Raw genomic sequence first — 56,769 nt, 5'->3', positions numbered from 1 at the left:
CCGCCGGCAAGGATCCGGCGCATGAAGCTGCGCTCGATGATCTCCGAGAGGGAATCGGTCTCTTCCGTCGGGAAGTAGTCGGCCGGCACGGGCTTGCGCAGCACGATCTTGCGCCGCTTCTCCCAGGCGAGCAGGCCGACGTCCTCCAGCCGGGTCAGGATCGCCCGCACGGTCGTGCGGCTGACGCCGAGCGCGGCGCCGAGCTCCGGCTCGGACGGCAGGCTCGCCGTCTGCTCCAGAAGCTTCACGCAGCGATTGAAGGCATCCTTGAAGACGTTGTTCTGCTTGGCCATGGGTGCCGCCGGTTGTTGGGGTTCGCGTCCCTTAATGGCTGACCGGGCAAATGACCAGACGCGCCGTTCCCGTCATTCTCCCGTTTCCTCCTTCCTTCATATTACCCATTGACGGCATTCTGTCTATTGTCGATAAAAGACAAAAAGCCGGTGAGAGGACGCCGGCCGGGAGGAAGCATGAAGACGCGGACCATCGGGACGACGGGCCTTGCCGTGACCAAATTCAGTTTCGGCACCGCGGCGCTGGGCGGGCTTTACCGGGCCTGCCCGCGCGAGATTGCGATGGCGACGCTGGAGACCGCCTGGGACGAGGGCATCCGCTATTTCGATACGGCGCCCTGGTACGGCTTCGGCCTTGCCGAGCGGCGCACCGGCGATTTCCTGCGCGGGAAGCCGAAGGGAAGCTACGTGCTTTCCACCAAGGTCGGCCGCATCATGGTTCCGGTCGCCGACGACAAGGTGCCGGACTACGGCTATGTCGATCCGCTGCCCTTCGACGTGCGCTACGACTACAGCTATGACGGCATCATGCGCTCGGTCGAGCTCAGCCATACCCGCCTCGGCCTCAACCGCATCGATATCCTCTATGTGCACGATATCGGCGTCTATACGCACGGCGCCGAGCGCAACGCGTTCCATCTGCGCCAATTGCTCGATTCGGGCCTCAAGGCGCTGGATGCGCTGAAATCCTCGGGTGCGATCCGCGCCTACGGCCTCGGCGTCAACGAGGTGCCGGTCTGCCTCGACGTGCTGCGGCAGGCCGATCTCGACTGCATCCTGCTTGCCGGCCGCTATACGTTGCTCGACCGTTCGGCCGTCGCGGAACTCCTGCCGCTCTGCGAACGCAGGAAGACCTCGCTCGTCGTGGGCGGCGTCTTCAATTCCGGCATCCTGGCGACCGGCCCGGTGGCGGGTGCCCACTTCGACTACATGCCGGCAACGCCGGAGATCGCCGGCAAGGTCGGTGCGATGGTGGAGATCGCCCGGGAGAGGGGCGTGCCGCTCGCCGCGCCCGCCCTGCAGTTTCCGCTGCAGAACCCGGCCGTCGCCTCGGTGCTGATCGGCACGGCAAGGCCGGACAGCCTCGGCCGCAACATGGCGCTCGCGCGAGAGCCGCTGCCGGCGGACATCTACCCGGCCTTCGAGCCCCACACACTGGTCGCGCCGGAACTGGGGCTCGACGCCGTCCGGCAATAGTTTCGAGGAGGATCGCATCCGCATGTTGAAAGGCATTCACCCCCTGCTCGGCCCGGATCTCCTGCATGCGCTGAGAACCATGGGCCACGGCGACGAGATCGTCATCGCCGACGCCAATTTCCCGTCGAGCTTTCTCGGCCCGGACGTCATCCGCGCGGATGGTGTCGATGCCGTCGCCATGACAGAGGCGGTGCTGGCGCACATGCCGCTCGACACGTTCGTGCCCGAGGCGGCCTGGCGCATGGAAGTGGTGGGAGATCCGGCGGCGGTGCCGGAGGTCTGCGCCACCTTCCAGGATATCGTCCATCGGCTGGCGGGCGACTTCACCGTCCATTCGCTGGAGCGCTTTGCCTTCTACGAGCGGGCGAAGGCAGCGGCCGTCATCGTCGCCACGACGGAATTCCGGCTTTACGGCAACCTCATTTTGAAGAAAGGTGTCGTGCTTCCGCAGGAGGTCCACCGGGTCTGAACCCCGGCGGCCACCGTTTGGGAGGACGGTGCGAATGGACGGGAATGCCTGTAAAGACAGCGTTTTTTCGAGAATCCACCCGCTTGCCAAGCGAAAGGAGCGGGTGTAGCCTGCGATGGAAATGTTTTTTATCGATAAAAGATCGAGTTGTCCGCTTCCTGCAACCCGATCCCCAAAGGAGGACAGGAAGCACCTGAGAGGAGAACATAAATGAGCATTGTAAGATCGCTTCTGACCCGCCGCGCCTTCACCGCGCTTGCAGGTGCCGCAGTCCTCGCAACCATGACCCCTGCCGCCTCCATGGCTCAGGATGTCACCATCCCGATCATCGTCAAGGACACGACGTCCTTCTACTGGCAGATCGTGCTCGCCGGTGCGCGTCAGGCCGGCAAGGACCTCGGCGTCAACGTGCCGGAACTCGGCGCGCAGTCGGAATCCGATATCAACGGCCAGATCAGCATCCTTGAAAACGCCGTGGCCGGCGGCCCTGCCGCCGTCGTCATCTCGCCGACGGAATTCAAGGCGCTCGGCAAGCCGGTCGACGAGGCGGCCAAGTCCGTTCCGATCATCGGCATCGACTCGGCGGCCGATTCCAAGGCCTTCACCTCGTTCCTGACGACCGACAACGTCCAGGGCGGCCGCATCGCCGCTGACGGCCTTGCCGCCGCCATCAAGGCCGCGACCGGCAAGGAAGAGGGCAAGATCGCCATCATCACCAGCCTTCCGGGCGTCGGCTCGCTCGACCAGCGCCGCGAAGGCTTCCTCGACCAGGTCAAGACCAAGTATCCGGGCCTCGAAGTGGTTGCCGACAAGTATGCGGACGGTCAGGCCACCACCGGCCTCAACATGATGACCGACCTCATCACCGCCAATCCCGATCTCGTCGGCGTCTTCGCCTCCAACCTCATCATGGCGCAGGGCGTCGGCCAGGCGATCGCGGAGAACAAGCTCGGCGACAAGATCAAGGTCATCGGCTTCGATTCGGATGAAAAGACGGTCGGCTTCCTCAAGGAAGGCGTGCTGGCCGGCCTCGTCGTGCAGGACCCCTACCGCATGGGCTACGACGGCGTGAAGACGGCGCTCGCCGCCTCCAAGAAGGAGAAGGTCGAAGCCTTCGTCGATACCGGCGCGAACCTCGTGACCAAGGACAACATGTCCGACCCGAAGATCGACGCGCTTCTCAACCCGAAGATCTGATCGCATCGGGTCACGTTTGACGATCACCCGCCCGGGCCGCATGATCCGGGCGGACGTTTTCCGTCTAAGTCAGGGAGGAGAGGGCGATGAGCAGCCTTCAGGAGCTAAGTCACCGGCATGAGGACGAGGCCAAGCTCGCCGAATCCGAAACGGTGCCGCGGGGCGCCCCGATCCTCGAAATGCGCGGCCTGCAGAAGAAATACGGTTTCGTCGAGGCGCTGAAGCCGGCGACGATCACCTTCCTTGCCGGCGAGATCCACGCCATCGTCGGGGAGAACGGCGCCGGCAAGTCCACCCTCATCAAGCTGCTCACCGGCGTCATCCGCCGCACGGCCGGCGAGGTCCTTTGGTGCGGCAAGCCCGTGCAGCTTGCAACGCCGACCGAGGCGATTTCCCGCGGCATCAATGCCGTGCACCAGGAGGTCGTGCTCTGCCCGCACCTTTCGGTCGCGGCCAACATGTTCCTCGGCGACGAATTGAACCGCAACGGGCTGATGCGCAAGCGCGCCATGGAGCGCGCCGCCCAGGCCGTTCTCGACGATCTCGGCTTCCAGCTTCCCGCCGCCGCCGTGCTCAGCAGCCTCACCATCGGCCAGCAGCAGCTTGTCGCGACGGCACGGGCCGCCATGCGCGGCATCCGCTTCCTCATCTTCGACGAGCCGACCGCCTATCTCACGCGCCAGGAATCGGCCCAGCTTTTCCGGCTCATCCGCCGGCTGCGCGAGGAAGGCGTCACCATCGTCTATATCAGCCACCGCATGGAGGAGGTCTTCGAGCTTGCCGACCGCGTCTCGGTGCTGCGCGACGGCACCCATGTCGGCACGCGCCTCATCGGCGAGACGAACGAGAACGAGCTGATCGCCCTGATGATCAACCGCTCGATCGAGCAGATCTACCACAAGGAGAAGGTGCCGGCCGCCGACGTGATCGTCGAGACCCGCGGCCTTTCGGGGCCGGGCTTCGAGGATATCTCCCTTTCGGTGCGGTCGGGCGAGATCGTCGGCCTCTACGGCCTCATCGGCGCGGGGCGCAGCGAATTCGCGCTGGGCCTCTACGGCCGCCAGCCCGTCACCGCGGGCGAGATCTTCTGGGACGGCAAGAAGGTCGCCATCCCCAACGAGCGCACGGCCATGGACCTCGGCATCGCGCTCGCGCCGGAAAGCCGCCGCGACCAGGGGCTCTGCCTCAACCTGCCGATCGGCCTCAACATCAACCTGCCGGTCTTCCGCAGGCTGAGTTCGGGGCCGGTGATCCGTCGCCGCGACGAGGCGGAGAACGCCGACCGGCAGATCCGCAACCTCGCCATCAAGACCCCGTCGCGGGCCGTGCTCGCCTCGGCCATGTCCGGCGGCAACCAGCAGAAGATCGTCATCGGCAAGTGGCTGAGCCACGGCGCGCGCCTTTTCATCTTCGACGAGCCGACCGTGGGCGTCGACGTCGGCACCAAGGCGGAGATCTACCGCCTGTTCGGCGAACTCCTGAAGCAGGGCGCCGGCATCATCCTCATTTCGTCCTACCTGCCGGAAGTCTACGAACTGTCGGACCGGCTGCACGTCTTCCGCGGCGGCCGGCTCGTCGCCAGCCACGATCACCGGGCCGCTTCCCATGAGGACGTCCTGACCCAGGCCATCGGCGCCTGAGCCGCCGCGCAAAGAAAAAGAAGAGGGAGAAACACATGAGCGTGGAAACCACCACGGAAAGCGCACCGGCGCCGAAAAAGGGAACGAACATCCTGCTCGGGCTCACGCTGCTCGGGCTTCTTCTGGCGCTATGGCTGGCGCTCGGCCTTGCGACCCACGCCTTCTGGTCGCCGAACAACATCTCGAACCTGCTGCGCCAGGGGGCGATGACGGCGATCCTGGCGGTCGGCCAGACCTTCGTCATCATCACGGCGGGCATCGACCTTTCGGTCGGCGCGATCGTCGGCTTCACCAGCGTCATCGTCGCCTGGCTGCTGCAGGCCGGCGTGCCGCTGTGGCTCTCGATCCTCCTGACGCTGCTGATCGGCGTCGCCATCGGCGCCTTTCACGGCTTCGGCATCGTGCGCATGGGCCTGCCGCCCTTCATCATCACGCTGGCGACGCTGACCTCGCTGCGCGGCATCGGCCTGCTCATCACCAACGGCTCGACCATCTCGATCAGCCACGAGGGCTTCACCAATTTCTCGCGGGCCGATTTCCTCGGCGTGCCGAGCCTCTTCTGGATGGTGATCCTGGTGGCGATCCCCGCCTTCGTCTACCTGCACCTTTCCCGCTTCGGCCGCTATCTCTTCGCGGTCGGCTCGAACAGCGAGGCGGCGCGCCTTTCCGGCGTCAACGTCAACCGCACGATCTATCTCGCCTATATCCTCTCGGCCACTTGCGCGGCCCTCGTCGGCGTGCTGCTCGCCTCGCGCATCGGCATCGGCAACGCCACGCAGGCGGAAGGCTGGGAGCTCCAGGCGATCGCCTCCTCGGTCATCGGCGGCACCAGCCTGTTCGGCGCGGTCGGCTCGGTGCACGGGCCGCTCCTCGGCGCCTTCATCCTGGCGACGATCAACAACGGCGCGAACCTGCTCAACGTCAATTCGTTCTGGCAGCGCATCATCACGGGCCTGCTGATCATCGTCATCGTCTATTTCGACCAATTGCGTCGCCGCGGAACCCGTTAGACCGAAACCATCGCCTGCGGGGATACCCGCGGGCCGAAATCCGGCCCTCCAAGGCCATCATGCGCAGCAGACTGGAGTGACATCATGAGCAATCTCGAAGGCAAGACCGTTCTGGTGACGGCGGCGGGGCAGGGCATCGGGCGGGCGTCCGCGCTCGCCTTCCAGCGCGCCGGCGCGACGGTGCTTGCCACGGATATCAACGCGGGGGCCCTCGCGAGCCTTGCCGACGAGAGCGGCATTGCCACCCGCATCCTCAACGTGCTGGACGACGCGGCCGTCTCCGCCGTCATCGGCGAGGCCGGCCCGATCGACGTGCTCTTCAACTGCGCCGGCGTCGTGCACGGCGGCACGATCCTCGACATGAAGCAGGACGACCTCGCCTTCGCCTGGAACCTCAACGTGCTCGCCATGGTGCGCACCATCCAGGCCGTGCTGCCCGGCATGCTGGAGCGCGGCGACGGCGCCATCATCAACATGGCTTCGGTCGCGTCCAGCGTGAAGGGCGTGCCGAACCGCTTCGCCTACAGCACCACCAAGGCGGCCGTCATCGGCCTCACCAAGTCCGTCGCTGCCGACTATGTGGCGAGGGGCGTCCGCTGCAACGCCATCTGCCCCGGCACCGTGGAAAGCCCCTCGCTGCAGGACCGCATGCGGGCCGGCGGCGACTACGATGCCGCTCGCGCCGCCTTCATATCCCGCCAGCCGATGGGCCGCATCGGCACGCCCGAGGAGGTCGCCGATCTCGCGGTACACCTTGCCGGCGCCAGCTACACGACCGGCCAGGCCTATGTCATCGATGGCGGCTGGACGGGCTGACGGCGCGTTCATGTTCGCGAAAGGTCCGCAGGACTAGGATGGCGGTGTGGCATGTTGCCACGCAGCGAAAAGATGCTTACTCTTTTCGCATCTGCGGAAACCGGGTGAAGGCGGTGCAGGGGGCGCAAGGCCCCGCACCGGAAAATGGGATACGCGTCCGATGTATTATCAGCTCTATGAATTCAATCATGCCGCCATGGCCCCCTGGCATGCCATGGCCGACCAGATGCGCATCGCCTTCCGAAATCCGCTCAATCCGCTATCGCACACCTATTTCGGGCGCACCGTCGCCGCCGGCTTCGAGGTGCTGGAGCGCACGACCCGGCGCTATGGCAAGCCGGAATTCGGCCTTTCCGAGACGGTAATCGGCGACAAGACGGTCTCGGTGCACGAGAAGATCGTCTGGCAGCAGCCCTTCTGCAACCTCATTCATTTCGAGCGCTGTCTGCCGGCCGGCCACCGCAACGATCCGAAGATCCTCATCGTCGCGCCGATGTCCGGCCACTATGCAACGCTCCTGCGCGGCACCGTCGAGGCGCTGCTGCCCCATGCGGAAGTGCATATCACCGACTGGGTCGACGCGCGCATGGTGCCGCTCGCCGAAGGCGGCTTCGACCTCGACGACTATATCGACTACGTCATCGAGATGCTGCATGCGCTGGGGCCGGATACCCATGTGATCGCCGTCTGCCAGCCGGCGGTGCCGGTTCTGGCCGCCGTCTCCGTCATGGAGGCCGACAACGATCCGCTCTCGCCCTCCACCATGACGCTGATGGGCGGGCCGATCGACACGCGCATCAACCCGACCGCCGTCAACCAGCTCGCCAAGGAAAAGCCGATCGAGTGGTTCCGCGACAATGTCGTCATGCCCGTGCCGTGGCCGCAGCCCGGCTTCATGCGCATGGTCTATCCGGGCTTCCTGCAGCTTTCCGGCTTCATGTCGATGAACCTCGACCGCCACGTCATCGCCCACAAGGAGTTCTTCGCCCATCTCGTGAAGAACGACGGCGACGCGGCGGAGAAGCACCGCGACTTCTACGACGAATATCTCGCCGTCATGGACCTGACGGCCGAATTCTACCTCCAGACGGTCGAGACCGTCTTCATGCGCCACGCCCTGCCGAAGGGCGAGATGATGCACCGCGACCGCCCCGTCGACACGACGGCGATCCGCAAGGTGGCGCTGCTCACCGTCGAGGGCGAGAACGACGACATTTCCGGCGTCGGCCAGACCGAGGCGGCGCAGACCATCTGCACCAACATCCCCGATCACATGCGCCTGCACTACATGCAGCCCGATGTCGGCCACTACGGCGTCTTCAACGGCTCGCGCTTCCGCAAGGAGATCGCCCCGCGCATCCTCTCCTTCATCGAGGAGCATGCCCGCACCGGCAAGGCAAAGCCGGCGCCGCGCGTCATCAGGGGCGGCAAGGCCGGCAGCGCCGCCTGATTTTCCGGGCCCGTTTCAGGCACTTGCCCGAATTCCGGGCGTCTTGCCTTGAACGTGCCCGGCGCTCTGCCCACATCGGATTCACCGGAAACCGGGGTGGTTTCCGCCGATCGTGAGGAAGATTGCACATGAACCAGTCAGCACTGATCCGTCCGGACTGGACGCCTGCGACCATCGCCCTGATGGTGCTGGGCTTCGTGGTGTTCTGGCCGCTCGGCCTTGCCATGCTCGCCTACATCGTCTTCGGCGACCGCCTGAAAACCTTCAAGAAAGACGCCAACGACACCGTGGACGGCATGTTCGCCTCCTGCCGCGGCAGGTTCCGCGGCGGCCGCGGCCGTCATCCCTTCCGCAACGCCACCGGCAATGGCGCCTTCGACGACTGGCGTGACGCCGAGCTCGCCCGCCTCGACGAGGAACGCCGCAAGCTGGACGAGATGCGCGAGGAATTCGACGCCTATGTCCGCGAACTGCGCCGCGCCAAGGACCAGGAGGAATTCGACCGCTTCATGCGCGAACGCCGGGCCGAAGGCAAAGGCGACGTCCCGGGTTTCCCGGCGAACTAATCCCGCCCTCTCCGTCATCCTCGGGCTTGACCCGAGGATCCACCGCCTCACCCGCGGCATGGATGGTCGGGTCAAGCCCGACCATGACGAGGAGAGGGAAGCGGGCAACCACGGAAGATCAACCGGCGCCTTCCCGCGCCGGTTTTTCGTTGAAGCGTTTCAGCCTGCACCGAATCGGCTATGAAAGGCAGCATGTTCCCGTCCCTTCGCAAGCCCCGAAAGGCCCTGAAGACGCCGCCTCCGCCGGAGAGGCGCGAGATCGACGTCAATGGCCGGCGCCTGCCGCTCACCATCCGGCGGGATTTTCGCGCGACGCGCCTGACGCTGCGCATCGAGCCGGGCGGCCGGGCGTTGCGCATGACGGTGCCGAACGGCCTTGCCGAGCGCGATATCCGCGATTTCCTCGACCGTCATCAGGGCTGGCTGATGACGAAGCTTGCGAAATTCCGCACGACGAACGAACTGGCCGATGGCGGCTATGTGATGATCCGCGGCACCGCCCACCGCATCGAGGCGACGGGCCGGCTGCGCGGGCTGACGGAGGCCGTCGTCGTCGACGACGAGGCGGTGCTGCGCGTCGGCGGCATGGAGGAGAGCATCCCCCGCCGCATCTGCGATTTCCTCAAGAAGGAGGCGCGGCTGGAGCTGGAGCGCCTCGTTGCCGTCCATACCGGCCGCAGCGGCAGGAAGGTGAAATCCCTGACGCTGCGCGATACGCGCAGCCGCTGGGGCTCCTGCTCGGCCGATGGCGCGCTCAGCTTCTCCTGGCGCATTGCCATGGCTCCGCCCCATGTCATCGACTATCTCGCCGCCCATGAGGTGGCGCATCTCACCGAAATGAACCACAGCCCTGCCTTCTGGGCGCTCTGCGAAAGGCTCTGCCCGGCGACGGAGGAGGCTAAGCGCTGGTTGAAGCGCAACGGCAGCCTGCTGCATGCCGTGGACTTCGGCTGAGGCGGCGACGGACCCATTGCCGCCGTCTTTCGGCTCGACTCTTCCGGTGATTCGTGCAACTTCCTCCGCCATGAGACTGGACATCAAGATCTGCGGGCTGAAGACCGAGGAGGCCGTCGACAGGGCGGTCGCGCTCGGCGCGAGCCATATCGGCTTCATCTTCTTTCCGAAAAGCCCGCGCAATATCGAGCCGTCCGACGCGGGCCGCCTTGCTGCGCGCATTCGCGGCCGTGCGAAGGTCGTTGCCGTCACCGTGGATGCCGACAGCGACCTGCTCGACGAGATCGCCCACGAGGTTTCGCCCGATATCCTGCAACTGCACGGCAAGGAGAGCCCGGAGCGGCTTTTGACCGTCAAGGCGGTCTACGGCCTGCCCGTCATGAAGGCCTTTTCGGTGCGCGAGGCGGACGATCTGAAGAGGATCGATCCCTATATCGGCATCGCCGACCGTTTTCTCTTCGATGCCAAGCCGCCGGCAGGCTCCGAGCTTCCGGGCGGCAACGGCGTCTCCTTCGACTGGAAACTCATGCATCTGCTTGACGGAAGCGTCGATTACATGCTTTCCGGTGGGCTGAACAAGGATAACATCGCCGAAGCCATCCGGCTCACCGGCGCACCGGGCATCGACGTCAGTTCCGGGGTCGAGAGCGCACCGGGCGTCAAGGATCTCGGCCTGATGGAAGCGTTTTTTGAAGCGGCACGAAAGGCGGAATTCGAGGCCGCCGCAGGGAGCGATACGTGAACCAGCCAATCAACCTCAATTCGTTCCGCGAAGGCCCGGACGAGGACGGCCGTTTCGGCATCTTCGGCGGCCGTTTCGTTGCCGAAACCCTGATGCCGCTGATCCTCGACCTGCAGGCCGAGTGGAACAAGGCGAAGACCGATCCCGCCTTCCAGGCGGAGCTGAAGGACCTCGGCGCCCACTATATCGGCCGCCCGAGCCCGCTTTATTATGCCGAACGCCTGACGCAGCATCTCGGCGGCGCGAAGATCTATTTCAAGCGCGAGGAGCTGAATCACACCGGCTCGCACAAGATCAACAACTGCATCGGCCAGATTCTGCTTGCCCGGCGCATGGGCAAGACGCGCATCATCGCGGAAACCGGCGCCGGCCAGCATGGCGTCGCCTCGGCCACCGTCGCTGCCCGCTTCGGCCTGCCCTGCGTTGTCTACATGGGTGCGACGGACGTCGAGCGCCAGGCGCCGAACGTCTTCCGCATGAAGCTGCTCGGTGCCGAGGTGAAGCCCGTCACGGCCGGCAGCGGCACGCTGAAGGACGCCATGAACGAGGCGCTGCGCGACTGGGTCACAAATGTCGACGACACTTATTACCTGATCGGCACGGCCGCTGGCCCGCATCCCTATCCGGAGCTGGTGCGCGATTTCCAGGCGGTGATCGGCCAGGAGGCCCGCGAGCAGATCCTCGCCGCCGAAGGCCGCCTGCCGGACATGGTGATCGCTGCCGTCGGCGGCGGCTCCAACGCCATCGGCATCTTCCACCCGTTCCTCGACGACAAGGACGTGCAGATCGTCGGCGTCGAAGCCGGCGGCAAGGGCCTTGACGGCGAGGAGCATTGCGCCTCGCTGACCGCCGGCTCCCCGGGCGTCCTCCACGGCAACCGCACCTACCTGCTGCAGGATGCGGACGGCCAGATCAAGGAAGGCCATTCCATCTCCGCCGGCCTCGATTATCCCGGCATCGGCCCCGAGCACGCCTGGCTGCACGATACCGGCCGCGCCGAATACGTGCCGATCATGGACGACGAGGCGCTGGAAGCCTTCCAGCTCCTGACGAAGCTCGAAGGCATCATCCCGGCGCTGGAGCCGAGCCATGCCGTCGCCGAAGTAATCAAGCGCGCGCCGAAGATGCGCAAGGACCAGATCATCGTGATGAACCTCTCCGGCCGCGGCGACAAGGATATCTTCACCGTCGGCAAGATCCTCGGCATGGAGCTTTGAGACTATGACCGCACGCATGGACAAACGCTTTGCGGATCTTGCCGCCGAGGGCCGCCCGGCGCTCGTCACCTATTTCATGGGCGGCGATCCGGATTATGCCAGCTCGCTGGAGATCATGAAGGCGCTGCCGAAGGCCGGCGCCGACGTCATCGAGCTCGGCATGCCCTTCTCCGACCCGATGGCCGACGGCCCGGCGATCCAGCTTGCCGGCCAGCGCGCGCTTGCCGGCGGCCAGACGCTCGCCAAGACCCTGCAGATGGCCCGCGACTTCCGCAAGGACGACGACGCGACGCCGATCGTGCTGATGGGCTACTACAATCCGATCTATATCTACGGCGTCGACCGTTTCCTCGACGATGCGCTGGAAGCCGGCATCGACGGCCTTATCGTCGTCGACCTGCCGCCGGAAATGGACGACGAGCTGTGCATCCCGGCCGTCGCAAAGGGCATCAACTTCATCCGTCTCGCCACGCCGACGACCGATGAGAAGCGCCTGCCGGCCGTGCTGAAGAACACCTCCGGCTTCGTCTACTATGTCTCGATGAACGGCATCACCGGCTCGGCCCTGCCGGATCCGTCGGTGATCGGCAGCGCGGTCGGGCGCATCAAGGCGCATACCGGGTTGCCGGTCTGCGTCGGCTTCGGCGTCAAGACGGCCGAGCATGCCCGCGCCATCGGCGCCTCGGCGGACGGCGTCGTCGTCGGCACCGCCATCGTCAACCAGATCGCCTCCAGCCTGACGGCGGACGGCAAGGCGAGCGCCGCCACCGTCGCCGGTGTCGAAACGCTGGTCATGAGCCTCGCATCGGGCGTGCGTGCGTCGCGCCTTGCGGCGGCGGAGTAAAGTTCCCACATGGGAACGATTGGAACGGGAGTCTAGACCGTGAACTGGATCACGAACTACGTTCGGCCGAAGATCAACTCGATGCTCGGCCGTCCCAACCGGGATGTACCGGAAAACCTCTGGATCAAATGCCCGGAAACCGGCGAGATGGTGTTCCACCGCGATCTCGAGGAGAACAAGTGGGTCATCCCGGCCTCGGGCTACCACATGAAAATGCCGGCGAAGGCCCGCCTCCGGGACCTCTTCGACGACGGCGTCTACGAGGCCCTGCAGCAGCCGAAGGTGGCGCAGGACCCGCTGAAGTTCCGCGATTCGAAGAAATATACCGATCGCCTGCGCGACAGCCGCGCCAAGACGGAGCTGGAAGACACGATCGTCGGCGGCGTCGGCAAGGTGCGCGGCGTCAAGCTCGTCGCCGTCGTGCATGAATTCGCCTTCATGGGCGGCTCGCTCGGCATCGCCGCCGGCGAGGCGATCATCAAGGCCTTCGAGCGCGCCATCGCGGAAAAGTGCCCGCTCGTCATGTTCCCCGCCTCGGGCGGCGCGCGCATGCAGGAAGGCATCCTCTCGCTGATGCAGCTTCCGCGCACCACGGTTGCCGTGGAAATGCTGAAGGAAGCGGGCCTGCCCTATATCGTCGTCCTCACCAACCCGACGACGGGCGGTGTGACGGCCTCCTACGCCATGCTGGGCGATATCCACCTCGCCGAGCCGGGCGCGGAAATCTGCTTTGCCGGCAAGCGCGTCATCGAGCAGACCATCCGCGAAAAGCTTCCCGAAGGCTTCCAGACGTCGGAATACCTTCAGGAGCACGGCATGGTCGACATGGTCGTCAAGCGCCATGACATTCCCGATACGCTCGCCCGCCTTCTGAAGATCCTGATGAAGAAGCCGGCGGCTGCGGCCCCGGCGACGAACGACGTCATCGCCATCGCGGCCCAGTGACATGGTGAGCGTGGCGGCCAGCGAAGCGGCAACGGAGATCGAGAAGCTTCTCGCGCTCCATCCCAAGGGGTTCGATCTTTCGCTGGACCGCATCACGCGGCTGCTCGCCGCGCTCGGCGATCCGCACCTCAAGCTGCCGCCGGTCATCCATGTGGCCGGCACCAACGGCAAGGGTTCGGTCTCGGCCTTCTGCCGCTCGATCCTCGAAGCGGCGGGCCTTGCCGTCCACGTCCACACCTCGCCCCATCTCGTCAACTGGCACGAGCGCTACCGCCTCGGCGTTGCGGGCGGGCGCGGGCAGTTCGTGGAGGACGCGGTCCTTGCCGATGCCGTGCGCCGCGTGGCGGCGGCCAATGGCGGGCAGAAGATCACCGTCTTCGAGATCCTGACGGCCGTCACCTTCCTGCTCTTTTCCGAGCATCCAGCGGATGTCGCGATCATCGAGGTCGGCCTTGGCGGGCGCTTCGACGCGACGAACGTCATTCCGCATCCCGCCGTCTCCATCATCATGCCGATCTCGCTCGACCATCAGGCCTATCTCGGCGACCGGGTGGAGCTGATCGCCGCCGAAAAGGCCGGCATCATGAAGCGCGGCGTGCCCGTCGTCATCGGCTTCCAGACGGAGGATGCCGCCCGCGACGTGCTGATCGAGACCGCCGAACGGCTCGGCTGCCCCTATACCGTCTATGGCCAGGATTTCATGGCGCATGAGGAATATGGCCGCCTCGTCTACCAGGACGAGTTCGGCCTTGCCGACCTCCCCTTGCCGCGCCTGCCGGGCCGCCACCAATATGCCAACGCCGCCGCGGCGATCCGCGCGGTCAAGGCGGCCGGCCTTGCGGTTACAGAGCATGCTATGGAAATCGGCCTTGCCCATGTCGAATGGCCGGGCCGCCTGCAGCGGCTGACGGACGGCGCCCTGGCGCGGCTTGCCCCGCGCGGCAGCGAGATCTGGGTCGACGGCGGCCACAATCCCGGCGCCGGCCAGGTGATCGCCGAGACCATGGCGAGTTTCGAGGAGCGCGATGCGCGTCCGCTCTTCCTCGTCACCGGCATGATCAACACGAAGGATCCGGTCGGCTATTTCGAGCCTTTCGGCGGCCTTGCCGAGCGGGTCTTCACGGTGCCGATCCGCGGCTCCGATGCCGGGCTCGACCCGGTGGCGTTGGCGGGCGATGCCGCCCGCGCCGGGCTCGACGTCGAGCCCCTGTCGTCGGTCGCCGACGCCCTTGCCGAGATCAGCCGCATCACCGCCGAAGACGCGGTGCCGCCGCGCATCCTGATCGGCGGCTCGCTCTACCTCGTCGGCGACGTCCTTGCCGACAACGGCACGCCGCCGACCTGACAAACAAAAAGCCCGGCACGAGGCCGGGCTTGATCTGGTCCGGTTCCGGCCGATCAGGCGGCGCTGGAAATCCAGGAGGAGAGGGCGGTCTTCGGGGCCGCGCCGACCTTGATGTCGGCGACTTCGCCGCCCTTGAACATGGCGAGCGTCGGGATCGAGCGCACGCCGAACTTGGCGGCCAGTTCCGGGTTCTCGTCGATGTTCAGCTTGGCGACCTTCACCTTGCCGGCAAGCTCCGAGGAGATTTCTTCGAGGGCGGGCGCGATCATCTTGCACGGGCCGCACCATTCGGCCCAGAAATCCACGACGACCGGCTCTGCGGAATTCAGCACTTCGGCCTCGAAATTGGACTGGTCGACTTTTACGGTAGCCATGAGGCTCTCCTTGAACGGTGATTGTTACCTGAAATGTGATGCCGCCGGCCCCCGGTTTCAACCCCGGCCGATAGCGGATCGTCCCGTCCGGTATCTCACTTTGCCGTGAGTTCGGCAAGGCTCGCGTCCATCCGGGCGGGCTCCAGCCAGTAGGTTTTCGCCGCCTCCGTGTAGATCAGCCCGCAGCGGATTTCCTTGTCCGGATAGAGCGGGCCGAGGATCGCCCGGTAGATCGCAAGCTGTGCCCGGTGCTCGAAGGGGATGTCGCCGGGCGAGGCGGGCGGCACGCGGTTCGTCTTGAAATCGACGATCTCCACGGCGCTGTCCGTCACCACCATCCGGTCGATGCGGCCCGACACCGCGAATTCGCGGCTGCCGAGCCGCAGCGTGCCCATGATCGACACTTCCGCCCGCGCGGCCGGCGAGAAGATCGCGGCAAGGCTTCCGTCGTCGATCACCGCAAGCGCCGCCGCAACCAGCGAGGCCCGCGCGCTCTCCGGCCAGGCCGCGGCCGCGCGCTCGAGATAGCGCCGCGCCGCCGCCGGCCGTTCCGCGGGATCGAAGGCCGGCAACACCTGCAGGAAGCGGTGGAGGATGCGCCCGCGCTCCAGCGCAAGGCCGGTGCCCGGGGCGCCGCCCTTCCTGCCGAAGAGCGCCGAGGGCACGAGAAGGTCCGCCGCATCCGTCTCGATCACCGCCGCCGCACCCGAGGGGCTGAGCGGCCGCGGTAGCGCGCGCTGCGGGGGAAGCGGCCGCCCGAGCGCTTCGGGAAGCTGCACCTCCGGCTTCTCCGCAACGGCCGCCGCCGTGACCTCGTCCGCCGTTGCCGCACCCGCCTCGCGCCAGGCGAAACCCTGCCAGCTCTCGCTGCGCGTCGAGAAGGTCGTCGCGGTGCAGCGTTCCGCGTCGGCCGAAAGCGCCGCGGCGATCATCTGGTGCCAGGTGTCCTTGTTTTCCTGCTTGCCGCGATAGCCGCAGACGACCAGCCGATCGGCCGCGCGGGTCATCGCCACGTAGAGCAGCCGGCGATATTCCTCCTCCGCGCCGGCCTTGATGCGCTCGGCGTCCGCCTCGGTCAGCGCATTGGCGAAATCCTTGAGCGGCAGCCAGGCCGGCAGGCCGCCGGCAAGGCCGGGCGTTGCGAGGAAGCGCAACTGCGGCATGTGGCTGTGGCTGAACGGCTTCGCCCCGCCGTCCACGAGGAAGACGACCGGCGCCTCCAGCCCCTTGGCGGCATGCACCGTCATGATGCGGATCTCGCCGCGCGCCTTGTCCTGCTCGCGCTTGACGGTCGGGGCTTCCAGCTCCAGCGTCGAGACGAAGGCCTGCAGGCCCGGAAGGCCGTTCTCCTCCTGGTCCAGCGCGAAGGTCAGGAACTCGTCGATGATCTCGCCGGCCTCCGTGCCGAGCCTGGCGAGGAAGGCCCGCCGCCCGCCGCCGGCTCCGAGGATGCGGGCGTAGAAATCGTGCACGGACTGGCCTTCCGCATCCCGCAGGATTTCCTCCAGCCGGCGGACGACGGAGGCGAGCTCGGCCGTCTCGCGCAGCCGCGTCCACAGGCTCTGGCGCGCGCCGCGCCGGGCGGCAAGGTCGAAGAGGGTATCCTCGTCAAGGGAAAAGAGCGGGCTTTTCAGGAGCGCGGCCAGTGACAGGTCGTCCTCCGGCAGCACGGCGAAGCGGCCGAGCGCCACGAGGTCCTGCACGGCGATGTGCTTGGTCAGCACCAGCCGGTCGGCACCGGCGACGGGCAGGTCGTGCCGCTGCTTCAAGGTGCGCGTCAGTGCATTGACGAAGGCGTCGCGCTTGCGCACCAGCACGATGATGTCGCCCGGCGCCATCGGCCGCGCCTCGCCCTTTTCCGTCACCGTCTCCCTGCCGATCCAGGCGGCGAGCGTATCGGCGATGCGCCGGGCGAGAACGTTGATCGGCGCCTCTTCCGCCACCGCGTCGAAGGGCGCTGTCCAGTCCTCTTCGTCGAGGCCCGGCGGGGCGGCGATCACCTCCCAGATGTCGACCGCGCCCGGCTCGCGCCCGCGGTTGGAGGCATGGACGATCTCGCCGCCGTCCGGCGACAGGCCGCGCGCATTGGCGGGATCGAGGAAGACCCGGTCGACGGCCGAAAGCACGTCCCGCGTCGAGCGGAAGGATAGGAGAAGCCGGATCGGGCTGAAGGCGGCCTCGGCCGCCCGCGTGCGTCGCGCGACCTCGCGTCCTTCTTCCGCAAAGCGCTCCGGCCGCGCGCCCTGGAAGGAGTAGATCGACTGCTTCTCGTCGCCTACGGCGAAGATCGTTCGCCCGGCGACCCTCGCCGTTTCGCCGGCGAAGAAATCGTCGGTCAGCGCCCTGACGATCTGCCATTGCCGGGGGCTCGTGTCCTGCGCCTCGTCGACGAGGATATGGTCGATGCCCTGGTCGAGCTTGTAGTGCACCCAGGCGCTCACCTTCTCGCGCGTCAGGAGCTGCGCCGTGCGGTCGATCAGGTCGTCGAAGTCGAGCAGGCTGCGCGTGCGCTTCAGGTCCTCGTAATCGCCGATCAGCCGCTCGGCGATGGTGAGCGCCGCGCGCGTCGCCTCATACATGCGAAACCGCCGTAGCCGGTCGGTGCAGGCGATCACATGGGCCTGTGCGGTGAGAAGCGGCGTTTCGAAATGCGGGAATTGCTTTTTTAACACGGCGGAGAAGAAGGCGGTGCCGATCTTCTTGGGTGCCCCGTCTTTCGTGAAGAACAGGGAATGAAGCAGGGCGCGGCGCGCTTCGGCATCGGTGAGCCCGCTTGCGGAGCGGAAACCGGCCGCCGATGTCTTCACCGTGTCGCTGCCGAATGTCTCGGCAGCGGAGAGATAGGCTTCGAGCACGTCGCCCTGCAGCCCGTCGAGCGGCCAGAAGGCGGCGAGGATATCGTCTGCCGTCTCCTGCGGGTCGAGCCCGGTCTCCCGGCGCAGAACGGCGTCCACGCCGCCCGCCTTCGCGGCACCGTCGAGGAAATCGCGGATCGGCCCGCGGCTTGCGACGATCTCGGAGATCAGCCGTTCCAGCCCGGTGTCGTCGGCGATGTCGAGCACGGTGGCGAAGGCGTCGGCCAGCGCCGCGTCGTCCTCGCTGGCCGTGGCGGTCAGGAGCGTGCGGCGGGCATCGGCGAGGAGCACGGCCGCCGCCCGGTCGTCGAGCACCGAAAAGTGCCCGGCGACGTTCGCCTCCAGCGGGAACTGGTGCAGCAGCGCCTCGCAGAAGGCGTGGATGGTCTGGATCTTCAGGCCGCCCGGCGTTTCGAGCGCCCGGGCGAAGAGCCGGCGCGCCTCGGCGAGCTTGAAGAGGTCCGGCGCCTTGCCCTCGATGGCGGCCACGCGTCCGGACAATTCCGCGTCGGAGAGCGTTGCCCATTCGGCCAGCCGCTCGAAGACGCGGTTCGACATTTCCGAGGCCGCCGCCTTGGTATAGGTGAGGCAGAGGATCGCCGAAGGCCGGCAGCCGGCGAGCAGCAGGCGGATGACGCGCTGCGTCAGCACATGGGTCTTGCCCGAGCCGGCATTGGCCGAAACCCAGGCCGAGCGGCCGGGATCGGAGGCCGTCGCCTGTTTCTCGGACGTCCAGCTCAGCCAGGCGGCCGGGTCGGCGGAGGCGGGGCGCTCCTCGTCAAGCATCGTCGCTCTCCTCGCCCTCTTCGGCCGACGACCATTCGGCGACGCGCGCCAGATGGTCGTATTCGCCGCCATAGTCGCGCTCTTTCTCGGGGATGAGCCGGGAGGCGAAGCCGAAGCGGCCCTCGATCAGCCCCGTCAGCAGCTTTTCCAGCTCGGTCAGGGCTTCCTCCGCCAGCTCCAGCGCGGATTTCGGCGTCGCATTGGCGGATTTCGCCTCTTCGTTGTTGACCTGCTCGGGCTTGAAGCGATGGCCGGGCTTCAGACGCACATAGAGAAGGTTCGCCGGCTCACGAATCCCCGGGCCGCGGAAGGCGCCGCGGCGAAGTGCCGCCGCCTCCAGCGCGAGCTGCGGGTCGAGCAGCGCGCGCGCCACCCTCGGCGAGGGCGTGCTGCCGGTCTTGTAGTCGAGGATGTCCGCCCTGCCGTCGGGCAGGATGTCGATGCGGTCGGCAATGCCGGTGAGGCGGATGCCGGCGACGGAAAGGTCGAGCGAGGCCGGCGCCTCCGTCAGGCTCTCGCGGATCTCGCCGGCGCGGGCAAGATGCCACTCGACGAAGGCACGGGCGACGGCGGCAAAGCGCGGCCGCCAGACGGCATCGATATGCGGCGGCAGGCGCGCCGCGTCGAATTCCTCGCCGAGGATGCGGCCGATGACGGCAAAAGGCTGGCCGGTCCTCTCCTCGCGCACGAAGCGGTCGACGATCCGGTGATAGAGCGAGCCGCGCTCGGCCGGTCCCGGATCGAGGTTGAACGGCGCGATCGGGTCGAGCCGCAGGATATGGCGGGCATAGATCGCATAGGGGTCGCGGCGCAGGCGCCCGATCTCGCTGAAGGAATATTTCCTCGGCTGTAGCTCGGCCGGCGGGTGCGGCGCGGGGCGGCGGGCGGTGGGCACGCTCGCGCTCTCGTCCAAGGCGTCCGCCCAGCCGAGAAGTTCCTTGCCGCGTGCCCGCAGGTCTTCGGCCAGCGCCGGCCCGCCGACGGCGAGGAGGCGTTGCAGCCAGCGCGAGGTGACGGTCGGCGCGGTGCCGCTGCGCAATGCGCGGGTGAGGATCAGCTTCGGCGCGCCGGCGGCCATCTGCAGGTCGTGGCCGAGCTGGCCGATGCGCCGTTCCGGCGGTTCGAGGCCGATGTCGATCTTCATGACGCGCGAGAGGAAGGCGTCGTTTGCCGCCTGTCCCGGCCATGTGCCCTCGTTGAGCCCGCCGATCACCACCGTATCGACGCTCTGCAGGCGCGATTCCAGCGCGCCGAAGATGAAGACGCGCGGATGGCGCATGGCGCGCGGCTTGACGCTCTCGCTCGCCGCCAGCGCCTCGACGATGTCGCACCATTGCGGCCCGTCGGCTTCGATCTCGCCGTCCGTGGCGATCACGCTGGCAAGGAGGTTCGCAAGGCTGTCGCCCGCCTCGCCGGACCAGAGCGCCGCTAGGTCGCCGCGCTCGTCCACCGCGACGGCCTCCAGCGCCCGCCCCGTCCGCTCCGCCCAGTCGGACACCGCGAGCCGGCCGGAAAGGCGCCGCCCCGTCCGGCTCTGCCCGACCAGCACGCCGGCCAGCGGCTCGGCGGCGGCGGCGACCCGGCGCGCGAGATCGCGGGCAAGGCCAAGCGACGGTTCCGGCAGCGCCGTGCGCCAGACGGGCGGATGACGGTCCTCCGCCTGTTTGGCGAGCGCCGCCTCCAGCAGGGGTTCGAGCGTGGAAATGTCGATCTCGGCGGTGCCGCCGCGCAGCGCCGTCAGTTCCAGCGCGGCAACGGCCGCGCGCCTGTCATCGGCGGAAAGGCCGAAGCGGGCCAGCGGATGCTTCAGCAGCGCGGCGAGCGGCACCGGGTCGCCGGGGCGCAACGCCGCCTCGACAAGGAGGCGCAGGAGCGTGCCCTGCGGGCTTGAGAGCAGCGGCGTACCGGCCGAATCGTCCGCCTCGATCCCGAAGCGGGCAAGCTCCGCCGCCACGCGCCGGCCGAGCTTGCGGTCGGGCGTGATCAGCGCGGCCTGTGCGTCCTCGCTCTCCTCCAGCGCGAGGCGGAGCGCGATCGCGATTGACAGCGCCTCCTCCCGTTCGTTCGCCGCCTCCACCAGCGAGACGTCGCGGAAGGCGGTCGCCATGCGCTGCGGATCGAGCGTGCCGCGCACCTCGCCCCAGCCGGCCGTCGCCTGCGTCGGCAGGAAGGCGCTGGAGAGGATCTTCGCGCGGTATTCCAGCGCCTCGGGCGGATCGCCGAGCGTTTCCACGTCGTCGCGCGTGCAGCCCATGCGCGTCAGCAGGCGGTGGAGGCCGTATTGCGGATGGCTGCGCGCGGCCGCATCCGCCTTGCCGGCGCCGTCCTGACGGCCGACGAGCATCCAGTCGGCGTCCGACATGAAGCGGTCGAGCCCGGGCAGGATGACGATGCCGTTCGGCAGGTTCGCCACCGCCGCGATGAGCCCGGCGGTCGCGGGAATGGAGCCGGTCGAGCCGGCGATGATGACGGGGCCGGCGGGCGGCGCGTGGCGATAGCGCTCCGTCTCGGCATGCAGCGTCGCGTTGCGGCGCAGCGACGGGGAGGAGCGGTTGAGCTCGGCAAGCCGCGCCGGCCAGTAGTCGCTGGCGATCTTCAGGAATTCGGCGGTGAGCTGCCACCAGAGCGCATGGTTGACGGTGTCGAGCGCCTCCAGCGCCGACCAGTCGAGCTCCTCCGTCTCCATCGCGTCGATGATCTCGGCGAGGTTGCGGGCAAGCCATACGGCGTCGGCGGGGCTTGCGGGCGCGACGAGCGGGCTTTCGGCATGGACGGCGGTGACGGCGGCGGGCAGCCGATTGCGCCAGGCGAGCACGAGGCGGGCAAGCTCCAGGAGGCGCGTCGGGCCGGAAAGCGGCTCGGCCATGTCGAGGAGCGCGGGCGCCACCTCGTCGAAGAAGCCGGCGTCGTCGTCCGTCTCGCCGAGCGCGCGGATGACGGGCAGGATGGCCGAGCGCCCGCCGAGAAGGTCGACGAAGTCGGAGCGCAGCACGCGCGCCGCGCGCCGCGTCGGCACGTAGATCGTCACGTCGGAGAGCGCCAGCGGGTCGGCGGGATCGTAGGTGAAGCCGGGCACCAGCCGGCCCCCGATGAGGCTTGCCGCGACCGTCTTCAGGAAGGGCAGGCTCGCGGGGATCGACAGGATGCGCCCGCCCCGGGAGCCCGTCACGCCGCCGCCTCGCGGAAAGCGCCGATCACCGCCTCCGCCGCGCCGATCGCCTCAGGCGTGCCGACGGTGATCCAGTGGCCCTCCAGCATCAGGCCGGAGAGCCGGCCTGCCGCGATGGCGCGGTCGAAATAGAGGTTGAGGTTGAAGGCGTCGTCCGGCGCGTCGTCGAGGAGCGACGGCATCAGGGCGAGCGCGCCGGCATAGACGACCGGCGTGCCGAGCCCTTCGGCATAGCGGGTGAGGCGGCCGTCCTCGCCGAGCGAGAAATCCTTCTTGCCGTTGTGGCCCGTCGTGTCCTCCAGCTTCACGCAGAGCATGAGCATGTCCATCCGCGCCGGGTCGAAGGCCTTGGCAAGCCGTTGCAGATTGGTTCTTTCGCCGGGTTTCTCGCCGATCCAGAAGAGATCCGCGTTCATCACCAGCACCGGGCCGCGGCCGAGAAGCTTCAGGCCCCTGGCGAGGCCGCCGCCGGAATTCATCAGCCGGTCCGTCTCGTCGGACAGAAGGATTTCGGGCGCGATGCGGTGCGAAAGATGCGCTTTCATCTGGTCGGCGAAATGGTGGATGTTGACGACGGCGCGCTTCACGCCGGCTTCGGCCAGCGCGTCGAGCCCGTAGTCGATCATCGCCTTTCCGGCGATCGGCACCAGCGGCTTGGGCATCGTGTCGGTGATGGGGCGCAGGCGCGTTCCAAGGCCCGCGGCCAGCACCATGGCGTCTTCGATCTTCATCGGGCGCTCGCGATCATGATTCGGTCGCGAGGATTCCAGCCTTTTCGCACCACGCGCGCAAGGGGGCGAGGTCGGGATGGGAGAGCGCCCGGGTGAGATTGCGGAAGGTGCGCGGCATGTGGCGCATGTAGCCGGGCTTGCCGTCGCGCTGCATCAGCCGCACCCAGATGCCGACGAGCTTGCAGTTGCGCTGCGCCGCCATGACGTGCCAGTCGCGCAGGAAACGCTCCCGGTCGAAGCCGCCCTGCTTTTCGCGAAGGGCGAGATAGTGCGCCAAAACGCCCGCGGCGAGGCCGTCCGGCATGTCGACGCGGGCGTCCTGCACCAGCGAGGCGACGTCGTAGGCGGAGGGCCCGATCATCGCATCCTGGAAATCGATGATGCCGACCCGGTCGGTGCCGGTTGCTTCCGGCCGCCAGATGATGTTCGGCGAATGGAAGTCGCGCAGCAGGAGATTGTGTTCGGCGCCGCCGAGGCTCTCGATCAGCCCGTCCCAGATGGCGATGTAGGCGCGGCGCTCCTCCTCGCTTGCCGGCGTGCCGCGCTTGAAGGGCAGGTACCAGTCGGTAAGAAGGCTGACCTCGATCTGCATCGCATCCCGGTCGAAGTCCGGAACATGGTGGACGATGCCGTCCGCCACGGGAAGGTCGCGCTCGAAGGCCTGCCCGTGCAGATGCGCAAGGCAGGCGGCGCTTTCGCGGTAGCGCTTGGCGACCGGCGCGCCGTTTGCGTCGAGCACGCCGTCGCTGCCGAGGTCTTCGATCAGCAGGATGCCCGCGTCGATATCCGCCTTGTAGATGGCCGGCGCACGCAAGCCGCGTGAGACGAGATGCCGGCCGACCGCGATAAACGGTTTCACGTCCTCCGCGATATGGGCGATCTGCTGGTAGTATTTGCCGTAGGCGAGGATCGGACCCGGCGCATGGCGCGGCGCGTCCATCAGCACGAAGCGGTCCCCGCCGGCATGGATGTGTTCATAGGCCCGCACGGAGGCGTCACCCGTGAGGTGCCGGCGCGCCGCGTTGCCGTAGCCGGCTTTTTCAAGGAAGGCGCGGATCGACAATGAGCGGCGAATGCGCGCGAGCGCCGGCTCCGGCCCGTCGACGGTGACGCGCCGCCCCTCGCCCTCATGCGTGAAGGTGAGGGCGATCCCGTCCGCCGGCAGCGCGCCGGAACCCTTTTCCGGCCATTCGACGAGGCAGATGCCGTCGGAAAGGGCTTCGTCGAAGCCGAGTTCGTCGATCTCGGCGGCGTCGGCGATGCGGTAGAGATCGAAATGGGCGACGGGGAGCCGGAGGTCGTAGCTCTGCACCAGCGTGAAGGTCGGGCTCGGCACTTCGAGGAAGGCGTCGTCGGCGATGGCGCGGATCAGCGCCCGCGCGAAGGTGGATTTGCCGGCGCCGAGATCGCCGTTGAGCGCGAGATAGTCGCCGCGCCGCACGGCGAGCGCCATGTCCTCGCCGAAACGGAGGGTAGCGGCCTCGTCGGCAAGGAAGACGTCGAGCGCCATGGGCCTTATTCCGCCGCCGCGAAGGCCGTCATCGTCGCGGAAGGGATGCGCACGGTGACCTCGGTGCCGCGCCCCTCGTGGCTGTCGATGGTGACGGTGCCGTGGTGCAGGCTCACGAAGCTCTCGACGATGGAAAGGCCGAGGCCCGCGCCGCCATGGCGGCCGTGGCTTTCGAAGCGGTTGAACACCGTCTTCAGCACGTCCTGCGGAATGCCCGGCCCGCGGTCGGAGACGGTGAAGACGAGATCGGCGCCCTCGCGCCAGCAGCGAAGGCCGATGGCGCTGCCCGCCGGGGCGAAATTCGCGGCATTGGCGAGGAGCTTGATGAGGATCTGCTTGAGACGCTGCTGGTCGGCGACGATGGTGCCGAGATTGTCCGGCGCGGTGATCTCCAGCGTCACCTGCGCGTCGTGCAGCCGGTCGGCGAACTGCATGGAGACGTCGTCGAGCAGGTCCGTCAGGTTGATGTCGGCATAGTCGAGTTCCATGATGCCGGCATCGACGGTCGCAAGGTCGAGGATGTCGTTGACGATGGTGAGCAGCACCGCCGAGGACGTCGCGATATGGTCGACATATTCGGCCTGCCGGTCGTTGAGCTCGCCCATGGTCGGCGTCTTCAGGAGATCGGCGAAGCCAATGATATTGGTGAGCGGCGAGCGCAGTTCGTAGGAGACGTGCTGGACGAAATCGTTCTTCAGCGCATCCGCCTTGCGCAGCGCCTCGTTCTTCTCGGTGAGCGCCCTGCTGACACGCACGCTGTCGGTGATGTTGACGAAGGTCAGCATCGTCTGCGCGTTGGAGAGCGGAATGACCGCATAGTCGAGAACGAGGCCGGTTCGCAGCTCCAGAACACCCTGGCAGGAGGGCCGCTCGTCGTCGAAGCTGGTGATCATATGGCCGAAACGCTTCCAGCCGTCCGGCTTGTCGTAGGAAGGCGCGCAGGCCTGCTCGATGGCGCGGATATGCGTGCCGGATTTCGCCTCGGCCTCGCTGATGCCCCAGAGCGCCCGGAAGGCCGGGTTGGAGAGGCGGATGCGCCCGTCCGGGCTGAATACGGCAACGCCCTCGGCCAGGTGGTCGATCGTCTCGTCCTGCACCTGCACCAGCGTGTTGTAGCGCGTCTCGAGGTCGACCTTCTCCGTCAGGTTCTCGAAGACCCAGGTGGCGCCGCCCTGCGGGCGGGCGGTTGCGAAGACGCGCAGCGTCTGGCCGTTCGGCAGGTGCCAGAGGTCGGTCTGCGTGTCGATGGCGCGGTAGACGGAAAGGGCGTTTTCCTTCCACTGTTTCCAGTTGAGCTGTTCCGGCAGCTTGCCGGCGGCGCGCAGGCGGTCGAGCAGCTCGCCGTTGCCGGGCTTGCCTTCGAGGAAGGCGGTATCGACCTCCCACATGCGCTGGAAGGCCTGATTGTAGAATTGCAGGCGCTGGTCGCCGTCGAAGATGGCGACGGGCGTTGCCAGGTGATCGAGCGTTTCGGCATGGCTCTTCAGCGTGCGGGCCAGCTCCTCGCGCACGGCCTCGACATCGGAGACGTTGACGGCGATGCCGGCCGAGCCCGTCGGGCTCCGCGTATCGACCACGTCGAAGAAGCCGCGGTTGCCGCGCACGACGGTGGAGACCTTGTCGCGGAACGGCGTGTCGTAGGTCGCGGTGGCGCGGATCTTTTCGCGCGCGATGGTCGGCAGCAGCTCGCGGCTCTCGCGCACGGCTTCAGTGGCATCCTTCGCCTCGACGGCTTCGGCATAGGCCTCGTTCACCCAGGCGAGCGCACCGTCGGCGCCGCGCTGCCAGACGGGAAGGTCGATCTGGTCGAGAAGGCCCTGCAGCGTGGTGAGCGCGGCGACCAGCCGGTCGCGTTCGAGCTTCAGCCCGGCGGCTTCCGCCCGCAGGTTGTTGAGCGCCACGAAGCGCACGAAGGCCTGTCCGCCCGAAACGCGGCCCTGCGCCTCCAGCACCTCGTCACGGTTCGTTTCCACGACGAGGTCGAAGCTCTGGGCCTGCGAGCGCAGCCGTTCGACGGCGCGTTCGATCTCGGCGGCCGATGTCGGCTTCATCCAGCGCCCGAAGGCGAGGAAATCGCGGTCGGCCTGCGGGGCGCCGGTCTCCGGCGGAAGCTGGCCGAGGAATTCCGGCTTGCCGGAAAGCCCGTCCCACACGACGATGCGGCGGTTCTTGTCGCCGATGAGCGCCTGCAGGCGGGAAATGTCGTGACGGGCCTCGGAAAGGTGCGCCTTCAGCCCGCGGTTCTCCGCTTCCATGCGGCCGCGCTGGCGGATCATCCAGATGGCGGAGACCATCGCCGCCGACATGACGCCGAGCAGCATGGAGCCGGTGACGATTTCCGGGGTGGCGAGATGGCCGCTCGCATGGGCCGGGCCGGCAAGCAGGGCCAGCGCCGAGCCGGCCGAAAGTGCCGATACGAGACGGCGCCTGCCGCCTGTAAGCCATCTGTTAACCATAAAGCCATCTTGCAGCGCGAGCGAATGCGCGCATTCCCGTTCCGGCATGCCAAAAGCCTGCCCGGAACGGCCTCGTTTTTCTTCCGCCATCATCCCCGGTATGTCTCCGTCCGTTTGCCGCCTGATCGACAAGACATCCCAATTCGGCGCGAAGGGTCCGCATCTTTCCGCCGAATCAATGTCTTAAACGATACCTGCTTCCCGAATCGTCGGGAAGGGACAGGGCCAAAAAAGAGGCGGCGCGCTCGTGTCAAGCGCGCCGCCTCTAGATGTTGTGGATAATCCGGGTAAGGATCAGTACCTGTAGTGTTCAGCCTTGTAGGGGCCCTGCGGCGTCACGCCGATATAGCCGGCCTGCTCCTCGGAGAGTTCCGTGAGCCTTGCACCGAGCTTGGCGAGGTGCAGGCGGGCGACCTTCTCGTCGAGCTGCTTGGGCAGGACGTAGACCTCGTTCTTGTAGGCATCGCCCTTGGTGAAGAGCTCGATCTGCGCCAGGACCTGGTTCGAGAAGGAGGCGGACATCACGAAGGACGGATGGCCGGTGGCGTTGCCGAGGTTCAGCAGGCGGCCTTCCGAGAGCAGGATCATGCGGTTGCCCTTGGGGAACTCGATCATGTCGACCTGCGGCTTGATGTTCGTCCACTTGAGATTGCGGAGCGCGGCGACCTGAATCTCGTTGTCGAAGTGGCCGATATTGCCGACGATCGCCATGTCCTTCATCTCGCGCATGTGCTCGATGCGGATGACGTCCTTGTTGCCGGTCGTGGTGATGAAGATGTCGGCCGAGGAGACGACGTCTTCGAGCTGAACCACCTCGAAGCCGTCCATGGCGGCCTGCAGGGCGCAGATCGGGTCGATCTCCGTCACCTTCACGCGGGCGCCGGCGCCGCGCAGCGAAGCCGCCGAACCCTTGCCGACGTCGCCATAGCCGCAGACGACGGCGACCTTGCCGGCCATCATCACGTCTGTGCCGCGGCGGATGCCGTCGACCAGCGATTCCTTGCAGCCGTACTTGTTGTCGAACTTCGACTTGGTGACCGAGTCGTTGACGTTGATCGCCGGGAAGGGCAGGAGGCCCTTCTGCTGGAGCTGGTAGAGACGGTTGACGCCGGTGGTCGTTTCTTCCGTCACGCCCTTGATGGCGTCGCGCTGCTTCGTGAACCAGCCCGGGGAAGCGGCAAGGCGCTTCCTGATCTGTGCGAAGAGGATTTCCTCTTCCTCGGAGCCGGGGTTCGACAGCACGTTCTCGCCCGCTTCGGCGCGCGCGCCGAGCAGGATGTACATGGTGGCATCACCCCCGTCGTCGAGGATCATGTTGGACAGGCCCCCGTCGGTCCACTGGAAGATCTTGTCGGTGTACTGCCAGTATTCCGTCAGCGTCTCGCCCTTGACGGCATAGACCGGGATGCCGGCGGCGGCGATCGCGGCGGCGGCATGGTCCTGCGTGGAGAAGATGTTGCACGAGGCCCAGCGGACCTCGGCACCGAGCGCGACCAGCGTCTCGATGAGGACGGCGGTCTGGATGGTCATGTGCAGCGAGCCGGTGATGCGCGCGCCCTTGAGGGGCTTTGCGGCGCCGAACTCTTCGCGGCAGGCCATCAGGCCCGGCATTTCGGTCTCGGCGATCTGAATTTCCTTGCGGCCGAAATCGGCAAGCCCGATATCGGCGACGTGGTAGTCCTGCGTGGTGGTCATCAAAAATCTCCAGTCGTGATGGCGCTTCCTATCAGGAAATGCCCGCTGGAGCAACCAGACATAAAGAAGTCTTTATATCCTTATATTAACGGGAAGCTACATCTCCTCGCCGAAGCGGTCTGCTACCAGCGCGTCGAGCGCGGCAAGCACCTCCTGCGCCTCAGCCCCCGTCGCGGTGACGAACACGCTGCAGCCGGGGCTGGCGGCCAGCATCATCAGGCCCATGATTGAGGTGCCGCCCACCGTCATGCCGTCCTTGGAGACGGTGACTTCCGCGTCGAAGCCGTCGACCGTCTGGACGAATTTCGCCGATGCGCGGGCGTGCAGGCCGCGCTTGTTGATGATGAGAAGCTCTTTCGAGGCGGTCATGGAGGGCAGAAGACCTTACTTGCCGCTCAAAACGCGGCTTGCCACGTTGATATATTTCCGTCCGGCCTCGGAGGCGTCGACCAGCGCCTTCTCCATGTCGTTCTCGCCGCGAATGCCGGCGAGCTTGATCAGCATGGGCAGGTTGACGCCCGCGATCACCTCGATGCCCTCGCCGGTCATGACCGAGATGGCAAGGTTCGACGGCGTGCCGCCGAACATGTCGGTGAGGATGATGACGCCATGGCCCTGGTCGGCCTTCATGACCGCTTCCAGGATATCCTGGCGACGCTGGTCCATGTCGTCCTCGGGGCCGATGCAGACGGTCTCGATCGCCTTTTGCGGACCGACGACATGTTCAAGGGCGTGACGGAATTCCTCCGCCAGCTTGCCATGGGTGACAAGCACCAGTCCGATCATCAGCAGACGCTCCAGTTTCCCAACTCAAACGGCCGGTGGAATACCGCAATGCAACAATTCCGTCCACCGTTGGGGAGGCCATCTTGTCAATGAAAAGGCCAAGTGCAAGCCCAAAATGGCCGATTTCGTGTTTTGCCGGGGCTTTTGCGGTCAGCTTTTCAGGATTTCCGGGTGAAGGGCCGCAAGCGTCGCGAAGGCCGTGCAACCGGCAAAGAGCGGCAGGCGGGTGAGCGGCAGGCTGCGCGAGGGCAGGATTTCGGCGGTTTCGCCCTCCGGCGGCAGGCGCTCGGCAAAGGGCGGCTCGATCGGCCGGATGGCCCGGTGCAGCACCGCCGTCTCCACCGTCGCCATCCTGACGATGCCCGCCCCGCGCACTTCCAGAAGGCCGGCAATGCTGGCCGGCGCCCGGGCGACGAGCTCCCCGTCCGCTTCCGTCACCAGCACCTGGTCGTCGCTGACGAGGGCGGAAAACAGCCCCCGCCAGCGCGCCTCCATGATGCAGTGGAGCGCCACGGCGCTCTTGCCGGCGCCCGAAGGGCCGACGAACAGAAGCCCCGTCTCGCCGATGACGATCGCCGTTCCGTGCACGTTGGCGGGGCCGGTCATTTCTGCGGGCCGGCGGGAAGGGAAAGGGTGAAGCGGGCGCCGAGCATCTCGCCGGTCTTCTTGTCGACGACGTTGTCGGCCTTGAGCGTGCCGCCGTGGGCCTCGGCGATCTGCCGCGAGATGGAAAGGCCGAGGCCCGAATTCTGGCCGAAACCCTCGCTCGCCGGGCGGTCCGTGTAGAAGCGCTCGAAGATGCGGTCGATATCCTCGGCCTGGATGCCCGGCCCGTTGTCCTCGACCTGGATGAGGCAGCGGTCGCCGCGCCCGCGCGACAGGCGCACGACGATACGCCCGCCGGGATCGGGCACGAAGGAGCGGGCGTTCTCGATGAGGTTCGTGACGATCTGGCCGATGCGCAGCTCGTAGCCGCTGACCTCGAACCGCGTCTTCGGATTGTCCTTGCGGTCGACGACGAAGTCGAGGACGACGGGCTTCTTGCGGGTGTTCACCTGGCGGGAAATGTCGATGAGGTCGCCGAGCAGCTTTTCGAGGTCGACGGTGCGCGCGTCCGAGCGGGCAAGCTCGGCGTCGAGGCGCGAAGCGTCGGAAATGTCGCTGATCAGGCGGTCGAGGCGGCGCACGTCATGCTGGATGATGTCCATGAGGCGCTTCTTCGAATCGTCCGTGCGGGCGAGCGGCAGCGTCTCCACGGCGCTGCGCAGCGAGGTCAGCGGGTTCTTCAGTTCGTGGCTGACGTCGGCGGCAAAACTCTCGATGGCGTCGATGCGGTCGTAGAGCGCGTTGGTCATCTGGCGCAGCGCGATGGAAAGATTGCCGATCTCGTCCTGGCGCACGGAGAAGTCGGGGATCTCCTCGCGCTCCTTGGCCCCGCGGCGCACGCGGATCGCCGCCGCCGAAAGCCGGCGCAGCGGATTGGCGATGGTGCTGGAGAGGAGCAGCGACAGCGCGATGTTGACGAGGCCGGCAACGCCCGCGACGCGCATGATGGCAAGCCGCTCGGCATGGACGATCTTGTCGATGTCGCCCGCCTGCGTCGATAACAGCAGCACGCCGAGCACCGCGCGGAACCGCTGCACGGGCACGGCGACCGAGACGATCAGCTCGCCCTTGTCGTTGACGCGCACGACGGCGCCGCGCACGCCCGTCAGCGCGTTCATCACTTCCGGATAGATCGATCCGTCGCCGCCGGGCGCTTCCTTGTAGAGCGGCAGGTTGCTGGGCTGGAGGATGCGGTTGAACCAGGAATTCAGCCGGTCGACGAGGCTCGGGCTTTCGGGATCCACCGGCGGCAGGTCGAAGCGCAGCACCTGGCCCTGCGTATAGAGGTGGCGCGAATCGAGCAGCAGGTTGGCGTCGGTGTCGTAGATGCGCGCGCGTGTGCGGGTCGGCGAGATCAGCCGGCGAAGGACCGGGGCGATCCGCTCGGGATTGATCGGGAATTCGAGGTCCTCGTCGTTCGGCAGCGGCGTGATGCTCTGGCCGGCCTGCAGCTCCAGCAGCTTTTCCGGATCGATGGTGATCGAGTTGGTGTCGACCGTCGCCGAGGCCGAGATGGCGCCGGCGATGATTTCGCCCTGGGTCAGAAGGCTTTCCACGCGCGCGTCGATCAGGCCTTCGCGGAACTGGTTGAGATAGAGGATGCCCGAGACGAGCACGACGAGCGCGACGAGGTTGAAGAAGAGGATGCGGCGCGTCAGGCTGGAGAAGACGGCGTTGCCGAAGATGCGGCGGGCCAGCGTGAAGGGGTGGGTCCAGCGGCGGCGCAGCGAGCGCGGCCCTAGCCGGCCCTCGCCATCGTCTCCATCCCTTTCCGGCACGTTCTGCAGCAAGTGGGTTATCCTTCAAGCGGGCGGCAGCCGCCGCCGACCGCGGCATTGCACCCCCGCCGCGGTCCTTGCAAGAAAAATCGCGCCTCAGGCGGTCTCGCGGAAGCGGTAGCCGACGCCGTAGAGCGTTTCGATCATGTCGAAGTCGGTATCGACCATCTTGAACTTCTTGCGAAGCCGCTTGATGTGGCTGTCGATGGTGCGGTCGTCGACATAGACCTGCTCGTCATAGGCCGCGTCCATCAGCGAATCGCGGCTCTTGACGACGCCGGGGCGCTGGGCGAGCGAATGGAGGATGAGGAATTCGGTGACGGTCAGCGTCACCGGCTCGCCCTTCCAGGTGCAGGTATGGCGCTCCTGGTCCATGACGAGCTGGCCGCGCTCCAGCGAGCGCGCCGCCACTTCCCCCGCCTTCGCGCCGCCGGTGGCGGCCCCCGAGGCGGCCGCCTCGCGGTTCGAGGCCCGGCGCAGGATCGCCTTGACGCGCTCGACCAAGAGGCGCTGGGAGAACGGCTTGGTGATGAAGTCGTCGGCGCCCATCTTCAGGCCGAACAGCTCATCGATCTCCTCGTCCTTCGAGGTGAGGAAGATGACCGGGATGTCCGACTTCTGGCGCAGCCGGCGCAGAAGCTCCATGCCGTCCATGCGCGGCATCTTGATGTCGAAGATCGCAAGATGCGGCGGGCGGGCGAGAAGGCCGTCGAGCGCGGACGCGCCGTCCGTGTAGGTCTCGACCTTGTAGCCCTCCGCCTCAAGGGCGATCGACACGGATGTAAGGATATTCCGGTCGTCGTCTACGAGCGCGATCGTCTGCATCCTGCTTGTCTCCATATTCATAGGCGCCTTTCCCGACCTCGGATCCGAGTTCCTGTCCTGGAGGAATGATGCGCCTTCCCTGGGGGTAAAGGTGGAACAAATTGTGGCGAAGATAAAGGGAGACGTTTCAGGGCGGCTTTTCGAGTCACTTTTAAATCGATTATTCAACCGATTAAAAAAGTAAGACAAGTATTTAAATCGATTAATTAATTGATATCATTGCCTAATTTTGATTCCTCTCTTGTTTTTGCGACAATTGCGCATTAGCTTCCGCAAAACTTCACCGGGTCTTCGTCCACGGAGGAAAACTGGACCATGCAGGAACTTGGCGTTCGCAATCCCGCTCTCGGGCTCACCGAAATGGGCATCCACACCGACGGCACGGTCCGGTACAATTTTGCAGCGGAGGCCCTTTACGAAGAGGCGCTCGGCCGCGGCGAGGCCGTCAAGACCGCCCACGGCGCCCTTCGCGCGCTGACCGGCCAGCACACCGGCCGCTCGCCCAAGGACAAGTTCGTCATTCGCGACGAGAACACCGACGGCGCCATCTGGTGGGACAACAACAAGGCCCTGTCGCGCGCGCATTTCGACGCGCTCCACGCCGACATGCTGGCCCATGCGGCCGGCCGCGCCCTCTTCGTGCAGGACCTCGTCGGCGGCGCTGATGCGGACTATGCCCTGCCGACCCGCGTCGTCACGGAACTTGCCTGGCATTCGCTGTTCATCCGCAACCTGCTCATCCGCCCGGAAGAGAAGGACCTTGCCGGTTTCGCGCCGAAGCTCACCATCATCGACCTGCCGACCTTCAAGGCCGATCCTGCCCGCCACGGCGCGCGCACCGAGACGATGATCGCCTGTGACCTCACCCGCGGCATCGTGCTGATCGCCGGCACCTACTATGCCGGCGAGATGAAGAAATCGGTCTTCACGGTCCTCAACTGGCTGCTGCCGGCGGAAAAGGTCATGCCGATGCATTGCTCGGCCAATGTCGGCCCGGACGGCGACGCGGCCGTGTTCTTCGGCCTGTCGGGCACCGGCAAGACGACGCTCTCGGCCGACCCGAAGCGCACGCTGATCGGCGACGACGAGCACGGCTGGGGCGAAAACGGCATCTTCAACTTCGAGGGCGGCTGCTACGCCAAGACGATCCGCCTGTCGGCCGAGGCCGAGCCGGAAATCTACGCGACGACCCAGCGTTTCGGCACCGTGCTCGAAAACGTCGTGCTCGACGCCGAGGGCGTTCCGGACTTCAACGACGGTTCGCTGACGGAGAACACCCGCTGCGCCTATCCGCTGCACTTCATCCCGAATGCCAGCGAGACCGGCCGCGCGCCGCATCCGAAGACCATCATCATGCTGACGGCCGACGCCTTCGGCGTGATGCCGCCGATCGCCAAGCTCACGCCCGACCAGGCCATGTACCACTTCCTCTCCGGCTACACCGCCAAGGTCGCCGGCACGGAACGCGGCGTGACCGAGCCGGAAGCCACCTTCTCGACCTGCTTCGGCGCGCCCTTCATGCCGCGCCACCCGACGGTCTACGGCAACCTCCTGAAGGAGCTCATCGCCGGGCACGGCGTCGATTGCTGGCTGGTCAACACCGGCTGGACCGGCGGCGCCTACGGCGAGGGCCGCCGCATGCCGATCAAGGCGACACGTACCCTGCTTGCCGCCGCCCTCGACGGCTCGCTCAAGGACGCGCTCTTCCGCCGCGACGACAATTTCGGCTTCCAGGTGCCGGTCTCGGTGCCGGGCGTCGACACGAAGATCCTCGATCCCCGCTCGACCTGGGCAAACGGTGCGGCCTATGACCGGCAGGCCCGCAAGCTCGTCGACATGTTCATCGCAAACTTCGAGAAGTTCGAGGACCATGTGGACGGCGGCGTGCGCGATGCCGCCCCTGGCCTGAAGGTCGCCGCCGAGTAAGGTTTCGGTAATGATTCACGTGAAACCCGGTCTCCCTGAGGCCGGGTTTTTCGTTCCGGCGGACGGCTTCCCGTTTGCAGTCCGCCCCGCTAGAACGGCCGGGAAAGGAAATTCCATGGCCAGCGATCCTATTTACGTCAGCGGCGCGATCACGATCGCCGGCTGGGAACTGACCGAGCAGTTCGTGCTGGCGGGCGGTCCCGGCGGGCAGAACGTCAACAAGGTCTCGACGGCGGTCCAGCTCTTCTTCGACCTGCGCAATTCGCCCTCGCTCAGCGAGCGCGTCAAGGCGAATGCGGAAAAGCTTGCCGGCCGCAAGGTCTCCAAGGACGGCGTGCTGATGATCGAGGCGAACCGCTTCCGGAGCCAGGAGCGCAATCGCGAGGATGCGCGCGAGCGGCTGAAGGAACTGATCCTCAAGGCCGCGGAGCCGCCTCCGCCGCCGCGCCGCAAGACCAAGCCGACGAAAGGCTCGATCGAACGCCGGCTCAAGGCAAAATCCGGCCGGTCCGACGTCAAGCGCATGCGCGCCAAGCCGAACGGCGAATGACTGCCGCAACTTGGCCGTTTATGGATGGGAATGAAACGATGCCTTCCCTTTGCAGGAAGGCTCTGCTTTAGTCCGGAAAACGGATCAGGAAACCAGGGAGGTAAGCCATGGGTCTCTTCAGCTTCATCAAGAACGCCGGCAAGAAACTCGGCATCGGCGACGACGAGCCGCCGGAAGCCGACGCGGTGAAGAAGGAACTCGATTCCTTCGATCTCGGCACCCAGAACGTCGAGGTCTCCGTCGACGGCGACAAATGCGTGCTGAAGGGAGTGGTGGCCGACCAGACGGCCTTCGAGAAGGCCGTCATCGCTGTCGGCAACACGCTCGGCATCTCCAAGGTGGAAGCCGCCGACCTCAAGGTCGTCGCGCCCGATTCCGGCCTCAAGCTCGGCCAGGCGGACATGACCGAGCTCGTCAAGGCCGCGACGCCCGCCAGGCAGCCGGTGCTCTACACCGTCAAGAAGGGCGACAACCTCTGGAAGATCGCCGAGGCCCACTACGGCAAGGGCAAGGGCGCCAAGCATACGGTGATTTTCGACGCCAACCGGCCGATGCTTTCCCATCCGGACAAGATCTATCCCGGCCAGGTGCTGCGCATCCCGGATCTGGCGGAAGCGTAAGTGACGCCGGCCGAGCGCGGCCTCGCCCCGGGGCTGCGCTACTTCCCGGACCGTTTCGACCGGGCGGCACAGGAGGTCCTCGTCGCCGCGATCCGCGCGGTCGTGGCCGAGGCGCCGCTCTTCATGCCGCGCATGCCGAAGACGGGAAAGCCCATGTCGGTCCGCATGACCAATTGCGGATCGCTCGGCTGGGTGACGGACAAGGACGGCGGATACCGCTACCAGCCGACGCATCCCGAAACCGGCCGCCCCTGGCCGGCCATTCCCGATCCGCTGCTCGCGCTGTGGGACGCGGTCTCCGGCTACGACAAGCCGCCGGAAGCCTGCCTCGTCAATTTCTACGATCCCGACGCGAAGATGGGCCTGCATCAGGACCGCGACGAGAATGAGTTCGCGGCACCTGTCGTCTCCGTCTCGCTCGGCGACCAGTGCCTGTTCCGCGTGGGTGGTGTTTCACGCAGCGACCCGACGCGGTCCTTCCGCCTTTCGAGCGGCGACGTCTTCGTCTTCGGCGGGGAAAGCCGGCTGATCTTCCATGGCGTCGACCGGATCTATCCGGGCACCTCGACGCTTTTGAAGAACGGCGGGCGCATCAACCTCACGCTGCGCCGCGTCAATCCATAGCCGGCTCAGAGCTTGCGCAGGCCCACCGTCTCGATGAGGTGGTTGCGGCCCTTCTGCAGGATCAGGTCGGCGCGCGGGCGCGTCGGCAGGATGTTCTGGTGCAGGTTCTTCAGGTTGATGTTGTGCCAGAGCCCTTCGGCAATGGCGAGCGCCGCCGTCTCGCTGATCGTCGCGTAGCGGTGGAAGTAGGAATCGGGGTTCTGGAAGGCCGTTTCGCGCAGGCGCATGAAACGCTCGACATACCAGTTGTGGATCTGCGTCTCTTCCGCGTCGATATAGATCGAGAAATCGAAGAAGTCCGAGACCATCGGCACGATCTTGCCGTCCGCCGGCAGGTCGCGCGATTGCAGGACGTTGATGCCCTCGAAGATCAGGATGTCCGGCCGGTCGACGGTGCGGAAGGTGTTCGGCAGCACGTCATAGGTCAGGTGCGAATAGACCGGCGCCTTGACGTCCTTCTTGCCGGCCTTGATGGCCGAGAGGAAGCGCAGCAGCGAGCCGATGTCGTAGCTCTCCGGAAAGCCCTTGCGGTCCATCATCTTCTCGCGCTGGAGCACGGCGTTCGGATAGAGGAAGCCGTCGGTCGTCACGAGATCGACCTTGGGGCTGGAGGGCCAGCGCGAGAGGAGTTCCATCAGGATGCGCGCCGTGGTCGACTTGCCGACGGCGACGGAGCCGGCGATGCCGATCACGAAGGGGGTCTTGGCCTCGTCGGAAAGGCTGAGGAACTGCTTGCGCTGCTCGAAGAGCATCTGCGAGGATTCGACATGGGCCGAAAGCAGGCGCGAGAGCGAAAGATAGATGCGCCGCACCTCGTCGAGGTCGATCGGGTCGTTGAGGGAGCGCAGGCGCTGCACCTCGTTCTCCGTCAGCGTCAGTGGCGTGTCGGCCCGGAAATGCGCCCATTCCTCGGCCGAAAAGAAGCGGTAGGGGGAATAGTCGCGGTTGCCGTAATCGTCCGGAATATCCGCCTGGTCCTTGTCACGCACTGCCTGGATCATCAGCTCTTCCGGCTGGCCTTTTCCGCGATGCCCGATTGGCCCGTGCGTCTTTCCAGCTCTCCCAGCACATCTTGTAGCCGGATGCCGCCGATTTTCAATACGACCATCAGGTGATAGAGGAGGTCCGCGGCCTCGCCGGTCAGCGCCGCCCTGTCGTTCTCGATGGCCGCGATGACGGTCTCGACCGCCTCTTCGCCGAGTTTTTTCGCCGCCCGCGGCTGGCCGGCGGCGACAAGCTTGGCCGTCCAGCTTTCCGACGGGTCGGCCGCGGCGCGGGCCTCGACGATGCGCTCGAGATCGGCAAGGGTGAAGTCGGTCATCGTGATCTCCTCAGTCGAGTCGCATGGCAATGCCGTGGTCGGCCATGTAGCGCTTGGCTTCGCCCACCGTATAGGTGCCGAAATGGAAGATCGAGGCGGCGAGAACCGCCGTCGCATGGCCGTCGCGCACGCCCTCGACGAGATGGTCGAGATTGCCCACGCCGCCGGACGCGATGACCGGCACGGACACGCGGTCGGCGATCGTGCGCGTCAGCGCGATGTCGTAGCCGCCCTTCTGGCCGTCGCGGTCCATGGAGGTGAGCAGCAATTCGCCCGCCCCGCGCTCCACCATCGTCTCCGCGAAGGCGACGGCATCGATGCCGGTCGGCTTGCGCCCGCCATGGGTGAAGATCTCCCAGCGGTCCTCTTCGCCTTCCTGTGAGACCTTCTTGGAATCGATCGAGACGACGATGCACTGGTTGCCGAACTTGTCGGCCGCTTCCGCCACGAAATCCGGGTTGGCGACGGCGGCCGAGTTGATCGACACCTTGTCGGCCCCGGCAAGCAGGAGCTTGCGGATGTCGGCGACCGTGCGCACGCCGCCGCCGACGGTGAGCGGCATGAAGCAATGCTCGGCCGTGCGCGCCACGACGTCGAAGATCGTGTCGCGGTTGTCGGAAGAGGCGGTGATGTCGAGGAAGCAGAGTTCGTCGGCGCCGGCCGCATCGTAGGCCTTGGCCGATTCCACCGGATCGCCGGCATCGACAAGGTTGACGAAGCTGACGCCCTTGACGACACGGCCGTCCTTCACGTCGAGGCAGGGGATGACGCGGGCCTTGAGGGTCATGCGGCCTCTCCCCGGATCATGGCGAGCGCCTCGGCGGGGTCGATGCGCCCGTCATAGAGCGCGCGGCCGGAGATGGCGCCTTCCAGCTTGCGGGCGTCGGGGGCGACGAGGCGGCGGATGTCGTCCATCGAGGCGAGGCCGCCGGAGGCGATGACGGGGATGGAGACGGCGTCGGCTAATTCCAACGTCGAGGCCCAGTTGATGCCCGTCAGGATGCCGTCGCGGTCGATATCCGTGTAGATGATCGCGGCGACGCCCGCGCCTTCGAATTTCCTGGCAAGCTCGATCACCCCGAGCTCGGAGGCCTCCGCCCAGCCTTCGACGGCAACCTTGCCGCCCTTGGCGTCGATGCCGACGGCGATCTTGCCGGGGAATTCCTTGCAGGCCTCGATGACGAGGGCGGGGTCGCGCACGGCGACGGTGCCGAGGATGACGCGGGAAAGGCCGCGGGCAAGCCAGCTTTCGATATGTGCCAGCGTGCGGATGCCGCCGCCGAGCTGCACCGGGTTCCGCGTCGCCTTGAGGATGGCGTCGACGGCTGCGCCGTTGACGCTTTCCCCCGCGAAGGCGCCGTTGAGATCGACGACGTGCAGCCATTCGAAGCCCTGGTCCTCAAAGGCTTTCGCCTGTGCGGCCGGATCGGGATTGTAGACGGTGGCCTGGTCCATGTCGCCGAGTTTCAGGCGAACGCACTGGCCGTCCTTCAGGTCGATGGCGGGAAAGAGGATCATGTCAGGGGTTCCAGCGCAGGAAATTGGTGATGAGGGAAAGGCCGAGCGTCTGGCTCTTTTCCGGATGGAACTGCGCGCCGGCCTTGTTCTCCCGGGCGACGAAGGCCGTCATCGGCCCGCCATAGTCGACGGTCGCGACCACGTCTTCCGGTTTTTTGGCGGCGAGGTGATAGGAATGCACGAAATAGGCGTGCAGCGTTTCCGGGATGCCGTCGAAGAGCGGGTGGGCGCGCTTGCGGTCGAGCGTGTTCCAGCCGATCTGCGGGATCTTCAGGGTGGGATCGTTCGGCGACATCAGGACGACGTCGCCTTCGATCCAGCCAAGGCCCTCGGTCACGGTCTTTTCCAGCCCGCGCGAGGACATGAGCTGCATGCCGACGCAGATGCCGAGGAAGGGGCGGGCCTTCTTCTCGACCGTCTCGCGCAGCGCCTCCACCATCCCGGGCACGGCATCGAGGCCGCGGCGGCAGTCGGCATAGGCGCCGACGCCGGGCAGCACGATCCGGTCGGCGGTTGCGACGCGCTCGGCCCTGTCGGTGAGGTCGATTTCGGCCGGAATGCCGGCCTCGCGGGCGGCGCGCTCGAAGGCCTTGGTGGCCGAGCGCAGGTTGCCCGAGCCGTAGTCGATGATTGCAACGCGCATCTAGCGTCCTTCCTTGAAACCGACGAGGCCGAGCATGGGAGCGTGCCGGCGCGGGGAGGTTTCGGATGCCGGCAGAAGGGCGCGCTCGCGCGTCTCCGCCTCGCCGGCCGGGGTTTCCATGTCATAGATATCTTCGGCGGTCCCGCGGTCCCCGGCGGCAATCACCGCATCCACCGTCCAGCCGCGGCGGGTGAGGGTGGCCACGACCATCGAGGGGCCTTCGAGGGCGACGAGACTATGGGTGGCAAGGCATAGGCCGGCGCCCGCAAGGCCCAAGGTCGGATGGCCGGCAGCGGCAAGGCCGAGCGCCTGGACGGCGAAGGCGAGCGCAGCGGCAAGCCATGCCCGGTGCCAGAGCAGCCAGAGGACCGGCAGGAGAAAGGCGATCCAGGAGAAACGGTCGCGGACGAAGCGGGCTCTTTCGTCTCCGGGCCTGCCGCCCGGCGGTATCAGAACGAGGAACGTGGCCATGACGGCCTCCAGCTGTGCCTCAGGCCAGCGAACCCTTCGTCGAGGGAACGCGGCCCGCCTGGCGGGGATCGATCTCGGTCGCGGTGCGCAGCACGCGTGCGACGGCCTTGAAGCAGGTCTCCGAGATATGATGGTTGTTCGCGCCGTAGATGTTCTGGATATGCAGCGTGATGCCGGCGTGCTGGGCGAGCGCGTTGAAGAATTCGCGCACCAGCTCGGTGTCGAAGGTGCCGATCTTCGGTGCCGAGAAGGCGACGTTCCACACGAGGAACGGCCGGCCGGAGACATCCACCGCTGCACGCGTCATCGTCTCGTCCATGGCAAGGTCGAGCGAGGCGTAGCGGGTGATGCCGCGCCGGTCGCCGAGCGCCTTCGCGATGGCCTGGCCGATGGCGATGCCGGTGTCCTCGACGGTGTGGTGATCGTCGACGTGAAGGTCGCCCTCGGTCCTGATCTCCATGTCGATGAGCGAATGGCGCGAGAGCTGGTCGAGCATATGGTCGAAGAAGCCGACGCCCGTCGAAATCGTCGACGTGCCGGTGCCGTCGATGTCGACGGTGACCGAAACGGAGGTCTCGTTGGTCTTGCGCGAAACGCTGGCTGTGCGGCTCATCGGTTTCCCTTGGGGTTTCTCCGGCAATTTAACCGCCGCTCCTTAACAGGGCCGTCGCGAAAAGGCCAGTGTCTCCACCCGTTTGCAATTGCGCAAGCGCTGCTTACATAGGAACCGACGACGCCGCCGCGCCGGCGGCAACCGGCCCGATCGGGCCCCAGAGGTCTATCGAATGAGTGAACACAATCCTTACGCTTCCATGCACGCCACGACGATCATCACCGTCCGCAAGGACGGCAAGGTGGTGATGGCGGGCGACGGCCAGGTGAGCCTTGGCCAGACGGTGATGAAGGGCAATGCGCGCAAGGTCCGCCGCCTTGCCAAGGGCGACGTGATCGCCGGCTTTGCCGGCGCCACCGCCGATGCCTTCACGCTGCTCGAACGGCTCGAAGCCAAGCTCGAACAATATCCCGACCAGTTGATGCGCGCCGCCGTGGAGCTTGCCAAGGACTGGCGGACCGACCGGTACCTGCGCCGCCTCGAAGCCATGATGCTGGTCGCCGACAAGTCGGTCACGCTGGCGCTCACCGGCAACGGCGACGTGCTGGAGCCGGAACACGGCACCATGGCGATCGGCTCGGGCGGCAACTATGCCTATGCCGCCGCCCGCGCGCTGATGGACACCGACAAGTCGGCCGAGGAGATCGCGCGCAGGGCCATGCAGATCGCCGGCGACATCTGCGTCTACACCAACCAGAATGTCGTGGTGGAGACGCTGGACGCCGACCGCTGAGCCCGTCCGGTCCGTGCCTTCGGGCGGACCGGCGGACAGGACGAACAATCAGAACGGGACGGCCCGGCGCTGACCATGGCCCGGGACCGTTGCCAGAAACGGAAAATCCATGTCGAACTTTTCCCCCCGCGAGATCGTCTCCGAACTCGACCGCTTCATCATCGGCCAGCATGACGCCAAGCGCGCCGTCGCCATCGCGCTGCGCAACCGCTGGCGCCGTCACCAGCTCGAGCCGGACTTGCGCGACGAGGTGATGCCGAAGAACATCCTGATGATCGGCCCCACCGGGGTCGGCAAGACGGAGATTTCCCGCCGCCTTGCGAAACTTGCCGGTGCGCCCTTCGTCAAGGTCGAGGCCACCAAGTTCACCGAGGTCGGCTATGTCGGCCGCGACGTCGAGCAGATCGTGCGCGACCTCGTCGAGGTCGGCATCGGCCTCGTGCGCGAGAAGAAGCGCACCGAGGTGACGGCCAAGGCCCATATGAATGCCGAGGAACGGGTGCTCGACGCCCTCGTCGGCGCCACCGCCTCGCCGGCGACGCGCGACAGTTTCCGCAAGAAGCTACGGGGCAACGAACTCGACGACAAGGAGATCGAGATCGACGTCGCCGATACCGGCGGCATGCCCGGCGGCTTCGAGATTCCCGGCATGCCGGGCGCCAATATCGGCGTGCTCAACCTGTCCGAGATGTTCGGCAAGGCGATGGGCGGGCGCACGAAGAAGGTCAAGACCACCGTCAAGGACAGCTACAAGCTCCTGATCGACGACGAATCCGACAAATTGCTCGACAACGAGCAGATCCAGCGCGAGGCGATCCGCTCGGCCGAGAACGACGGCATCGTCTTCATCGACGAGATCGACAAGATCGCCGCGCGCGACGGCGGCATGGGCGCGGGCGTCTCGCGCGAGGGCGTGCAGCGCGACCTCCTGCCGCTCGTCGAGGGCACGACGGTCGCCACGAAGTACGGGCCGGTGAAGACGGACCATATCCTCTTCATCGCCTCGGGCGCCTTCCATGTGTCGAAGCCCTCGGACCTTCTGCCCGAGCTTCAGGGCCGCCTGCCGATCCGCGTCGAGCTGCGCGCGCTGACGAAGGAGGACTTCCGCCGCATCCTGACGGAGACGGAAGCAAGCCTCATCCGCCAGTACAAGGCGCTGATGGCGACGGAGAATGTCGATCTGGACTTCACCGAGGACGGCATCGATGCGCTCGCCGACGTTGCCGTGCAGCTCAATGCCAGCGTCGAGAATATCGGCGCGCGGCGTCTCCAGACGGTGATGGAGCGCGTGCTCGACGAGATCTCCTTCGAGGCGCCGGACAAGGGCGGCAACCGGCTCGTCGTCGATGCCGAATATGTGCGCCAGCATGTCGGCGCGCTTGCGGCCAACACCGACCTTTCGCGCTATATCCTGTGACCTTTCCGCACCGGCGGCCCGCTTTGCGGTCGCCGGTGCCGGATTTTTGATGGCGTGGCCTCTCGACAGGAAAGGCCGCGCGGCCTAGGCCTTTGCCGCGCCCGGCATCATTCCGACACGATTGTCCGGCATCGCCATCGCCGACCTTTTGACCAGACGGAACCGGAACCGTGCGACAGCTCCTTTCTGCGCTTGCCCTTGCAGCCGCCCTCCTGATCCAGAGCCAGACCGCGGCGCTGGCGGTCGACGTGGTGCCCGCCGGCAACCGCAATGCCGAGCAGCCGGCCATCCCCGGTGCCTCCGTGCGCCGCACCAAGGCGGGCAGGACCTCCTTCGACGCGAAATACGAGAAGGTGCGCGACCTCCTGGCCAACGACCGGCAGCTCACCGGCAAGATCAAGTCGGTCGCCGGAAAGTACGGCATCGATCCGATCCACATGGTCGGCGCCATCGTCGGCGAGCACACCTACAATGTGGACGCCTACGACCGGCTGCAGAGCTATTATGTGAAGGCGGCGTCCTACACCGGCAATTTCCGCTTCGCCTATGACGGCGAATCGATCGGCGATTTCCTCGCCCGGCCCGAATTTGCCGCCTGCGCCGGCAAGAAGGGTTCCTATGCGCTGTGGACCTGCCGCGAAGGCGTCTGGAACCGGACGTTCCGCGGCCACAGCGTCGGCGGCACGTCCTTCCCGGACAACCGCTTCAGCGCCGTGTTCTTCCAGCCGTTCTATGCCGGTCAGACCTTCGGCCTCGGCCAGATCAACCCGCTGACGGCGCTGACGCTGACCGACGACGTCGCCCGCATCTCCGGCTACGACCGGCTCGACGAGAACGACGCGGCGGGCGTCTACCAGGCGATCATGGATCCCGACACGTCGCTCGCCTACATGGCTGCCGCGATACGCCGCTCGATCGATGCCTACCGGAAGATCGCCGGCGTCGACATCTCGAAGAATCCCGGCCTGACGGCGACGCTCTACAATATCGGCAATCCCGATGCGCGTGCGGCCGCCTTCGCCGCGCGCCGCGCAGCCGGCGAGGCGACCTGGCCGGAAGAGAACTATTACGGCTGGCTGATCAACGACAAGCTGGAAGAGCTCCGCTCGCTGCTCTAACTTCCGCCTTCCTGCCGGTGCACGCTTGGCGCATCGGTCGAAAGGAGAAGACGATGGATGTGCGCCCCGAGCCCTTCGAGCCGCCGGCCCCGGTCCCGCGCACCGTGCCGCCGTCGAAGCTCGAGATCATCCGCACGGTGTTCCGCAATCCGCTGGAGCTGTGGGGCGAGCCCTCCTACACGCTGCCCTGGATCATGACGAGCTTCTTCACGGAGAAGACGCTGATCGTCAACGATCCCGGCCTCATCCGGCATGTGCTGGTCGACAATGCCGCCAACTACAAGATGGCCGTGGTGCGCCAGCTCGTGCTGCGGCCGATCCTGCGTGACGGGCTTCTGACGGCGGAAGGTGCGGTCTGGCGCCGTTCGCGCAAGGCCGTCGCACCGATCTTCACGCCGCGCCACGCGAGGGGCTTCGCCCACCAGATGCTGGCCCAGTCGCAATCCTATGCCGAAAAATACGAGGGCGCGGAGGGAAGGACCTTCGACATCGGCAATGACATGACGGAGCTTGCCTTCACCATCCTTTCCGAGACGCTGTTTTCCGGCGAGATCGCCACCGAATCGAACAGTTTTGCCGACGACGTCGACGATCTCCTGCATACGATGGGCCGCGTCGACCCGATGGATCTCCTGCACGCGCCCGGCTGGGTGCCGCGCCTCACGCGTCTCGGTGGCATGCGGGTGCTCGCCAAATTCCGCCGCATCGTGCGCAACACGATGGACATGCGCCGTGCCCGCCTCGATACGGACGGCGAGAACGCGCCGGCCGATTTCCTGACCCTTCTGCTGAAAGCCGCAGGCCCCGACGGCCTCACCGTCGAGGAGGTGGAGGACAATATCCTCACCTTCATCGGCGCCGGCCACGAGACGACGGCCCGCGCGCTCGCCTGGACGCTCTTTTGCGTCGCCAACAGCCCGCATGTGCGCGATGCGATGGAAGAGGAGATCGACGGGGTGCTCGAAAGCGGCGCCGATCCGGTGGACTGGCTCGACCGGATGCCCTGGACGCGCGCCGCCTTCGAGGAGGCGCTTCGGCTCTATCCGCCGGCGCCCTCGATCAACCGCGCGGCGATCGCCGACGATGTCTGGACCAGCCCCTCCGGCGAGACGGTGGAGATCCCGAAGGACGTCACCATCCTCGTCATGCCCTGGACGCTGCACCGGCATCAGGCGTTGTGGCACAAGCCCCGCGCCTTCATGCCGGAACGCTTCCTGCCGGAAAACCGCGATGCCATCCATCGCTTCCAGTACCTGCCCTTCGGCGCGGGCCCGCGCATCTGCATCGGCGCCACCTTCGCCATGCAGGAGGCGATCATCGCGCTCGGCGTGCTGATGCACCGCTTCCGCTTCGACATGACGGAGGAGACGCGCCCCTGGCCGGTGCAGCGCCTGACGACGCAGCCGGCTAACGGGCTGGCGTTGAGGGTGACGGCTCGTCGGCCCGCTTCTTCGATTTCTTGATGGTCCTGATCGCCGCGCAGGTCGCTTCGGGGTTCCTGCACGGCTGGTAGACGACGATCTCGCTGCCGCTGCCGTCGTCCCAGACCGCCTGCACGGCGACGGTCCTCGCCTCGCCGGGCTTCAGGCCGAGATAGAGCCAGTTCTGCGTGTCGTCGGAGGGCAGGTTGAAGGGCAGCTCCGGGTCGCATGCGGCAAGCGGGAAGCGCTTGTCGAGCGTATCGTCGTTGATCGAGTAGCGGATTTCCGACAGCCGGCAATGCATGGTCTGGAGCGCCGTGAAATAGATGAGCTGCTGGCCGGCGAAGCTGCGGAACTGCACCCAGCCCGTCTGCTTGTTGGCGTCCAGCATCGCCTTGTAGATGGAGACGGTCGGGATCTGCGCCCTGTACTGCTCTTCGCCCTCTTCCTCGGCATGGGCGGGCAGGATGCAGGCGAGAAACGCCGCACCCAGCAGGCCCATTGCCGCAAGCGGCTTTCGGTCGCGCAGATCGTTCACGGAAGGTTCCTCGCTCTTCACCGCAGATGTCGCCGTTGGAACGGTGGCAATCGGCCTGGACATGCAATAACACAATTGTAGACCCGCCTTGAAAAGAGACGGCGGGACCTCCGGAAGAATTCTCGTGGCAGACCATTTATTACTCGGCATCGATACCGGCGGCACCTATACGGACGCCGTGCTCTACAGCGAAACGGTGGGCGTCGTCGCCCGCGCCAAGGCCCTCACCACCCGTCACGATCTTGCCGTCGGTATTTCCGGCGCGGTCGAGGCGGTGCTTTCGCAGGCGGCCGTGCCCGTCTCCGCCATCGGCCTCGTCTCCCTTTCGACGACGCTCGCCACCAACGCGCTGGTGGAAGGGCAGGGCGGCCGGGCCGGGTTGGTGATGATCGGCTTTGCGCCGGACGATCTCAGGCGCGACGGACTTGGCGAGGCGCTCGGCAACGATCCGGTGCTGTTTCTTCCCGGCGGCCATGACGTGCACGGCACCGAAACGCCGCTCGACATGACGGCGCTCGAGGAAGCCCTGCCGGCCCTGTCGCAGACCGTCTCCTCCTTTGCCGTCGCCGGCTATTTCGCCGTGCGCAACCCGGCGCACGAGGAAGCGGTGCGCGACCGTATCCGCGCGGTCTCCGGGCTTCCCGTCACCTGCAGCCACGAGCTTTCCTCGCGGCTCGGCGGCCCGCGCCGCGCGCTGACGACCTTGCTCAATGCCCGCCTCGTCTCGATGATCGACCGGCTGATCGGCGCCTGCGAGGACTTCCTCGACCGCCGCGGCATCCATGTGCCGATGATGGTGGTGCGCGGCGACGGTGCGCTGATCTCGGCTGCCGAAGCGCGGCGCCGGCCCATCGAGACGATCCTGTCCGGCCCGGCGGCAAGCCTCGTCGGTGCCCGACACCTGACGGGGCTCGACGCCGCCGTCGTCTCCGACATCGGCGGCACGACCACGGACGTGGCGGTGCTCGACGGCGGGCGGCCGAAGCTCGACGCGGACGGCGCCGTCGTCGGCGGCTACCGCACCATGGTGGAAGCCGTCGCCATGCGCACCTTCGGCCTCGGCGGCGATTCGGAAGTGCGCATCGACGACCGCGGCCTTGCGGCGAGGGTCGATCTCGGCCCGCGCCGCTTCATGCCGCTCAGCCTCGCCTCGGCGCTGCATCCGGAGGCCATCGTGCCCGTGCTGGAGCGCCAGCTGCGCGCGCCGCATCTCGGCCGCTACGACGGGCGTTTCGCCGTGCGCACCGGCGTGCCGGAGCGTCTGGCAAGCGGCCTCCAGCCGCATGAGCAGGCGCTCTATGAGAAGATCGGCGCCGTTCCGCTGCCGCTGGACCGGCTGCTGGTCAGCACGCTGCAGCGCGTCACGCTCGACCGCCTCGTCGCGCGCGGCCTCGTCCATATCTGCGCCGTCACGCCGTCCGACGCCATGCATGTGCTCGGCGGGCAGGGGCAATGGGATGCGGTCGCGGCCCGCCTCGGCATCGAGATCGCCGCCCGCTCCAAGGACGGTTCCGGTCATCCGGTCGCCGACGGGCCGGAAGCTATGGCCCGCCTCATCGTCGACCGGCTCACCCGCCAGTCGTCCGATGCGGTCCTTTCCGCCTGTCTTGCCGATGACGGGGTGGCGGCGATCGATCCCACCAATTCCGTTTCCGTCGACCATGCGCTGCACCGGGTGGAGGGCATCGTACGCTTCTCCATCGCGCTCGACCGGCCGCTCGTCGGCCTCGGCGCGTCGGCGCCGGTCTATTATCCGGCGATCGCCGCAATGCTGGGCGCCGAGCCGGCCATTCCGGCCGATGCCGGCGTCGCCAATGCCGTCGGCGCGGTGGTCGGCCAGGTGCGCTCCGTCGTCACGACCTTCGTGACCATGCCGGAGGAGGACGTCTTCGTCGTTGCCGGCGGGGGAGAGAGCGTGCGGTTCCCCGAGGAGGCCGAAGCCTTTTCCGTCGCAAGGGAACGGGCGATGGCCACGGCGCTCGCCTCGGCCCGCGCGAGCGGCGCGGACGAGCCGGTCGTCACCCTGTCGGAGGAAATCGACGCGCCGGAGATCAAAGGTCATCGCAAGCTCATCGAGGCCCGTTTCCGGGCAACGGCAAGCGGCCGGCCGCGTATTGCGGAAGAGGCATAAGTACGATTTTATCCCGGTCGGAATAAATTCTTTATGCTAATGCCGAATTGACTATGCGTGAAAGCTCCGGAAAGTGGGACCATTCGGGATACTCCCCCTTCGTCCCGCCATTCGGAGCCTTTTCAAATGACCTATACCGAAAAAGCCGGTCTTTCGATCGACAGCGCCCTTTACGATTTCCTCGTCAATGAGGCCCTTCCCGGCACCGGCGTGGATGCCGAGCGCTATTTCGCCGATTTCTCCGCCATCGTGCACGATCTTGCGCCGGAAAACCGCGCGCTGCTGGCAAAGCGCGACACGCTCCAGGAAAAGATCGACGCCTGGTATCGCAAGAACGGCGCGCCGTCCGACATGGCGGCCTATGAGGCGTTCCTGCGCGAGATCGGCTATCTCCTGCCGGAAGGGGGCGAGGTCAAGGTGACGACGCAGAACGTCGACCCGGAAATCGCCGTCGTCGCCGGCCCGCAGCTCGTCGTTCCGGTCATGAACGCGCGCTATGCGCTGAACGCGGCCAATGCGCGCTGGGGCTCGCTCTACGATGCGCTTTACGGCACGGATGCGATCCCGGAAACGGACGGTGCTGAGAAGGGCAAGGGCTACAACCCCAAGCGCGGCGCCAAGGTCATCGCCTGGGCACGCACCTTCCTCGACGAGAGCGCGCCGCTCGCCGGCGCCTCCTGGCGCGATGCGGCGGGTCTTTCCGTCGACGGCGGCAAGCTGGTCGTCGCGCTCACGGGCGGCGGCAAGACCGGCCTTGCTGAGGAGGCGAAGTTCGCCGGCTATCTCGGCGATGCCGCCGCGCCGACGCATGTCCTCCTTCGCAACAACGGCCTGCATATCGAGATCCGTATCGACGCTTCGACCCCGACCGGCAAGGACGACGCGGCGCACATCTCCGACGTGGTGATCGAATCGGCCCTGACGACGATCATGGACTGCGAGGATTCCGTCGCCGCCGTCGATGCCGAGGACAAGGTCGTCGTCTACCGCAACTGGCTCGGCCTGATGAAGGGCGATCTTTCCGAGGAAGTCGTGAAGGGCGGCAAGACCTTCACGCGAAAGCTCAATCCCGACCGGGAATACACCGCGCCGGACGGCTCGACCTTCACGCTGCGCTGCCGCTCGCTGATGCTGGTGCGCAATGTCGGCCACCTGATGACCAATCCGGCGATCCGCGACCGCGACGGCAACGAGGTGCCGGAAGGCATCATGGACGCGATGGTCACCGCGCTGATCGCCCTTTACGACGTCGGCCCGAACGGCCGCCGCAAGAACTCGCCCGCCGGCTCCATGTATGTCGTCAAGCCCAAGATGCACGGGCCGGAAGAGGTCGCCTTCGCTTCCAAGCTCTTCGGCCGCGTCGAGGCCGCCGTCGGCATGGCGCCGAACACGATGAAGATGGGCATCATGGACGAGGAGCGCCGCACGACGGTCAACCTCAAGGAGGCGATCCGCGCCGCCAAGGACCGCGTCGTCTTCATCAATACCGGCTTCCTCGACCGCACGGGCGACGAGATCCACACCTCGATGGAAGCGGGCCCGATGATCCGCAAGGGCGACATGAAGCAGGCCGCCTGGATTTCCGCCTACGAGAACTGGAACGTCGATATCGGCCTCGAATGCGGCCTTTCCGGGCATGCGCAGATCGGCAAGGGCATGTGGGCCATGCCCGACCTGATGGCCGCCATGCTGGAGCAGAAGATCGCCCATCCGAAGGCCGGCGCCAACACCGCCTGGGTGCCGTCCCCGACGGCGGCGACGCTGCATGCGACGCACTACCACAAGGTCGATGTCGCCGCGGTGCAGGCCTCGCTGCGCTCGCGCCCGCGCGCGAAACTGTCGGACATCCTGTCGGTGCCGGTCGCCGTGCGCCCGAACTGGACGCCGGACGAGATCCAGCGCGAGCTCGACAACAATGCGCAGGGCATCCTCGGCTATGTCGTGCGCTGGATCGACCAGGGCGTCGGCTGCTCCAAGGTGCCGGACATCAACAATGTCGGCCTGATGGAAGACCGCGCGACGCTGCGCATCTCCGCCCAGCACATGGCGAACTGGCTGCATCACGGCGTCGTCACGGAAGCCCAGATCGTCGAGACGATGAAGCGCATGGCCGCGGTCGTCGACGGCCAGAATGCCGGCGACCCGCTCTACCGCCCGATGGCCGGCCATTTCGACACGTCGATCGCCTTCAAGGCGGCCCTCGACCTCGTGCTCAAGGGCCGCGAGCAGCCGAACGGCTACACCGAGCCGGTCCTGCACCGCCGCCGGCTGGAGCTGAAGGCGGCAGGGGGTTGAATCCACCTGCCTCCCTCCGTCATGGTCGGGCTTGACCCGACCATCCACGCTCCGAGCACGCCGGTGGACCCTCGGGTCAAGCCCGAGGGTGACGACGGAGAGGGAGATCGGGCTCTCACGCCATCAAACGAAAGAAGCCGCCGGAGCGATCCGGCGGCTTCTTATTATATGGATGTGCCGTCCGCTTACTGCTGGACGATGACGCGGGCATCGTGGCCGGGGCGCACGCGCTTGTAGAGGTCGATGATGTCCTGGTTCATCAGGCGGATGCAGCCCGAGGAGGCGGCCGTGCCGATGGAGGCCCATTCCGGCGTGCCGTGCAGGCGGAAGAGCGTATCCTGGCCCTTGTCGTTGAAGAGATACATGGCGCGCGCGCCGAGCGGGTTCTTCAGGCCCGGGCCCATGCCGTCCTTGACGTAGCGGGCGACGTCCGGCTTGCGGTCCGCCATTTCCTTCGGCGGGTGCCAGGTCGGCCATTCCTGCTTCCAGGCGATATAGGCCTCGCCCTGCCATGCAAAGCCGGACTTGCCGACGCCGATGCCGTAGCGCACGGCCTTGCCGCCGGGCAGTACGTAGTAAAGGAAGCGGTTCGGCGTGTTGACGATAATCGTGCCGGGCTTTTCCTTGGTCGCGTAATCGACGATCTGTCGGTGGAACTTGGTGTTCACCTTGTTGATCGGGATCGCCGGCAGGGCGTAGCCGTTGTCCTCAACAGGGCCATATTCCGATGTGAAGATGGCATTCGTCGCCACCTTTTCGCCCGGAAGGGAGGTCGAAGAGGAAGAGCAACCGGCGAGCGTGACGGCCGCAGCGAGGCCGCACAGAAGGAGGGCATTGCGGAAGCGCATGAGATTCTCTTGATAAGGAATTAAGAAGTTCCGTGACGCAGAACTTTCATCGATCATGGTTTATTTTCGATTAAACCGATCAATGCAAGCGCGTGCGCTGCGGCATGGGCTTGCGTTGAAGCAAAAAGCCGGGGAAGTGTTTTTTTGCAACAGCAATGCCCGGCCGCCTGCCGCTCCTCGCTGCGCCCGATCCATGCCAAGCACGCCGCCGCCGGCCGTTCAATGGCCTTGCCGCCCGCCGGCCCGAAGCCGCACAGGAAGCTTGCCGCGCGGTTAATAGAGTCTTGAACGCGGAGCTTGCCGCCGCCCGTCCTTAACTTTTGCCCGGCCGCAGGCCCGTTTCGCGCTAGAATGCGATTCGCCGAGGTTTCCCATGACGATCGTTTCGCTCCACAACGACAATCCGCTGATCGACGGCCGCCAGTCCGACCGCGCCATGATGGTGCGCCGCGGCGTGCAGCGCATGCTGATGGAGATGCGCCATGCCGTCTTGCCGGAACTGACGCTGGCGAGCGGCCGGCGCGCCGACCTCATCAGCCTCTCCGACAAGGGCGAGGTCTGGATCGTCGAGATCAAGACGTCGATCGAGGATTTTCGGGTCGATCGCAAATGGCCGGACTATCGCCGCCACTCGGACCGCCTGTTCTTCGCCACGCACAAGGACGTGCCGCTCGACATCTTCCCGGAAGATTGCGGCCTCATCCTCTCCGACGGCTACGGCGCGCACATCATCCGCGAGGCGCCCGAGCACAAGCTGCCGGCGCCGACGCGCAAGGCCGTGACCTTCGCCTTCGCCCGCGTCGCCGCGGGCCGGCTGCTGCTTGCCGAATTCTCGATGGACGCCCGGCGCGACGGCCCGGATATCTCCGCCATCGTCTCCGGCCGGCGCGACGAGCCGGCCTGATCGGGCCCCGTTACTTCGGTGCGCGCTTGGCGAGGATGCGCTGGAGCGTGCGGCGGTGCATGTTGAGGCGGCGGGCCGTCTCGGAGACGTTGCGGTCGCACATCTCGTAGACGCGCTGGATATGCTCCCAGCGCACGCGGTCGGCCGACATCGGGTTTTCCGGCAGTTCCACCTTCTCTCCCGGCCGCTGCGTCAGCGCGGCGAAGATGTCGTCGGCGTCCGCCGGCTTGGCGAGGTAGTCGACCGCGCCGAGCTTCACGGCGTTCACGGCCGTCGCGATATTGCCGTAGCCGGTCAGCATGATGATGCGCGTGTCGTCGCGGCGCTGGCGGATGGCGGCGATGACGTCGAGGCCGCTGCCGTCGCCGAGCCGAAGGTCCACGACCGCGTATTTCGGCGGGGTGGTCTTGGCCTTGGCGATGCCCTCGGCGACCGATTCGGCCGTGTCGACGGCAAAGCCGCGGGTCTCCATGGCGCGCGCAAGGCGGCGCAGGAACGGTCCGTCGTCATCGACGAGGAGAAGCGAGGGATCCGGCCCGATATCGTCGGCGGCCGTGTGCGGTTCGGTGTTTTCTGCCATTGTCATCTTCCGCGGCGGATTTTCGCCCATTCTTGATCGGGATCAGCTTATCGCCCTTTACATAGGGCGGGTAAAGTCATTTTGCGCCCCTGGCTTCCATGCGCGCCCGCGGCCAATCGACTGAGACGCGCGCGCCCGGCCGGTCGCCGGTGCGGTTGCCGAAGGTCAGCTTCGCGCCCGAGCGCTCCAGCAGCGTCTTGGCGATGAAGAGGCCGAGGCCGAGGCCCCCGGCCCGGTCGTCCTTCTGGCGCCGCGTGACATAGGGATCGCCGATGCGCTGGAGGATATCGGCCGCATAGCCGTCGCCGTCGTCCTCGATGACGATGCTGACGCGCTCCGGCGTGTGGCTAACGGTGACGGTCACCTCCTCGCGGGCGTGGTCGACGGCGTTTTCCAGCAGGTTGCCGAGGCCGTAGAGGATGCCGGGATTGCGGTTGCCGACCGGCTCGTTCTCCCGCTCGCCGTTTTCCACAAGGTTGAGGCGGATGCCGAATTCGCGGTGCGGCGCCAGCACTTCTTCCATCAGCGAGGAGAGCGGCAGCACGCGCATATGCGCCTCCTCCTCGGTGGAGAGCGTGGTGAGCCGGCGCAGGATGTCGCGGCAGCGCTCGCTCTGGCTGCGCAGGAGCTGCACGTCCTCTCGGAATCGGTCGTCGCTGCCGAGTTCGCGCTCCATCTCGCGCGCGACGACGCTGATCGTGGCAAGCGGCGTGCCGAGCTCGTGCGCGGCGGCGGCCGCCAGCCCATCGAGCTGCGAAAGGTGCTTTTCGCGCTGGAGGATGAGTTCCGTCGCCTGCAGCGCGTTGGAAAGCTCGGTCGCCTCGCGCGAGACGCGGTAGGAATAGAAGGCGGCGAAGGCCGTGGTCGAGACGATGGCGAACCAGAAGCCGGCCGTCAGGATCGGCGGGACGACGAGCAGCGTGCCGGGAAACCACGGCAGGGGAAACGGCGTGAAGGCAAGGGCGGTGATGCCGATGAAGGAAAGGAAGCCGAGCGGCAGGCTGAGGCGGATCGGCTGCAGCGAGGAGGAGATGATCACCGGCACGCAGACGAGCGGCGCGAAGGGATTGGCAAGGCCGCCGGTGATGAAGAGCAGCGCCGTCAACTGGCAGAGGTCGAAGGCGAGCAGCAGGAAGGCCGACGTCGGCGTCAGCCGGTGGGCCGGCGGAAAGCGCACGGCGAGGAAGAAGTTCACCGCCGCCAGCAGGGCGATCAGCACCGCTGCCGGCAGCCAGGGCAGGGGGAATTTCAGCCACAGCGCGACGACGAGGACGCTGATCGTCTGGCCGGCCACCGCCAGCCAGCGCAGGCGGATAAGCGTTTCGAGGCGCAGGCGCCGGCCGGTGCCCTCGAAGTCGATGTCCTGGTAGCCCGTCATCTCTCGCCCTTTCGTTGATCAGGTGCCGCGCGGCTTGGCGCGCGTGGTCGGCATGGCCGCGGCCGGGTCTTCCGGCCAGGGGTGTTTCGGGTAGCGCCCGCGCATGTCCGCCCGCACGTCCCGCCACGAACCCGCCCAGAAGCCCGGCAGGTCCCGCGTCGTCTGGATGAGCCGGTGCGCCGGCGAGAGCAGTTCCAAGAGCAGCGGCAGGCGTCCGCCCGCGACGGCCGGGTGCTGTTTCAGCCCGAAGAGCTCCTGCACGCGGATCGCCAGCACCGGCTCCTCGCCGTCGTAGCGGATCGGATGGCGCTGGCCCGTCGGCGCCTCGAAATGGGTGGGCGCGAGGCGGGCGAGATCGCGCTGCGCCTCGTAGGGCACCAGCGCCATCAGCCCCTCGTGAAGGCTTGCGGCGGAAACGTCGTCGAGGCCGCGCGTGTTCTCCTGGAACGGCACGAACCAGTCGCCGACCCGCTCCAGCAGCGCCGCCTCGCTCGTATCCGGCCAGGGCTCGCCGATCGAGCGGTGAAGGAAGCCGATCCGGTCGCGCAGCTGCGCCGCCTCGCGCGAGAAAGTCAGGGCCTGCAGGCCGAGCTGGCGCACGCCGTCGGCAAGCGCCGCGGCCGCCTTCGGCCCGGCCGGCCGGGGCAGCGGCGTCTCCTCCAGGATCATCGCGCCGAGCCGGACGACGCGGCGCGCCCGCACCTGCCGGCTCGCCCGGTCGAAGACGCACTGGTCCTCGCGCACGATATTGCCCGCAAGGCCGGCTTCCACCGCCGCGCGGTCGATCTCGGCGGCGGCAAGGATGCGCTGGCGTCCTGCCTGCCCTGTGAGATCGGCAACGACGATCATCTCGGCGCCGGCCAGCCGTTCGGTCTCCGGCAGCTCGGCGCCGCGCCCGTTGGCCATGACGAAGCGCCCCCGCCCGCCGCGCTGCAGGGCGACGCGGTCCGGAAAGGCATGCATCAGCAATGCGCCGGGTGCGCTTGCGGTTGCCGATGCCGACTTGCCGAAGCCGTCCGCCATGCGTTGCGCCAGCCGCCGCGCCGCCTCCGCCCGCTCGCCGCGTTCGTTCGCAAAGCGCCGCAGCCGCTCCTCGATATCGACCGCCGCGCCGCCGAGGCCCTGTTCGGTGAGCAGCACAGCCAGCCGGGCGGCGGCCACCTGCTCGCCGTCTTTCGCCGCATGGAGGATCATCGCCGCCAGCCGCGGCGACAGGGCAAGGTCGCGGATGCGCTTTCCCGACGGCGTCAGCGCGCCGGCCTCGTCGAGCGCGCCGAGGAGGCGCAGCAGGTTGCGTGCCTCCTCCACGGCTGGGGGCGGCGGCTGGTCCACCAGCCGCAGCGCCGCCGGATCGGTGACGCCCCAATGGGCAAGATCCAGCATGAAGCCGGAAAGGTCGCTGGAAAGGATCTGCGGCGGCGTGAAGGCGGGCAGCGCCGCCGTCTGGCCGACGTGCCACAGCCGGATCGCGACGCCCGGCTCCGTGCGTCCGGCGCGGCCCGCCCGCTGGTCGGCCGAGGCGCGGGAGACCCGCACGGTCTCCAGCCGCGTGATGCCGGTCGCCGCCTCGAAGACCGGCAGGCGCTGCAAGCCGCTGTCGATGACGATGCGCACGCCGTCGATGGTGATGGAGGTCTCGGCGATCGAGGTGGCGAGCACGATCTTGCGCGTGCCGGGGGCGGCGGGGCGGATCGCCGCGTCCTGTTCCCTCTGGCCGAGATTGCCGTAGAGCGGCACCACCGTCGTCCCGGCGTCGAAGCGCCCCTCCAGCCGCTCGGCGGTGCGGGTGATCTCGGCCTGGCCCGGCAGAAAGGCGAGGATCGAGCCGCTCTCGCCGTGATGCGCCTCGGTGATCGCGCGCGCCATCGTGTCCTCGATGCGCTCGCCGGCCGGCCGGTCCTGATGGCGGATGTCGACCGGGAAGCTGCGCCCTTCGCTGGCGATGACCGGCGGATCGCCGAGCAGCGTGGAGACCCGCTCGACGTCGAGCGTTGCCGACATGACGAGGATGCGCAGGTCCTCGCGCAGCGCCGCCTGCACGTCGAGCGCCAGCGCCAGGCCGAAATCGGCATCCAGCGAGCGCTCGTGGAATTCGTCGAAGAGCACGGCCGAGACGCCGGCAAGCTCGGGATCGTCGAGGATCATGCGGGCGAAGACACCCTCCGTCACCACCTCGATGCGGGTTTTTGCCGAAACGCGGTTGTCGAGCCGCATGCGGTAGCCGACCGTTTCGCCCACCTTCTCGCCGAGAAGCGCCGCCATGCGCCCCGCCGCCGCCCGCGCCGCAAGCCGCCGCGGCTCGAGCAGGATGATCCTGCCGTCGCCGCGCCAGCCGGCCTCGAGCAGGAAGAGCGGCGCCAGCGTCGTCTTGCCCGCGCCGGGCGGCGCGGAAAGCACCGCGCGCGTGCCCAAGTCGAGCGCCTTGCCGAGAGAGGAAAGCACGTCCGTGATCGGCAGGCGCGGCAGGCTGTCGAGGATCGATCCCATTCCTATAGGAGCCCGCAGATGACGGCGCTATTATGGGGAATGGGCATGCGTTTCTCCGGTGTCGTTTCCTGTCTCTGAATAGCTCGGCGGTGCCCCGGAGAGAAGAGGCCGGGCAGTTTCGGAGGGAGCCGGACACGCAATACGGTCCGATCCGGAAATTTTACCACCTGGACAAGATTTTCCGGGCGCAAAAGGCGCCTGCGAGGACGGCGCCGAGAAATTTCAAAGGAATAATGACTATAATTCAATGGCTTGTCAGTTTTTTGCATTTTTACGATTTGGCCTGTTGACGTATCGCTGGGGGTGGGCTTATAACGCCGCTCATCGAGAGGGCGTTGGGCGCTTCTGGCGGCCAGTTCACTCGCTCTAAGGTTTCT

The 56,769-nt window shown here is 66.8% G+C and carries 50 protein-coding genes (1 of these 50 only partly in view); 25 read left to right on the top strand and 25 right to left on the bottom strand.

The window, feature by feature from the left end:
- Positions 1 to 293 carry the 5' portion of a GntR family transcriptional regulator gene (locus HNQ66_RS18350; RefSeq protein WP_184145627.1) on the bottom strand. Its footprint begins 586 nt before the window's first position, so only the first 293 of its 879 coding nucleotides appear in the window; the start codon lies at positions 291 to 293; the stop codon falls past the left edge of the window.
- 177 nt (positions 294 to 470) lie between these two features.
- Here HNQ66_RS18350 and HNQ66_RS18345 point away from each other — a divergent pair, with 177 nt between their 5' ends.
- From HNQ66_RS18345 to HNQ66_RS18280, 14 genes are all read left to right on the top strand, one after another.
- Positions 471 to 1,490 carry an aldo/keto reductase gene (locus tag HNQ66_RS18345; RefSeq protein ID WP_184145626.1) on the top strand — a complete coding sequence of 340 codons (1,020 nt, stop codon included), beginning with the start codon at positions 471 to 473 and terminating at the stop codon, positions 1,488 to 1,490.
- A gap of 22 nt (positions 1,491 to 1,512) precedes the next feature.
- Positions 1,513 to 1,959 carry an RbsD/FucU family protein gene (locus HNQ66_RS18340; RefSeq protein ID WP_184145625.1) on the top strand — a complete coding sequence of 149 codons (447 nt, stop codon included), beginning with the start codon at positions 1,513 to 1,515 and terminating at the stop codon, positions 1,957 to 1,959.
- A 210-nt stretch (positions 1,960 to 2,169) separates the two neighbouring features.
- Entirely contained in the window at positions 2,170 to 3,156 is a 987-nt protein-coding gene (locus HNQ66_RS18335; RefSeq protein ID WP_184145624.1) for an ABC transporter substrate-binding protein, read from the top strand.
- 86 nt (positions 3,157 to 3,242) lie between these two features.
- Entirely contained in the window at positions 3,243 to 4,796 is a 1,554-nt protein-coding gene (locus HNQ66_RS18330) for a sugar ABC transporter ATP-binding protein (RefSeq protein WP_184145623.1), read from the top strand.
- Positions 4,797 to 4,831: 35 nt separating this feature from the next.
- On the top strand, positions 4,832 to 5,806 hold the full coding sequence (locus tag HNQ66_RS18325) for an ABC transporter permease (RefSeq protein WP_184145622.1): 975 nt from the start codon (positions 4,832 to 4,834) through the stop codon (positions 5,804 to 5,806).
- An 84-nt stretch (positions 5,807 to 5,890) separates the two neighbouring features.
- A complete protein-coding gene (locus HNQ66_RS18320) occupies positions 5,891 to 6,622 on the top strand; it encodes an SDR family oxidoreductase (RefSeq protein ID WP_210308816.1) in 732 nt (243 codons plus the stop codon).
- Between the two features lie 160 nt (positions 6,623 to 6,782).
- Positions 6,783 to 8,072, top strand: a complete 1,290-nt coding sequence (phaZ, locus tag HNQ66_RS18315) for a polyhydroxyalkanoate depolymerase (RefSeq protein WP_184145621.1) — start codon at positions 6,783 to 6,785, stop codon at positions 8,070 to 8,072.
- Between the two features lie 128 nt (positions 8,073 to 8,200).
- Entirely contained in the window at positions 8,201 to 8,638 is a 438-nt protein-coding gene (locus tag HNQ66_RS18310; RefSeq protein ID WP_184145620.1) for a DUF2852 domain-containing protein, read from the top strand.
- 192 nt (positions 8,639 to 8,830) lie between these two features.
- On the top strand, positions 8,831 to 9,592 hold the full coding sequence (locus HNQ66_RS18305) for a M48 family metallopeptidase (protein ID WP_184145619.1): 762 nt from the start codon (positions 8,831 to 8,833) through the stop codon (positions 9,590 to 9,592).
- A 70-nt stretch (positions 9,593 to 9,662) separates the two neighbouring features.
- A complete protein-coding gene (locus HNQ66_RS18300; RefSeq protein WP_184145618.1) occupies positions 9,663 to 10,334 on the top strand; it encodes a phosphoribosylanthranilate isomerase in 672 nt (223 codons plus the stop codon).
- Positions 10,331 to 11,551, top strand: coding sequence for a tryptophan synthase subunit beta (trpB, locus tag HNQ66_RS18295; protein WP_184145617.1), 1,221 nt, complete (start codon positions 10,331 to 10,333; stop codon positions 11,549 to 11,551). The genes HNQ66_RS18300 and trpB overlap by 4 nt, the downstream gene beginning before the upstream one ends.
- A 4-nt stretch (positions 11,552 to 11,555) precedes the next feature.
- Entirely contained in the window at positions 11,556 to 12,395 is an 840-nt protein-coding gene (trpA, locus tag HNQ66_RS18290; RefSeq protein WP_184145616.1) for a tryptophan synthase subunit alpha, read from the top strand.
- 39 nt (positions 12,396 to 12,434) lie between these two features.
- Positions 12,435 to 13,340: an acetyl-CoA carboxylase, carboxyltransferase subunit beta gene (accD, locus tag HNQ66_RS18285; RefSeq protein ID WP_184145615.1), complete on the top strand. Its 906-nt coding sequence runs from the start codon at positions 12,435 to 12,437 to the stop codon at positions 13,338 to 13,340.
- Between the two features lies 1 nt (position 13,341).
- The gene (locus tag HNQ66_RS18280; protein WP_184145614.1) at positions 13,342 to 14,685 is read left to right on the top strand and encodes a bifunctional folylpolyglutamate synthase/dihydrofolate synthase; all 1,344 of its coding nucleotides are present in this window, start codon (positions 13,342 to 13,344) and stop codon (positions 14,683 to 14,685) included.
- Positions 14,686 to 14,738: 53 nt separating this feature from the next.
- Here the strand turns inward: HNQ66_RS18280 and trxA are convergent, their stop codons facing one another.
- The 12 genes from trxA to HNQ66_RS18220 form a co-directional block, all read right to left on the bottom strand.
- Complete coding sequence (gene trxA / locus HNQ66_RS18275; RefSeq protein ID WP_184145613.1) at positions 14,739 to 15,059, bottom strand: thioredoxin; 321 nt, start codon at positions 15,057 to 15,059, stop codon at positions 14,739 to 14,741.
- Positions 15,060 to 15,154: 95 nt separating this feature from the next.
- Positions 15,155 to 18,700 (bottom strand): double-strand break repair helicase AddA, encoded by a 3,546-nt coding sequence (gene addA, locus HNQ66_RS18270; RefSeq protein ID WP_184145612.1) that lies wholly within the window; start codon positions 18,698 to 18,700, stop codon positions 15,155 to 15,157.
- The gene (addB, locus tag HNQ66_RS18265; protein ID WP_184145611.1) at positions 18,693 to 21,869 is read right to left on the bottom strand and encodes a double-strand break repair protein AddB; all 3,177 of its coding nucleotides are present in this window, start codon (positions 21,867 to 21,869) and stop codon (positions 18,693 to 18,695) included. The genes addA and addB overlap by 8 nt, the downstream gene beginning before the upstream one ends.
- Positions 21,866 to 22,600, bottom strand: a complete 735-nt coding sequence (locus HNQ66_RS18260; protein ID WP_184145610.1) for a nucleotidyltransferase family protein — start codon at positions 22,598 to 22,600, stop codon at positions 21,866 to 21,868. Before HNQ66_RS18260 ends, addB begins: the two co-directional genes overlap by 4 nt.
- Before the next feature lie 13 nt (positions 22,601 to 22,613).
- On the bottom strand, positions 22,614 to 24,110 hold the full coding sequence (gene tsaE / locus HNQ66_RS18255; protein WP_184145609.1) for a tRNA (adenosine(37)-N6)-threonylcarbamoyltransferase complex ATPase subunit type 1 TsaE: 1,497 nt from the start codon (positions 24,108 to 24,110) through the stop codon (positions 22,614 to 22,616).
- Positions 24,111 to 24,115: 5 nt separating this feature from the next.
- Positions 24,116 to 26,566, bottom strand: a complete 2,451-nt coding sequence (locus tag HNQ66_RS18250) for a sensor histidine kinase (protein WP_246434347.1) — start codon at positions 26,564 to 26,566, stop codon at positions 24,116 to 24,118.
- A gap of 294 nt (positions 26,567 to 26,860) precedes the next feature.
- Positions 26,861 to 28,261, bottom strand: a complete 1,401-nt coding sequence (ahcY, locus tag HNQ66_RS18245; protein ID WP_184145607.1) for an adenosylhomocysteinase — start codon at positions 28,259 to 28,261, stop codon at positions 26,861 to 26,863.
- 96 nt (positions 28,262 to 28,357) lie between these two features.
- Positions 28,358 to 28,630 carry an HPr family phosphocarrier protein gene (locus HNQ66_RS18240; protein ID WP_184145606.1) on the bottom strand — a complete coding sequence of 91 codons (273 nt, stop codon included), beginning with the start codon at positions 28,628 to 28,630 and terminating at the stop codon, positions 28,358 to 28,360.
- A gap of 15 nt (positions 28,631 to 28,645) precedes the next feature.
- A complete protein-coding gene (locus HNQ66_RS18235) occupies positions 28,646 to 29,047 on the bottom strand; it encodes a PTS sugar transporter subunit IIA (RefSeq protein WP_184145605.1) in 402 nt (133 codons plus the stop codon).
- A gap of 150 nt (positions 29,048 to 29,197) precedes the next feature.
- On the bottom strand, positions 29,198 to 29,653 hold the full coding sequence (locus tag HNQ66_RS18230; RefSeq protein ID WP_184145604.1) for an HPr kinase/phosphorylase: 456 nt from the start codon (positions 29,651 to 29,653) through the stop codon (positions 29,198 to 29,200).
- Positions 29,650 to 31,380 (bottom strand): sensor histidine kinase, encoded by a 1,731-nt coding sequence (locus HNQ66_RS18225; RefSeq protein ID WP_246434348.1) that lies wholly within the window; start codon positions 31,378 to 31,380, stop codon positions 29,650 to 29,652. Before HNQ66_RS18225 ends, HNQ66_RS18230 begins: the two co-directional genes overlap by 4 nt.
- Positions 31,381 to 31,527: 147 nt before the next feature.
- Positions 31,528 to 32,256 carry a response regulator transcription factor gene (locus HNQ66_RS18220; RefSeq protein WP_184145602.1) on the bottom strand — a complete coding sequence of 243 codons (729 nt, stop codon included), beginning with the start codon at positions 32,254 to 32,256 and terminating at the stop codon, positions 31,528 to 31,530.
- Positions 32,257 to 32,571: 315 nt separating this feature from the next.
- Between HNQ66_RS18220 and HNQ66_RS18215 the strand changes: the two genes are divergently transcribed.
- The 4 genes from HNQ66_RS18215 (at position 32,572) to HNQ66_RS18200 (ending at position 35,976) form a co-directional block, all read left to right on the top strand.
- Entirely contained in the window at positions 32,572 to 34,182 is a 1,611-nt protein-coding gene (locus HNQ66_RS18215; RefSeq protein ID WP_184145601.1) for a phosphoenolpyruvate carboxykinase, read from the top strand.
- Between the two features lie 115 nt (positions 34,183 to 34,297).
- Positions 34,298 to 34,732 carry an alternative ribosome rescue aminoacyl-tRNA hydrolase ArfB gene (gene arfB, locus HNQ66_RS18210; protein WP_184145600.1) on the top strand — a complete coding sequence of 145 codons (435 nt, stop codon included), beginning with the start codon at positions 34,298 to 34,300 and terminating at the stop codon, positions 34,730 to 34,732.
- Between the two features lie 107 nt (positions 34,733 to 34,839).
- Positions 34,840 to 35,352 (top strand): peptidoglycan-binding protein LysM, encoded by a 513-nt coding sequence (gene lysM / locus HNQ66_RS18205; protein ID WP_184145599.1) that lies wholly within the window; start codon positions 34,840 to 34,842, stop codon positions 35,350 to 35,352.
- Positions 35,353 to 35,976: an alpha-ketoglutarate-dependent dioxygenase AlkB gene (locus HNQ66_RS18200; RefSeq protein WP_184145598.1), complete on the top strand. Its 624-nt coding sequence runs from the start codon at positions 35,353 to 35,355 to the stop codon at positions 35,974 to 35,976.
- A gap of 5 nt (positions 35,977 to 35,981) precedes the next feature.
- Here HNQ66_RS18200 and coaA read toward each other — a convergent pair whose 3' ends face one another.
- Genes coaA through hisB form a run of 7 tightly spaced genes read right to left on the bottom strand, consistent with a single transcriptional unit; the run spans position 35,982 to position 40,542 of the window.
- The gene (gene coaA, locus HNQ66_RS18195; RefSeq protein ID WP_184145597.1) at positions 35,982 to 36,977 is read right to left on the bottom strand and encodes a type I pantothenate kinase; all 996 of its coding nucleotides are present in this window, start codon (positions 36,975 to 36,977) and stop codon (positions 35,982 to 35,984) included.
- The gene (locus tag HNQ66_RS18190) at positions 36,977 to 37,297 is read right to left on the bottom strand and encodes a phosphoribosyl-ATP diphosphatase (protein WP_184145596.1); all 321 of its coding nucleotides are present in this window, start codon (positions 37,295 to 37,297) and stop codon (positions 36,977 to 36,979) included. The genes coaA and HNQ66_RS18190 overlap by 1 nt, the downstream gene beginning before the upstream one ends.
- 10 nt (positions 37,298 to 37,307) lie before the next feature.
- The gene (gene hisF, locus HNQ66_RS18185; protein WP_184145595.1) at positions 37,308 to 38,084 is read right to left on the bottom strand and encodes an imidazole glycerol phosphate synthase subunit HisF; all 777 of its coding nucleotides are present in this window, start codon (positions 38,082 to 38,084) and stop codon (positions 37,308 to 37,310) included.
- Positions 38,081 to 38,815: a 1-(5-phosphoribosyl)-5-[(5-phosphoribosylamino)methylideneamino]imidazole-4-carboxamide isomerase gene (hisA, locus tag HNQ66_RS18180; protein ID WP_184145594.1), complete on the bottom strand. Its 735-nt coding sequence runs from the start codon at positions 38,813 to 38,815 to the stop codon at positions 38,081 to 38,083. The genes hisF and hisA overlap by 4 nt, the downstream gene beginning before the upstream one ends.
- Before the next feature lies 1 nt (position 38,816).
- Positions 38,817 to 39,458 (bottom strand): imidazole glycerol phosphate synthase subunit HisH, encoded by a 642-nt coding sequence (hisH, locus tag HNQ66_RS18175; RefSeq protein ID WP_184145593.1) that lies wholly within the window; start codon positions 39,456 to 39,458, stop codon positions 38,817 to 38,819.
- The gene (locus HNQ66_RS18170) at positions 39,459 to 39,929 is read right to left on the bottom strand and encodes a DUF2628 domain-containing protein (protein WP_184145592.1); all 471 of its coding nucleotides are present in this window, start codon (positions 39,927 to 39,929) and stop codon (positions 39,459 to 39,461) included.
- Positions 39,930 to 39,948: 19 nt separating this feature from the next.
- Positions 39,949 to 40,542, bottom strand: a complete 594-nt coding sequence (gene hisB / locus HNQ66_RS18165; protein ID WP_184145591.1) for an imidazoleglycerol-phosphate dehydratase HisB — start codon at positions 40,540 to 40,542, stop codon at positions 39,949 to 39,951.
- Positions 40,543 to 40,714: 172 nt separating this feature from the next.
- Between hisB and hslV the strand changes: the two genes are divergently transcribed.
- From hslV to HNQ66_RS18145, 4 genes are all read left to right on the top strand, one after another.
- Positions 40,715 to 41,275, top strand: a complete 561-nt coding sequence (hslV, locus tag HNQ66_RS18160; protein WP_184145590.1) for an ATP-dependent protease subunit HslV — start codon at positions 40,715 to 40,717, stop codon at positions 41,273 to 41,275.
- Between the two features lie 109 nt (positions 41,276 to 41,384).
- Positions 41,385 to 42,692 (top strand): ATP-dependent protease ATPase subunit HslU, encoded by a 1,308-nt coding sequence (gene hslU, locus HNQ66_RS18155; RefSeq protein ID WP_184145589.1) that lies wholly within the window; start codon positions 41,385 to 41,387, stop codon positions 42,690 to 42,692.
- Between the two features lie 170 nt (positions 42,693 to 42,862).
- Entirely contained in the window at positions 42,863 to 43,810 is a 948-nt protein-coding gene (locus HNQ66_RS18150; protein WP_184145588.1) for a DUF1402 family protein, read from the top strand.
- A gap of 53 nt (positions 43,811 to 43,863) precedes the next feature.
- On the top strand, positions 43,864 to 45,273 hold the full coding sequence (locus HNQ66_RS18145; RefSeq protein ID WP_184145587.1) for a cytochrome P450: 1,410 nt from the start codon (positions 43,864 to 43,866) through the stop codon (positions 45,271 to 45,273).
- Here the strand turns inward: HNQ66_RS18145 and HNQ66_RS18140 are convergent.
- The gene (locus HNQ66_RS18140) at positions 45,218 to 45,769 is read right to left on the bottom strand and encodes a hypothetical protein (protein ID WP_184145586.1); all 552 of its coding nucleotides are present in this window, start codon (positions 45,767 to 45,769) and stop codon (positions 45,218 to 45,220) included. The genes HNQ66_RS18145 and HNQ66_RS18140 overlap by 56 nt on opposite strands.
- Before the next feature lie 124 nt (positions 45,770 to 45,893).
- Here HNQ66_RS18140 and HNQ66_RS18135 point away from each other — a divergent pair, with 124 nt between their 5' ends.
- Complete coding sequence (locus HNQ66_RS18135; RefSeq protein WP_184145585.1) at positions 45,894 to 47,900, top strand: hydantoinase/oxoprolinase N-terminal domain-containing protein; 2,007 nt, start codon at positions 45,894 to 45,896, stop codon at positions 47,898 to 47,900.
- A gap of 126 nt (positions 47,901 to 48,026) precedes the next feature.
- Positions 48,027 to 50,195, top strand: coding sequence for a malate synthase G (locus HNQ66_RS18130; RefSeq protein WP_184145584.1), 2,169 nt, complete (start codon positions 48,027 to 48,029; stop codon positions 50,193 to 50,195).
- A gap of 185 nt (positions 50,196 to 50,380) precedes the next feature.
- On the opposite strand, the gene HNQ66_RS18125 is transcribed toward HNQ66_RS18130, so the two are convergent.
- Entirely contained in the window at positions 50,381 to 51,043 is a 663-nt protein-coding gene (locus tag HNQ66_RS18125; protein ID WP_184145583.1) for a L,D-transpeptidase, read from the bottom strand.
- 373 nt (positions 51,044 to 51,416) lie between these two features.
- On the opposite strand from HNQ66_RS18125, the gene HNQ66_RS18120 reads away from it, so the two are divergent.
- Positions 51,417 to 51,947 carry an MmcB family DNA repair protein gene (locus HNQ66_RS18120; RefSeq protein WP_184145582.1) on the top strand — a complete coding sequence of 177 codons (531 nt, stop codon included), beginning with the start codon at positions 51,417 to 51,419 and terminating at the stop codon, positions 51,945 to 51,947.
- 10 nt (positions 51,948 to 51,957) lie between these two features.
- Here HNQ66_RS18120 and HNQ66_RS18115 read toward each other — a convergent pair whose 3' ends face one another.
- The 3 genes from HNQ66_RS18115 to hrpB form a co-directional block, all read right to left on the bottom strand.
- A complete protein-coding gene (locus HNQ66_RS18115; RefSeq protein WP_380780371.1) occupies positions 51,958 to 52,527 on the bottom strand; it encodes an ActR/PrrA/RegA family redox response regulator transcription factor in 570 nt (189 codons plus the stop codon).
- Between the two features lie 76 nt (positions 52,528 to 52,603).
- The gene (locus HNQ66_RS18110; RefSeq protein WP_184145580.1) at positions 52,604 to 53,905 is read right to left on the bottom strand and encodes an ActS/PrrB/RegB family redox-sensitive histidine kinase; all 1,302 of its coding nucleotides are present in this window, start codon (positions 53,903 to 53,905) and stop codon (positions 52,604 to 52,606) included.
- 18 nt (positions 53,906 to 53,923) lie between these two features.
- Positions 53,924 to 56,392: an ATP-dependent helicase HrpB gene (hrpB, locus tag HNQ66_RS18105; protein WP_184145579.1), complete on the bottom strand. Its 2,469-nt coding sequence runs from the start codon at positions 56,390 to 56,392 to the stop codon at positions 53,924 to 53,926.
- Between the last annotated feature and the right edge of the window lie 377 nt (positions 56,393 to 56,769).

Origin of the sequence: Shinella fusca (assembly GCF_014203155.1) — a bacterium.
Classification (GTDB): domain Bacteria; phylum Pseudomonadota; class Alphaproteobacteria; order Rhizobiales; family Rhizobiaceae; genus Shinella; species Shinella fusca.
The sequence above is the reverse complement of the archived record's forward strand: the minus strand, read 5'-3'. Positions and strand labels throughout refer to the sequence as shown.

Excerpts from the sequence above, each read along its gene's own strand:
- hslU (WP_184145589.1), top strand. The coding sequence starts at position 41,385 with ATGTCGAACTTTTCCCCCCGCGAGATCGTCTCCGAACTCGACCGCTTC.
- hslV (WP_184145590.1), top strand. The coding sequence starts at position 40,715 with ATGAGTGAACACAATCCTTACGCTTCCATGCACGCCACGACGATCATC.
- HNQ66_RS18115 (WP_380780371.1), bottom strand. The coding sequence starts at position 52,527 with ATGGCAGAAAACACCGAACCGCACACGGCCGCCGACGATATCGGGCCG.
- HNQ66_RS18240 (WP_184145606.1), bottom strand. The coding sequence starts at position 28,630 with ATGACCGCCTCGAAAGAGCTTCTCATCATCAACAAGCGCGGCCTGCAC.
- ahcY (WP_184145607.1), bottom strand. The coding sequence starts at position 28,261 with ATGACCACCACGCAGGACTACCACGTCGCCGATATCGGGCTTGCCGAT.
- HNQ66_RS18125 (WP_184145583.1), bottom strand. The coding sequence starts at position 51,043 with ATGCGCTTCCGCAATGCCCTCCTTCTGTGCGGCCTCGCTGCGGCCGTC.
- HNQ66_RS18325 (WP_184145622.1), top strand. The coding sequence starts at position 4,832 with ATGAGCGTGGAAACCACCACGGAAAGCGCACCGGCGCCGAAAAAGGGA.
- HNQ66_RS18145 (WP_184145587.1), top strand. The coding sequence starts at position 43,864 with ATGGATGTGCGCCCCGAGCCCTTCGAGCCGCCGGCCCCGGTCCCGCGC.
- HNQ66_RS18250 (WP_246434347.1), bottom strand. The coding sequence starts at position 26,566 with ATGGTTAACAGATGGCTTACAGGCGGCAGGCGCCGTCTCGTATCGGCA.
- hisB (WP_184145591.1), bottom strand. The coding sequence starts at position 40,542 with ATGAGCCGCACAGCCAGCGTTTCGCGCAAGACCAACGAGACCTCCGTT.
- HNQ66_RS18120 (WP_184145582.1), top strand. The coding sequence starts at position 51,417 with ATGACGATCGTTTCGCTCCACAACGACAATCCGCTGATCGACGGCCGC.
- phaZ (WP_184145621.1), top strand. The coding sequence starts at position 6,783 with ATGTATTATCAGCTCTATGAATTCAATCATGCCGCCATGGCCCCCTGG.
- addA (WP_184145612.1), bottom strand. The coding sequence starts at position 18,700 with ATGCTTGACGAGGAGCGCCCCGCCTCCGCCGACCCGGCCGCCTGGCTG.
- HNQ66_RS18215 (WP_184145601.1), top strand. The coding sequence starts at position 32,572 with ATGCAGGAACTTGGCGTTCGCAATCCCGCTCTCGGGCTCACCGAAATG.
- HNQ66_RS18260 (WP_184145610.1), bottom strand. The coding sequence starts at position 22,600 with ATGAAGATCGAAGACGCCATGGTGCTGGCCGCGGGCCTTGGAACGCGC.
- tsaE (WP_184145609.1), bottom strand. The coding sequence starts at position 24,110 with ATGGCGCTCGACGTCTTCCTTGCCGACGAGGCCGCTACCCTCCGTTTC.
- HNQ66_RS18335 (WP_184145624.1), top strand. The coding sequence starts at position 2,170 with ATGAGCATTGTAAGATCGCTTCTGACCCGCCGCGCCTTCACCGCGCTT.
- HNQ66_RS18170 (WP_184145592.1), bottom strand. The coding sequence starts at position 39,929 with ATGGCCACGTTCCTCGTTCTGATACCGCCGGGCGGCAGGCCCGGAGAC.
- HNQ66_RS18230 (WP_184145604.1), bottom strand. The coding sequence starts at position 29,653 with ATGACCGGCCCCGCCAACGTGCACGGAACGGCGATCGTCATCGGCGAG.
- HNQ66_RS18345 (WP_184145626.1), top strand. The coding sequence starts at position 471 with ATGAAGACGCGGACCATCGGGACGACGGGCCTTGCCGTGACCAAATTC.
- trpA (WP_184145616.1), top strand. The coding sequence starts at position 11,556 with ATGACCGCACGCATGGACAAACGCTTTGCGGATCTTGCCGCCGAGGGC.
- HNQ66_RS18330 (WP_184145623.1), top strand. The coding sequence starts at position 3,243 with ATGAGCAGCCTTCAGGAGCTAAGTCACCGGCATGAGGACGAGGCCAAG.
- HNQ66_RS18220 (WP_184145602.1), bottom strand. The coding sequence starts at position 32,256 with ATGCAGACGATCGCGCTCGTAGACGACGACCGGAATATCCTTACATCC.
- HNQ66_RS18300 (WP_184145618.1), top strand. The coding sequence starts at position 9,663 with ATGAGACTGGACATCAAGATCTGCGGGCTGAAGACCGAGGAGGCCGTC.
- hrpB (WP_184145579.1), bottom strand. The coding sequence starts at position 56,392 with ATGGGATCGATCCTCGACAGCCTGCCGCGCCTGCCGATCACGGACGTG.
- HNQ66_RS18190 (WP_184145596.1), bottom strand. The coding sequence starts at position 37,297 with ATGACCGACTTCACCCTTGCCGATCTCGAGCGCATCGTCGAGGCCCGC.
- HNQ66_RS18235 (WP_184145605.1), bottom strand. The coding sequence starts at position 29,047 with ATGATCGGACTGGTGCTTGTCACCCATGGCAAGCTGGCGGAGGAATTC.
- HNQ66_RS18340 (WP_184145625.1), top strand. The coding sequence starts at position 1,513 with ATGTTGAAAGGCATTCACCCCCTGCTCGGCCCGGATCTCCTGCATGCG.
- HNQ66_RS18130 (WP_184145584.1), top strand. The coding sequence starts at position 48,027 with ATGACCTATACCGAAAAAGCCGGTCTTTCGATCGACAGCGCCCTTTAC.
- hisF (WP_184145595.1), bottom strand. The coding sequence starts at position 38,084 with ATGACCCTCAAGGCCCGCGTCATCCCCTGCCTCGACGTGAAGGACGGC.
- coaA (WP_184145597.1), bottom strand. The coding sequence starts at position 36,977 with ATGATCCAGGCAGTGCGTGACAAGGACCAGGCGGATATTCCGGACGAT.
- HNQ66_RS18320 (WP_210308816.1), top strand. The coding sequence starts at position 5,891 with ATGAGCAATCTCGAAGGCAAGACCGTTCTGGTGACGGCGGCGGGGCAG.
- arfB (WP_184145600.1), top strand. The coding sequence starts at position 34,298 with ATGGCCAGCGATCCTATTTACGTCAGCGGCGCGATCACGATCGCCGGC.
- HNQ66_RS18110 (WP_184145580.1), bottom strand. The coding sequence starts at position 53,905 with ATGACGGGCTACCAGGACATCGACTTCGAGGGCACCGGCCGGCGCCTG.
- trxA (WP_184145613.1), bottom strand. The coding sequence starts at position 15,059 with ATGGCTACCGTAAAAGTCGACCAGTCCAATTTCGAGGCCGAAGTGCTG.
- lysM (WP_184145599.1), top strand. The coding sequence starts at position 34,840 with ATGGGTCTCTTCAGCTTCATCAAGAACGCCGGCAAGAAACTCGGCATC.
- HNQ66_RS18280 (WP_184145614.1), top strand. The coding sequence starts at position 13,342 with ATGGTGAGCGTGGCGGCCAGCGAAGCGGCAACGGAGATCGAGAAGCTT.
- hisH (WP_184145593.1), bottom strand. The coding sequence starts at position 39,458 with ATGCGCGTTGCAATCATCGACTACGGCTCGGGCAACCTGCGCTCGGCC.
- HNQ66_RS18310 (WP_184145620.1), top strand. The coding sequence starts at position 8,201 with ATGAACCAGTCAGCACTGATCCGTCCGGACTGGACGCCTGCGACCATC.
- HNQ66_RS18305 (WP_184145619.1), top strand. The coding sequence starts at position 8,831 with ATGTTCCCGTCCCTTCGCAAGCCCCGAAAGGCCCTGAAGACGCCGCCT.
- hisA (WP_184145594.1), bottom strand. The coding sequence starts at position 38,815 with ATGATCCTCTTTCCCGCCATCGACCTGAAGGACGGCCAGTGCGTTCGC.